The sequence below is a fragment of the Paenibacillus gorillae genome, assembly GCF_000513275.1.
Taxonomy (GTDB): Bacteria; Bacillota; Bacilli; order Paenibacillales; family Paenibacillaceae; genus Pristimantibacillus; species Pristimantibacillus gorillae.
Genome location: NZ_CBVJ010000070.1, coordinates 1 through 53,151, shown reverse-complemented (window position 1 = coordinate 53,151; position 53,151 = coordinate 1). Strand labels below are relative to the sequence as shown.

Here is a 53,151-nt window from a genome sequence, read left to right as displayed (position 1 = left end):
CCGGCAGCGAAAGATGTAACGCTGTCCCTCCGCCATACACAAATTAAAGAGACAAGCAAAACGCGTTTGGGCATTCTCGAAGACAGTGTAAAGAAAACGCAAGACGAGAACCCGGGCCTGACCTTCAAGCTTGAAGGCATTGACGAAATCGTCAACCGCGATCAAAAGCTGAAAGCGGAAATGACAGCCGGCAATCCTCCCGATATTTTTGAAGTATTCGGCGGTTCCGACCTGAACCTCTATGTAAAAGCAGGCCGCATGCTCGACCTGACACCAATCCTCGATGAACTGGGCATCAAAGACAAATTCGCAAGCCTTGACGAATTTACTGTTGACGGTAAAGTATATGGCCTTCCATTCGGCGGCTATAGCGAAGCGATCTTCTACAACAAAAAAATCTTCTCCGAGCTGAGCCTTCAAACGCCAACAACTTGGGAAGAGCTGCTTGCAGTAGCTGACAAAGTAAAAGCTGCAGGCTACACGCCATTCGCACTTGCTGCGAAAGACGGCTGGGTTAACGGCATGATGTGGAACACGGTTATGGAGCGTAACGTTGGTATCGATGCAATCAACAAGCTCGTTACTGGCGAAACGAAATGGACGGACGAGAACTTCGTTAAAGGTTTTGCGTCCTATGCAGAGCTGGTAAACAAAGACTACTTCACTAAAGGTGCACTGGGTCTTGCTTATGCGGATCAAGGCGCGCAATTCCTGTCCGGCAAAGCTGCAATGGTATTCACAGGCACTTGGGACGCTAACCGCTTCTCCGGTGAAGAAGCTGGCGACCTGAAAGGCCAAATCGGCTACTTCGGCTTCCCGTCCATCGCTGGCGGCGCAGGCGACCAAACTTCGATCAATGCTTCTTACTCGAACGGCTTTGGTTTCTCCGCTAACCTTGATGCTGACAAAGTAGAAGCAGTTAAGAAATTTATCGGTAACTTCTACACTGAAGAAGTACAAAAACGTACGCTGGTTGAAGACAAATTGCTGCCTTCGATGAAACTGTCCGACCTGTCCGGTGTTGACCCGCTGACTACTGAGATCTTGACTGTTATGGCAGCAGCTTCCACTTCGTGGAAAGCATACGATGCAATCGTACAACCGGCTGTATCGGCTGAAGTTAACGTAGGTATTCAAGAGCTGATTGGTAAAGTAACAACGCCTGAGAAAGTGGCTGCAAAAATTCAAGCGGTTCAAGAGAAAGCTAACGCTGCGCAATAATAAGCAATCATTGATAGCTTGGCATTGCAATCGATCCTGATGGACGAGAGGGTGTCCCACGGGGACACCCTCTTTTTCCTTTCAAACCCATTGCAGCAGCAAGCAATATGAGGAGGAAATCATGAACAAGGCGCTCAGAAACCCCATTACCTATATAGCGTTCATATTGCCGACGCTCGCGCTTTATGCCCTGTTTTTCGTATATCCGGTTATCGTATCATTCATTTACGGCCTGTACCAATGGGATGGCATTACGGACAAAGTGTTCATTGGTCTGGATAACTTTATCCGCCTATGGACAGATAAGGTATTTCTGAAATCATTATTAAACAACTTCTATTTCCTGGTCTTCTCCTTAGTCGTGAATATTCCGCTCGTCTTCCTTATTTCGATAGTAATCAGTAAGGTAAGCCGTTTGCGTGATTTCTACAAGTCGGCCGTGTTCGTTCCCGTTGTTATTTCGACAGCTACGGTCGCTATACTGTTTGGCGTATTGTACAACTACGACTCCGGTCTGATCAATCAGTTTATTCGCCTGATTTTCCCGGAGAGCTGGGCTAGAGAATGGCTTTCCGATCCAAAGCTTGCCATTCTGTCTATTCTGATTGCTAACGCATGGCAGAATGTCGGCTTCTTCATCGTACTTTGCTTGGCCGCTATTCTGAATATTCCGAAAGAAATTGTGGAAGCTGCCAAAATCGATGGTGTTAACGCGTGGAACGAGACGTGGACGATTACACTGCCGCTGGTACGCCCAATCCTATTCGTAATGCTGCTCTTGTCGGTGTCGGGAACGATGAAAGTACTCGATATCGTTCAAATCATGACCAACGGCGGTCCTTTCCAATCCACCGAGGTTATGTCCACCTATATGCTGAAAGTCGGCTTCCGCTCTATGGAGCTTGGCTACGGCAGCGCAATTGGTGTGGCAATGTTCTTAATCATTCTCGTGCTTACCTTCATCCTGAATCGCGTGACCAAGCATGAGGAGGTGCAATACTAATGTTGAAATTCCGCAAAGGGCAAGTTGTCAGCCATACCTTTCTATGGGGATATGTATTGTTCACCCTGTTCCCGCTCGTATGGCTCTTGATGACATCCTTCAAGACAAATCGTGAAATTACGGTAAATACATGGGCATTTCCGACGAACTTTAATTTTGACAACTACAAAGCAGCCTGGGAGACGGCAAAGATTGGATTTTATGCCTGGAACAGTCTGAAAGTAACTGTTATTGCATGTATTGTTACGGTGCTGTTCGCGGCGATGACCTCCTTCGCAATCTCGCGTATGAAGTTCGGCCGGGCCAATAAGCTGGTCTACAATTTCATTATGTTCGGCTTGCTTGTGCCATCTGGTGCCCTGTTCATTCCGTTGTACCGCTTGATTCAAACACTGACGACAGATTACGGCATCAAACTTTATGATTCGCATCTTGGTCTGATTTTGGTATACTCCACTTATGCATTGCCGATTACCGTATTTATTATTTATGCATTTATGCTGTCCATTCCGAACGAGCTGGAGGAAGCCGGCATTATGGACGGGCTGAGCGCAACGGGCATCTTTGTCAGAATCGTGCTCCCTATTTCGATGCCAGCGCTTGTTACGGTTACGATCCTTAGCTTTATCGGCAACTGGAACGAATATATATTATCTCAATTATTCATAACGTCCGAGACGCTTCGCACGCTGCCAACGGGCATGGCCAGCTTTAATGACGGCTACCGTACGAACTTTGCTTCGTTGTCCGCGGCCGTCATTATAAGCATCATTCCGGTTCTGATCGTGTACTTCTTCTTGCAGCGCCAGATTATTGAAGGCATGACAGCAGGAAGCGTCAAGGGCTAACCGCAATTCGGAAGGGGCCCCATCCAGATGAACTTGAGACCGAAGCTGATGCTTGCTTTTATCCTTCTCATTCTAGTTCCCATGATTGGTCTCGGCATCGTCTCCTTTCTCAACTCCGAGACGCTGCTGGAGAAGAAATACAGCGAGCAGACGGAAATTTCGCTCAAGGCAGTAGGAGGGAATATCAAGTACTTCTTCAAGGAGCTCGAGCAGCTGTCAGACGGCAATCTGACGAGCTCCGAAGTACAGGATACGCTGCAGTACAGTACGCTTCCCCATGACGACGCCAGTACGCAGATCGCCATTAACCAAGCGCAAAAGGAAATGAACCGCATCCTGTTTCAGCATCCGGCGGTCAGTTATGTGGTTCTCTATTCGAATGACGGTACGATGTTCCGTTCGTACCGCAACGATCCGACGACTTTTCGTCCCATTACGTTCGAGCAGCTGAAGCAGCAGCCGCTCTATGTGGAGACGAAAAAGCTCGGCGGCCGTTCCAAGTGGATTGGTCCTTATGAGGAGCGGCAATTGACAGGCGTTGAGCCCCCATTATTTACGCAAATGAGGCTGGTGAAGGATTACCAGACGTTCTCCGACATCGGATTAATGATTACGCAGTACAAGACAGAAGAAGTATATTCAATGCTGAACACCTTTCTTAATCCGCATGCGGAAGGCCGTGATTCGCGGTATGTGATCGTGAATCAGGAGGGCCTTATTTTGCTAGATAGCAATAAACAGCTGGAAGGCAAACAGCTTGCCGATTATACGGAGGGCGATTTGCAGAATACGGACAGCTATTCCAGTTCCAGAATCAAGTTCAATGAAATCGACAGTCTCGTGTCTGCCTACAATCTGGACCAAAGCGGCTGGGTTCTCGTTTCGGTCAAACCCTGGAACAGGCTGACGAATGAGAATGTAAGGTTTGTGCAATGGATCGGGATGATCACGGTTCTGTGCGTTCTATCTGCAATATTGTTCAACGTGTTCTTCGTTAATCGGGTCGCGAAGTCGATTATTAAGGTCGTCCGGAAAATGCGTCTCGTCGAGCAAGGCCTGCTCGATATCCGGGTGAAGGCGCAGGGCAAGGACGAGACTGTTCTGCTGGCGAACAGCTTCAACAGTATGGTTGAGCGAATCGGCGAGCTGCTGACGGAAGTGCGAACGGAGCAGGAGCGGAAGCAGCATGCGGAAATGATGCTGATGCAAGCGCAGATCAAACCGCACTTTCTGTTCAATACGCTGGAATCGATCAATGCGCTGGCGGCTCAGAACGAGGGACGCAAAATTATGATGATGGTGCGGCAGCTAAGCAATTTGCTGCGTACAACGCTTCATGATTCCGAAGAAATTGTCATTAGCCAGGAAGTGGCCCATGTCAGCAGCTACCTGGAAATTCAGAAATACCGGTTTGAGGATTTATTTACTTATGAATTGAATGTGGATGAAGAAGTATATGACTACACGATTCTAAAGCTGACGCTTCAACCGCTTGTCGAGAACAGTATTCAGCATGGCTTTGAAGGCTTGGAGGACGGCAAGGGAATCATTACCATCGACGTTCGGGCAGAGGCGCATCAAATTGTGTTCTTGGTCAGTGACAACGGGGTTGGAATGAGCGAAGCCAACCTGATTAAGTTTGGCGAGCGCAGCAATAAGTCCGATAAACGCCGAAATGCCGCAGAACTCGGGGAAAGGCGCGGCCTTGGACTTCGCAACGTTGCGGACCGGCTCCGTATTCAATATGGTCCGGCCTACGGGATGATGATCTGCAGCGCAGAAGGTTATGGTACCGTCATTCGCTGTACAATTCCGAAAAGCAGGGGTGAACGGTTATGACAGGCAGAGTGCTATTGGTAGACGATGAGCCGCATATTACGCGAAATCTGGAAAAGGTCATTCCCTGGGAGATGCTTGGTCTAACGGTTGGAGGAACGGCGAAAAACGGGATGGAGGCGCTGGAGCTGCTTGAGGCGCAGCCTTTTGACCTCGTGCTTTGCGATATTCGCATGCCAATCATGGACGGACTGGAGCTCGTCAAGCACATTCGGGAGAAGGGTGCTGAATGCGATATTATTATGCTCTCAGGATATCAGGATTTTGCTTATACCCGTGCTGCCATTCAATATGGCGTACAGGATTATGTGCTCAAGCCGATTCCTTATGATGAGCTTACCGGTGTTATTGCCCGGGTAATGTCCAGCCAGCGGATGAAGCAGAAGCAGCTTACCGAGGAGCGTCAGAAGCTTGGCCGGATGATCGATTTGGCCAGTGAAAAAATATTGTACGACATTCTAATGGACTATACGGAGCTGACCGACAGCAACTGGATGATAACCGGCGATGAGCAGGCTATCCGGGAACAGCAGTACGCGCTCATTGTGCTTGATCTCGATGTCAGCTCCGAGCGGACGAAGGATTGGCGCGAATGGTCGGACAAGGAACGTAAGCTGTGGAACTTTGCGGTGTGCAACGTGCTTCGTGAGAAGCTGCAGCAAAACGGCTTTCACCATGCCGTCATTCAAATTCGTGACGGGGAATGGTGCGTTCTTATCGAAGTCAACAAATCACAGTCTTACGATCTGACGCAAATTACCGACTGGGCAGAAATGCTGCTGACCGCTGTGAAAAACCATGTCAAATTGTCGTTGTATGCAGGCATTTACCGGGATTATGCTCCTGTTGCATCATTGTCTCAGGCGTATAAGCTCGTGCAGCAAGGGATGCAGCTGGCGCCTCATCAGGAGACGATTGAGGTCTATCCGAATTGCGAAGCCGGTTCTTCCCAGGAGGATCAGGCATTCTGGGATACATCCGAGAAGCTGATTGGCGCGGTAAAACGCGGAGACACCTCCGCTGTAGATGCAGAGCTGCGGCGAATGACACAGCAGCTGCAGGGGATGAATGAATCCATGATCGGCCGGTTCAAGCCGATGCTTCACTTCTTCGTATTGAATTTGATGCGGGAGATGAAGGAGATGGGCATCTTCTCCCGCGATCAGGAGGATTTGCTTTGGCGCAAGCTTGACCGCCGCTTTGGGATCAAGGATTTGCTTTCCGTTATTTTACAAGTGACCCGTGCTGTTGCTGATAAGTCTACGGACAAGAAGAAGCAGTCGGAGCGTTCGATGGCGGAAGCAAAGCAGTTTCTGGACCGCAATCTGTACCGTGATTTGAGTGTGGAGGAAGCGGCAACTCATGTCGGGCTGAGCACTTCCTACTTCAGTCTGCTGTTCAAACAGACCTTTAATGAAACGTTCATTGAATACGTGACGCGGCAGCGGATGGAACGGGCGAAGGCTATGCTTGCGGACTCTCATAAAAGCGTAGCGCAAATCGCGAAGGAAGTCGGGTATGCGGAGCGGCGATATTTTACGAAAGTGTTCATGAAATATACCGGGGATAACCCGACCGATTATAGAAGCAAGCATCAGCAGCTAAATGGCGGAATGATGGATTAATAGACTTCGAGAAGCGATATCGGAGAGAAGAGCGGAGGTTATAGTAATGGGGAAGCAGGACGAGTGGGAGCACTGGACGCTAAGAGAAAAGGTCGGTCAGCTGTTCGTCTTCGGATTTCATGGGCATGAGCCTAGCGATGGAATCCGTCATCTTATCGAAACCTACGGCATCGGAGGGACGATTTATTTCTCCCGCAACGTTCAATCGGCTAAGCAGGTACACGGACTGTCGAACTCGCTTATGCAGCTTGCTCAGCAAGCAGGCAAGCCGAATTTGCTCGTCGCAATTGACCAGGAGGGCGGCATGGTTGCCCGTCTAGTGGACGGCGTCACGCTAATGCCTGGCAACATGGCGCTCGGAGCGGCTGGCTCTAAGGAAGGAGCGGGTGAAACCGCACGCGTATGCGGAGAGGAGCTTCGTCTTCTCGGTGTGAATATGAATTATGCGCCCTGCCTGGACGTCAACAACAATCCGGACAATCCCGTTATTAATGTCCGTTCCTACAGCGACCGGTCCGATGTCGTCGCCGAACTTGGCACAGCAGCTATGCTGGGCTATCAAGCCGCTCGCGTGGCGGCGACGGTGAAGCATTTTCCAGGCCATGGCGATACGGCTGTCGATTCTCATCACGCGCTGCCGGTCATTCCGCATGGCCGGGACCGTCTGGACGCTATTGAATTGAAGCCATTTCGCGCAGCCATTGCCGCAGGCGCAGCTGCCATTATGACGGCGCATGTCGTGCTGCCGGCGTTAGAGCCGTCCGGCAAGCCATCTACTCTTTCGCATAATGTATTAACCGGTTTGCTGCGGGAGGAGCTTGGCTATGACGGCATTATTGTGACGGACTGCCTGGAGATGGATGCCATCGACCGGTTTTACGGTCCGGAGAAGGGTGCGGTTGAAGCTATTTCAGCTGGTGCGGACATGGTGCTTGTCAGCCATACGTTCGAGAAGCAGGTAGCAGCGCTGGAGGCAGTTGTTGCCGCTGTAGAGAACGGCACGCTGTCTGAGGAGAGGATCGAGCAATCACTCGCGCGTGTCATGAAGCTTAAGCAGGAGCTCATTGTCGACGAGCCGTTGGCAAGTTGGGAGCATGCGGCGGCAGGCTTGGCGACAGAAGCCAATCGCGCGGTAGCAGTGAAATGGAGTGAGGCTTCGGCAACGCTTGTCAAAAACGAAGGCGAATTGCTGCCATTGAAACGAGGCGCAAGCACACTTGTACTCTGGCCAGATATCAAGCCGGTATCAGTTGCCGATGAAATCTTGTCCAGCGACGGCACCTTAGGCACCCATCTTGAGAGCCGATTGGACAATTTGACAGAACGGAGCATGAGCGGCAATGATCCCCTGGCTGATCTGGAGTCATTCGAGCAAATCGTTGTAGTGACGTATGACGCAACTAAGCATGATCTGGAAGCTCGTATCGCACAGGAAGTCGTTGCTCGTGCAGGAAACCGGACGGTCGCGGTATCGGTGCGCAATCCGCTGGATCTGAACGTTTATCCGCAAGTTCCAGCGTATTTGGCTGTCTATGAATGCCGTCCGCTTGCGCTGGCATCGGCAGCAAAGGTGCTGACTGGCGAATTGAAAGCGGCAGGGAAGCTGCCTTTGGAGCTGTCGGCTGCATATCCCTTCGGCTACGCTGACCAGTAAGTTGCAATGAACCGTTGGCAATAACAAGTATACCCCTAAAGTAAACCTCTTCGAGCAAATTGAAGGGATTCTTTAGGGGTTTTTTACGTGGGATTTCATTCTAATTTAACATCTATATTTTGTAAATTAATATGTTTTAAGTAATATAATATATGTATTATGCCTTATTTTTGCCGGAATTCAAACATCTTTGCCCGTTTGCGGGGGTACAAGCTCGATTGCCAAATAGCCATAATTATATTACATTTACGATTGCTTCCAACCGTTGGCAACTATTATAGTTAGATAAAAATATAGCAAGCTGGGAGAGAGAGAATCTACCTTATGATGCTGCATCACCTCCGGGCGCAGGATAAAGCATCGCTTAGCGTGATCGTGCTGTTAAGTATCTTCCTCTTTTTTGTCGGTATCGTTAGCGATTCATCGAAGATAAAGGATACCCCTTCGCCGGTCAAAGGTGTTTTGGACTTGAAAGAATGGAACTTGGAGGAGAACGGAAGGGTGCCGCTCTACGGAGAGTGGACTTTTTACTTCAGTTCGTCCAAGCCCCGTGAGGGCTTTTTAAGTCCAATGCCTGCTTGCGGTGAACAGCTTTGTGTACCGGAACTTTGGAATCGTTACAGTCTTGAAGATCGTCCATTTCGCTATGTGACTTACAAGCTCAACGTGCAAATGGCTGCTGTTCCTTCAGCCCTGATCGGTATGAGAATTCCTGCAATGCCGGTCCCCTATCAGGTTATGGCGGACGGCCTGACTTTGGTCGATAACGGGGAAGAGTTCGATCATAAAGAGCGGGCTATTGAGGCATATTCATCGCGAACCGTATATTTCAAGCCCGCCTCCCAACAGTTCGATATTATTATGCAAGTATCTAATGGCTTGCTAGCGGGAGGGAAATCGGGATCCCCTATTGAGCTTGGAGGCAGGGTAGAGATGGCTTCACTGCGGGATAGGGAGTTGGCAGGTGCCATGTTTTTCATGGGAATTGCAATTATGCTGGGCTTATATAGTATAGCTGTATATCTTTATCGGCGGGTACAGCGGGCGCATTTATACTTCGGCATCATTTGTCTGCTCGTCGCTATCCGGCTCCTTGTAGCTGATCAGCTATTCGTCCGGCAGCTGATTCCTGAGATGACAAATGAGCATATTATGCTGCTGGAGTATTTGACCTATTATGGCGGCATCACTTTTGCGGTTCAGTACATGAGGCATTTGTTTCCGAACGAGTTCCATGCCGCAGCAGTCAAAACATTGACTGTTATTGGCTTCTGTTTTTCGATATCTGTACTGGTGTTTCCGGCAGCAATCTATACTAAGGTGCTTCCATTATTTCAAGTATTCTCGTTGATCGTTTGCGTGTATTTCGTTTATGGACTTATCCTGGCTGTTTACCGGCGCAAAGACGGGGCATGTCTGCAATTGTACGGAATTATTCTTGTTCTTGTTGGTTTCCTGCATGATTATTTGCTTCAGAAGGTGGATGTGCCTATCGACAGGCAAGTACTAACGATAGTGACACTTATACTTCTGTTGATTCAAGTAACGGAGCTTGCCAGACATCATTCCGGAGCAGGGCAGATGATGGACCGGAGAGACGAAGCGCAGCATTGTTCGGATCGTCAGAAGGATGAACATCTAATGATTCATGCTTCGCAAGAGCTTCAAATGCCTCTTCAGGGCATTATTAACATTTCGCAGTCCATTTTGGATGGACAATCCGGTCGTTTGACGGAGGAGCAGCTTCATGGCATTCAGCTTATTTTGTCCTTTTCCGGTAAACTGTCCAGACAGGTTAACGATATGATTGACTTCGTAAACTTGAAGAAGCAAAGTTTAGATTTGCAAATCAGCTCACTTGACGTTAAAGCAATTATAGCGTCGCATTTGCCTAGTTTCATAGGGCTTGCTCGGCACAAGCCAATTATTCTAAAGGCGGATTTACCGGAAGTGCTGCCGCGGGTTTCCGCAGATGAAGCCCGTTTGCTGCAAATTGTGTACAATCTTGTAACCAATGCCATCAAACTTACTGAGCGAGGCCATGTCATGATTCTGGCCCGCGAGGAAGAAGGGTTTGTCCGGATTATAGTCCGGGATACGGGGATTGGATTAGAGGAAAGTGACGCATCGGGTGTACATCTGGAGCCTAGCTGCCAAGCGGAAAAGTTGGCCGGGGGCGCCGGATTAAGCTATTCGGTTATGAAATTGCTCGTTGAGCTGCATGGCGGCGAGCTTTCTATTCGTTCAATCGTCGGGGAAGGCTCTGAATGTTCCTTTACAGTTCCGATTAGCGCTGAGCAGGATGAAGATACCCACTTGGGCTTTGGCCAGCATGAAGATAACGGCCAATGGCTTGAAGTTGAGCGTATGAGCGCTGTTCAGCCTGTCATTGAAGACGGATTGAATGGCAATGCGCCTGTTATTCTGACAGTCGACGACGATCTGCTCAGTCAGCAGACAATTAAACAAATATTACAACATGAGCGTTACCGGATCGTATTTGCTTCTAATGCTCATGAAGCGCTTCGGTATTTGAATGAATCGAATTTTATCGATCTCGTGTTGCTGGATATTACGATACCAGGCATGTCGGCCTATGAGCTTATACGGCATTTACGTGATAAATACTCGACCAGCGAGCTTCCTATCGTACTCGTTACTGCCAAAAAAGAACAAGAGGATCTGCTCGCGGGTTTTGCTTCAGGAGCTAATGATTTTTTAATTAAGCCTTACTTTGCCAATGAATTGAGGGCGAGAGTCAAGACGCTCTTGGATTTAAAGCGGTCAAACGATGCGGCTGCTGCATCCGAGACAGCTTTTTTGCAAGCGCAGATCAAGCCCCATTTTTTATACAATACGTTAAATACGATTTTGGCACTTTCGCTCGATGAACCACAGCAGGCTCATGATGTATTGACCCGATTAAGCCAATATTTGCAAAGAAGCTTTGCATTCAACGATAAAAGCAGGTATGTAAGCTTAAGTGACGAAATGGAGTTGGTCAAATCCTATTTGTACATAGAGCGAGTCCGGTACGGTGAGCGGCTCAGCATCACTTATCAGATTGACGAGGCATTGAACCTGCCCATCCCTCCGTTCATCATTCAGCCGCTGGTTGAAAATGCGGTTCGCCACGGCGTCATGAAGCGGAAAGAGGGAGGTAATGTGACGATATCGATTCGGGCCATCGGGGAGGAGATCATGATCATGGTTCGAGATGATGGCGTCGGCATCGATCCTTCCCGCATGGCTACGCTGCTTAATGAAAATCCCGACGGGCGGCGGGGCTTAGCGCTAGTTAATATTCATCGCCGTTTGCTTCAAGAGTATGGCAGAGGCATTGAATTAAAAAGCGAGCCAGGCGCCGGGACGCAAATTATTATGTGGCTGCCGGAATCGAAGGGAACTGCTGAAGGAGTGGAAATCAAGGGTGATTTAAGAAGGTGGATGTGACGATGTATAACAACCATATGATCAGAATAGGAGTTGTAGATGACGAACCTCCAGCGTTAAAGCGCATTAGCCGGCTGCTGAGCGAATTTCCGAACGTGGTAATTGCGGGCATGTATACCGATCCTGAGGAGCTTTTGGAACAAACGGTTGCGGGGCGGTTTGATCTTGTACTTCTGGATATGGAAATGCCGGAATTGCACGGACTAGAGCTCGCAAAGGAAATCTATCGGCTTTATCCTACGGTCTATATCGCATTCATAACCGCTTACGAGCAATTTGCGCAGCCAGCTTATGACGTTGAGGCAATCGATTACATTATGAAACCGGTTCTGGAGGAGAATTTGACACGGACGATTCGGCGATATGTGCAGCGGAAAAGGCAGAGCCAGACTGAGGATCACAGTCAAAGTCAAGTTAGGACTGCGGTCTTGCCGGCTTCTTTCCGCTGCTTTGGCTGGTTCACCGTAACGACGGAGCAGCAGGAGATGATCCGGTTTCGCAATTCTAAATCGCGGGAGCTGCTCGCTTTTCTCCATTCGCATGGAGGCAATCCTGTCAGTAAGAGCAAAATTATCGAGGCGTTGTGGCCGGGGCGCGACAATGAAAAGGCGTTAGTGACGCTGCATTCGACGGTCTATCAGCTTCGCAAGGACATGGAGGCCTTCGATTTGAAAGAGGTTATCGCTCAGGAAAAGGGAGAGGGAGGCAGCTACCGGCTCCGCATGCCGCCCATGTACGATGAACTGAGCCATTTCAGACAGTTAGGCGAGAGCTTTTGGAGAGATGGCCATGTCGAAGACGCCCGTCTAGGCATTAAGCTTTACCAAGAAGGTCTGTGGAAAGAGCATGATTGGGAATGGGCGGCCAAGCTGAAATGGGAGATGGAAACGAGCTACCACGGGCTGTTGGAAGGCGTAATCGAGTTTGAACTGGCGCAAGAGCGGTACCGCGAGGCCATTCCCTATCTGATGCTGAAAGCGGGGAGCAATCCTTACCATGAGGAACTGCAGGGAAGAATCATTGCTTCGTTTCTGCTGGCAGAGGATCATGAGGGAGCTCTGAACCATTTCATTCGAACCTTGCAGCTGTTCAAAAGTGATTTAGGAATAGGCCTTATGTTTTCGTATGATCAGATAGCAAGAGATCCTAAGGCCTATTTATAACGGTTTTTTTAGCAGTCTGACACTTAGGTCAGACTGCTTTTTTACGTTTTTTCAGTTATCTTTCAGTCCCCATTTGTATAATGAAATTTAAGTGTTGTCGATTGTTGGCGAAATTGAATGAATCCATAGGAGACGATATGCAGGTGAGGAAATTTCAGCCGAATCAGAGCAATTGGAGCGGCATGTCGGATGAGAATTTAGTTTCTTGTTACAACGAGGCGTTGGCGGCAAACTGTGATGCGGATTTTATTGAGATCCTGCTCTGCGTCATGCGGGAGAGGGGATTAAAAGTCGATAATCCGCCGGAAGAATTAAAGTAAAATATTGTCTTGAATACAGACGATAATTCGCTCATACGCCTTTCTATCAGGCGTTTGTCTAGCACTCATAAATAGCAAGTCATCATGAACGAAACCGAAAATAGAGAAGGCAAACCGAACGCAAGTTAGTCGAGCTGCGACACGCAGGCATCCAGAATGAGGAGGAGATTTAGTGTCAGCCCCTATGCGGTATGTGCAATTCGGAATCGGCGGCGAGAGCTACGCCATTCCGATCCAAGAAGTGAGCGAAATTATTCGAGTTCAGGCAATAACGGCGATTCCAGCCGACCGCGATGACATGATCGGAGTTATCGAGCTCAGGGAAAGAGTCGTTCCAATCATCAGCTTGCGAAAGTCATTTGGACTTCCAGATGTGTCGCCGTTGAAGCAAGCTAGAATTGTTGTCGTTCGTAGAGGGATGGAACATATAGGCATAGTCGTAGATTGCGTGTACAAAATTGCAAACGTAAGCGGCATAACGGCATCACCGGAACGTTTTGGAAAAAGGAATGGACATTACTTAAGCGGAATGTGCCTGACCGATATGGGAATGGTTGCTTTACTGGACGTGGACAGACTGCTGCTGCATGGTTAGGAGGCAATCGGGTGATTAGTCGAAACGAGATGAAAGAGGAGCATAAGAGCCATGAGAGCCAGACGGCCATTGTAAGCGGCGAAAGTCTGAAGCAGCATGTGAAGCTGCTGGGCGAAATGATGATGGATCAAGCTAGATTGCATCAAGCGGCCAGAATGGTGAAGAACAGGAAAAGTCATCTCGAAACGGTCGGGCACGCCGAAGGCATCGATTATTTGTCCGAGGTGGCGGCTGACTTTCAGCAGCAAGCAAGAAAGCTCAGAATGATGACACCGGACCAGCTGATGCACAGCTATCCAGGTATCGTCGATGATTTATCCCGCGCTTTTGGCGGAGGAGGAACGGAGTCTCGTATGGAAGAGGAGGAGCAGCCTGCCTTGGATCGCTCTCTCATCGAGGATATCGGAGCATCGATTAATCAATTGATCCGGACGGGAGCCAATTACAACAAGGAAACGCAATCGTTTCAGTACATTGGAGCAGGTCCTGAAGCTGGCACAGCTTCGAAAAGATATGACGGCATTGTGGCGGTACCGTCCCCTTTATCGATAGATAAACGCACATATTTGACATACGAGCCGAGACTGCATAGCAAACAACATGCGGAGTAAGGGGCAACGGGAGGAATAAGAAGGTGAGCTGGTTTATCAACCGTCGGATTGGTACAAAACTGCTAGTCGTCTTTACACTGTTTGGGATTATATTAACAGCGATCGGGGGATTTGGACTTTTTAACTTGTACCGGCTGAATGACAGCCAGATGAATATGTACACCAACAATCTCATCGCTGTAGATGAAGCCCACAAAGCCCAGAGCGACTACGCGCATCTAAGAATTTATATCCGGAATATGTATATGTCGACGGATGAAGCAGAGCGGGAGCAGGTGCTGCAGGAAATTCATATGACCAAATCGGAGCTGTTAAAAGATATCGAGAGCTACAGGTCGGTCAATCTGAGCAAAGAAGCATTAGAGGCGATTGCTCCCTTCGAGGATGCCTGGTCTACCTATTCGACCTTGTTCGATACAGCTGTCAATTACAATCTCGCAGGCGATAATGAACGGATGAAGAAGCTGATTGATGGTGATCTGAAGGCTAAGGGCGAAGTGCTGCGGGAAATTTTGCAGGAAAATGTGGAAATCAACGTCGCGGCTGCAGAGGATTCGTATAAAAAAGGACAAGCGCTCTTCTCCTCCGCATTCGTTATTACCGTTACCGTTATCGTACTTGGCATTGCAATCTGTATTGCGCTTGGCATTATGATTACAAGACTAATTGCGAAGCCGCTATCCCGTATCGTTAATCTCGCTAATAAAGTGGCTGAGGGAGATTTGAGGGAGAAAGCTGAGCTTCAGTCTGCTGATGAAGTCGGTATTTTGGCAAAGGCGTTCAATGAGATGATCGAGCGGCTGAACGAGACGGTGGGAAGCATTATTAACTCCTCTCATAATGTTGCTTCGGCTGCAGAGCAGATCTCAGCTAGCACAGAAGAGATGGCAGGAAGCAATTCGAATCAGGCTCACGCGGCACAAACCATTCATGCCTTATTCGGTGAATTGACCAATGCAATTCAAGCGGTCGCCCGCAGCACGGAAAGCGCCTCTGAACTTTCGGATTCCGCAATTGGTGTTGCCCGGGAAGGCAGATTAATTATTAATTCATCGGTCAAAAGCATGAGCGGCGTTCGCGAGCAAATGTCGCAGCTGGAGCAGGATTCGCATCAGATCGGCGATATAATTGAGGTTATTGAGGAAATTGCCGACCAGACCAACCTGCTTGCGCTTAATGCTGCGATTGAAGCGGCCCGGGCTGGAGAGCAAGGGCGAGGCTTCACTGTTGTAGCTGACGAGGTCCGCAAGCTGGCGGAGCGCAGCGGAACGGCAACGAAGCAAATTACAGCCATTATTAAAGGCATGCAGGAAAATACGAAGCGAAGCGTAGCTGCTGTTGAAGAGAGTGCCAGCTTGTCCAATCAAACCGGCGATGCGTTTGAGCAAATCGTACAAATGGTTAATGAAACAGGACAGCGTATTACGGAGATTGCTGCGGCCAGTGAAGAGCAGGCGGCGCAAGCTGAGAATGTGCTGCTGACCGTGGAGGAAATATCGGCGGCAACGGAAGAGGCGGCTGCTGGCAGTCAAGAGACAGCGGCTACCGCACAATCACTGGCACAATTGGCTGATGATTTGCAGCATTCCGTATCGGCGTTTAAGACAGCGAGTTAGCGAATTGCATATTTAATAGAAGAACAACGGATCTGCGGTGAGCAGGTTCGCTTTTTTTTTGTTTGAAAGAATGAATAGAAGGACTAGGGCGTGTCTGAAAATCCGTTCAGTGGCACCTTTCACCGCACCGCGCGCGCCTCCCGGCGCGCGGTGCCATCGCGGCACGCGGTGCTCTATCGCTCGCCGGCGGTCAAATTTCCTTTCCGCCCCTGCTTCGTTCCGTTTGCTTGAAGTACCCCCGGTACGCCTTCACAAACGCGCCTTGCATGGAACGAAAATTCTGCAAAATTTGCTGCCCTCAGAGTTCTCAGACACACCCTAAATTGACGAAAGAGCGGAAGAAAGGGATTTTATATAGTCATATTGACAATAACAAAAGATTGGCATATACTGTTGATATCAGGAGGTGAGCATAACCCATGGAGAACGCGAATAAGAAATATCGGACGCCGGACGGACTGCCGGTAGATATTGCGATCTTTACGATATTATCATCTGCGAAAGCAGGCAGCTACCGTATGGTGGCGCAGCGTGAGCTGCATGTACTGCTGGTGAAGCGGAGCCGCGAATCAGAAGCTTATCCAGGGCGTTGGGCGCTGCCGGGCGGATTTTCCGGAGAGGAAGAGACGCTGCAGGAAGCGGCATACCGGGAATTGAAGGAAGAGACGAATGTTGATCAGAACGTATTGATCGAGCAGGTGAAGACGGTCTATTACCCTGGCCGCGACCCGCGAGGCTGGATGCCATCCGTCGTTTACTGCGCGCTGGTGCAAGAGAGCCATTTGAAGAATCTGGCCGCCGATACGGACGCTGATGAGGTGAAGCTTTTTCCAATCGGAGAGGCGCTGGAACTGAAGCTTGCCTTCGATCATAATGAGCTGCTGAACGATGCTCTGGAGCATATTAGAAGAAAGATGATGACAACGACGATCGCTTCTGAGTTTTTGCCGGAAGCCTTTACGATTCGTGAGCTGTATCAGGTCATTCAAGCGGTGGTGCCAGCTTTTGAAGAGGACATCGCCAATTTCAAACGCAACCTGTTAGCTACGAAAACAAGAAAAGGACTGATCAGCGAGTCTCTGGATGCCAATGGTGCACCGCGAACAAGCGACCGTAATTCGAATCGTCCTGCACAACTGTACCGATTTAGCGGTTATGAACCGAATATATGCATATATAATTCCAGTTTCTTCTAAAATATAATATACGAACAGTCTTTTCGCACCGCGCTTGTCTTTCGGAGCGCGCGCGGTTGGGAGGGACATTTTTTACCGGAATCTATATAGTCAACATGACAATAAAAATAATCTTGGAGGAATGTATGATGTTGAACGCAATTCGCAATAATCCTTTACTGTTAACCGATAGCTATAATTTGTCGCATTACCGCTTGAAATGCAACATGGATTGGGAAATCAGCCATATGTATAACCGAAAGGATGGCATGGTGCTCTACGGTCTTCGCGAAACAGTGACAGAGCTGCTGTCGATTCAGATTACTGAAGAGCATATTACTGAAGCCGAGCATTGTGCGGCAAGACAGGGGCTTATTTTCCCTTCGGAGCTGTTTCACCGCGTTGTGCGGGAATGCGGCGGTTTTGCGCCAATTACGGTTGAATCGCTGCCGGAAGGTACTTGGTGCCCAGCGGGTACGCCTTTTGCCCAAATTCGAAATACGGTGGAAGGGTTTGGCGAGCTCGTAACCTGGTGGGAAGGCGTATTCATGCATGCCTATTTTCCAAGTGCTTGTGCGACCGAAGCGTTCCTTATGCGGCAATATTTGGAGCAGAAGCGGGAAGAGCAAGGAGAAGGCGAAGGATTTATATGGAGACTGCACAGCTTCGGCTTCCGAGGCCACCGGAGCTTGGAGGATGCATACTGGGCAGGTACGGCATGGAATCTGTCGCTGCAGGGGACGGATGATTTCCATACTACGGCTCATACGCCGGGTGCGGTTATTGGCAGCATTGCGGCATTGGCCCACAAAGTGACACAGCAGTTTGATGATGAACTGGCATGCTTCCGTCATGCGATTGATGCAACAGCGGATGCAGGGGAGAAGATCGTCGCGCTTGTTATCGATACGTATGATGCTAACCGTGTTATTCGTGAATATTTGCCGCTGCTTGCGCGGCAGGCAAGGGAAAGAGGCGTCCGCATCGTATTGCGTCCGGATAGCGGCGATGTGCTGCAGCAGGCCGTTGAGATTTATAAAATCGCGGAAGCAGAAGGATTGTTGGAGGAGACAGCCGTTATTATCGGCGAGGGAATGGGCTTTCGTCAGGTGAAGGCATATGATGCGGAATTGGAGCGACAAGGTGTACCGCTCGCATTCGTATCGTATGGAGTTGGAGGCGGATTTTATCATAATCTGAATCGGGATACGTTAGGCTGGGCGATGAAAACCGCGTTCAGCAACGGCAAAGCAAGAATGAAGTTTTCGATGGAACGCATGAAGCGCAGCATACCGGGTGAAGTGAAGGTTGTCCGGCAAGAAGGTCGGCTGGTTGCGATGACCGTTGCCGAGGCGGGAGAGAAATGTCTGTACGAAATGATATATCGTCATGATGGCGGAGACGTCCTTCCTCAATTGCTGGCTGCAGGACCGGCACATTGGAATGAGGTTCGTGACCGGGTGCGTACTGAATTAACAGCAGAGCATCAAGCTCAGGCTGCAATAGATTTGTCGGATGGCATACAAGCACTGGTGCAGCAATTGGCCGAACAATATTTATAAAGTAATGAATGGTGATGCGGGGGCGGATGGAGATGGAGATGGAAAAGGAAAAGGAAAAGGAAAAGGAAAAGGGACAAGAACAGGAGCAAGAGCAAGAGCAAGAGCAAGAGCAAGAGCAGGAGCAGGAGCAGGAGCAAGAGCAGAAGCAACGGCAAGCTCAAGGGCAGTGGATAGAACAAGTGCAGTTGCAAGACAAGGCTTTTCGTTTCGGTTTTGTGTTAGGAAGATTCCAGCATGTTCATGCTGGGCATGAGCTTATGATCGATACAGCGCTTCAGGTATGTGACAAAGTGCTGGTACTGGTGGGGTCGGCTCAGTTGGAGGGTACGCTGCGCAATCCTTATTCTGCGGAAGTAAGAATGGAATTGCTGCGCCGATTGTACGGTGAACGGGTTGAACTCGCAATGCTGCCCGATTATAGCCATGAAAATGACCATAGCCATGCATGGGGCAGCTATTTATTGAAGGCAGCCCGCAATTATGGAAGGGAGCGGGCCTATCAAGAGCTTGACCTGATGGTGTATGGCAGCGACGAGGAACGAGCAGCTTGGTTTGCCAAGGAAGAGTTAAATGGAGTCGCTCAGCTGGCGCTGCCCCGAGACAGGCAGCCGATCAGCGCGACCCGGCTCAGAGAGGCGCTAGTTCGAGACGATCGAGGCTTATGGGAGCAGCATGTGAATGAAGCGCTGCATTGTGAATATGATAGGCTGCGAGGGTTGTTGCTGCAAATTCCGGAATATAAGGCGCAGGCTAAGTAAGAAGTAACAGACGAAAATGTCAGTGCGAGGGAGAGAGTTCCTTTGCGAAGAATGGAAAGGAAATGATGGATAGGATGAATATTGCTATAGTGCTCTAGTGTAACTAATATTGCTTGTAAATGTTAAGTAACTGTGAAGTAAAAGTAACAAGAAGTGTCGACTGTTGATAATAGCGCGAGAGTGTGCCCAGTGTCCGTAGTTAGAGTAACTATGAAGTGCAAAGTAACAAAAAAAGCCGTCTGTTGATAGCAGCTCATAATGTGTCCTAGTCGTCCGTAGTTAGAGTAACTATGAAGTTTAATATTAGTTGGGATTAGTCGTTGACTGCTGCTGTAGTGAATTTGAGAGAGTAACTTTGCTGCTGCCTGTTAATGCGAACGAACAAAACGAGGTTTGACCGCCGACGTGCGACAGAGCACCATATGCAACAAAGTTTAGCGAAGCTGATTAGCTATATAATGAAGCAAGCTTCGCTGTGGAGAGTCACAGCCGGGGGTCAGTTAGTAGATAGCGAACCTTTTTTCGCTCTTCATGAACCTACGTTCTCGAAAAGCGAAAAAAGGTTCGCTGCAGGTTTTGAAAGGGCTAGGATTGGCTGATACAGCGAAATTAGCTTCGCTATATTGCGAAGCAGCTTCGCTAGAAGCCCAGGGTAGCCGTTTCACTATGGGCATAGAGCCGTTTTTGCAACGGCTTCATGGAACCCCAGAGCAGCCCGATGCATCTGCCCCGCGCGGCCCAAAGCATGGGCCCACGCCCTGCCCGATGCATTCGCCCCGGGTTAAAATGGCTCGGAAAGCTCGTCGAGCGTTTTGCCGAGGCTGGGCGCCAGATGGAGCAGAAACCACTGCACCTCGGGCATGCCGAGGCGCTCCAGCGCAAGCTCCGTCTGCCCTTTCGCGACGAGAAACTCGCGGTTGCCAGCAGACAGCTCGCTCAAGCATTTCAAGTAGGCGTCGAGCAGATCCGCCGCCTTCACTAGCGCATAGAGCTTCTGCTCATCAGCCGAAAGCTTCTCGTCTTCCGGCTTTATAAGCAAAGGCGAGTAAGCGGCTTGAAGCGGCCGCGGCACCATGCCGAGCAGTCGTTCGGCGGCCATTGCTTCAATCTCGCGGAAGCTGGAAAGCATCTTCGGGTTATGGTGCTTCACCGGCGTTGGAATATCGCCCGTAAAAACTTCCGTCGCATCATGAAATAGCGCGATCGTCACCGCTCGATCAGCGTTATAGGATGCAGCAAACACGTTGTTCCCAATCTCACAAAGCATATGGGCGAGCAGCGCCACATGAAACGTATGCTCCGCAACGTTTTCTTTGGTCGTATTGCGCATGAGACTCCAGCGCTCGATATATTTTAACCGGTACATATAGGCGAAAAAAGGGCTGTTCAGCTCTCCGGGTTCTTGATTATGATTCATTTCATCCATTCGCTTAGCTCCTTCTGTACGGTTGTTTCGGTTCCAAGCACATTCGCACTATGCTATTATAAGGCTAAAGAAGCGCTGCAACCAGATCATAGAAAAAGAGGGATGGCTTACGCGTCAGTTTGGCTTGGAGTTTAACCGTTATTTCGAGAAGTGGATGTTTCTCATTATCCCGGGATCACTTATCCTGGGTTTTATTTTTGCCAATGTTCTTCAACCGATGGTTCATGCTGTACCGTATTTATTCGCTTATGTCACGCTAGTGATGGCAATCGGCTGCGGCCTCGGACAGCTAAGAGATGTGTTGAAAAAGCCAGGCATCATCGTATGGACATTTCTGCTGGCACATCTTATTTCCCCTATGTTGGCCTATGGAATCGGAACCGCATTGTTTGGGGCCGATTCGCCCTATGTTGTAGGGCTCGTCCTGTTTACGATTATTCCGCTAGGCGTCTCCACCGTACTATGGGTGGGCATGTCAGGCGGCAGCGTGCCGCTCGTACTCGCGATGGTCGTGCTGGATTCGGCGTTCAGTCCGCTTGTCGTGCCCGCCGGCCTGCACTTGTTCTTCAACGCATCCGTCGATATTAAGCTGACGCCGCTTATCGTTGACTTGCTTATTATTATCGTTCTGCCGACAGTTGTTGGCGTGTTTCTTCATCAAGTAACAAACGGCCGTATTCAAGAGCAGGTCAAGCCGTTCGCCGCTCCGATATCGAAGCTATGTTTTGTCGCTGTCGTCGGGCTGAATGCCTCTGCCATTGCCCCTTATGTAGGACAGCTCAAACAGGACATGCTAAAGCTGGTGCCGCTCGTCATCATTCTTGTTGCTTTATGTTACGCTGTAGGCTTCCTCGGTACGTTTAAATCACGGGACAGCAGTCTTCAAGTGACTGTATCGTATGCGACCGGAATGCGCAACATCTCGCTAGGCATCGTACTGGCGCTGGGCTATTTCAGCCCGCTGACGGCAGTACCCGTTGTACTCTCGATACTCGTACAGCAGCCGCTGGCAACGGTCCATCATTACATTTTACAAAAACTTAACAATAGAAAAGCAGACAGATCACCTGCCTCCCATGTACGATAGTACGAGGTATGCCCTTATCTTTGTTACTACTCAACTAACAACAATGGAGTGAATGGAATGAACAGCTTCCGCAATCGGCTCACCTTTATCATGATTGCCATGATTGCCTTGTCGGTTACGGCAGCAGGGTTTATTATGGCGAAGACCTTCAAGGAAACGCATATCAATACGCTGGAAGACAGCATGGTTCGCGAGATGCAAATTATTTTGGCGAAAATGGAATGGAAGGAAGGCGATCCGGCTTCGCTGATCCCCTATTTCTCTAGCGAAGCTGCCATGCTGAAGAAATATACTGGAGAACGGGTTACATTTATTGCCGGTGACGGTACGGTGCTGGGTGACTCCGATCATGCGGCGGCGACAATGGACAACCATATGAACCGTTCGGAGGTGCTTGAAGCCCATGCCAGCGGTATTGGCCGGGAAATCCGGCATAGCGATACGCTGAATCAAAATTTGCTTTATGTAGCGATTGCTACCGATCCGTCCAATCCGCAGTCCAGTGTGATCCGGCTGGCTGTAAGTCTGGCGGACGTGGAAGGGAGCATCTATCAGCTGTGGACCGTCCTCATCATCGGTTTGCTTATTTTATTTCTGGTGGCGGCCTTTATCAGCTATCGGATTGCGCTTAGCCTGACTCGTCCGTTGGAGCAAATTACACGGGTCGCAAAGCAGATTAAAAATATGGATTATGATGCGCGTGTCACCGTCAAAAAGCAAGGTGAAATTGGCGAGCTCGGCAACGCAATTAACGCGATGGCCGAAAGTCTCGATGTGCAGATGACGCGTATTCGCGAGAACGAAAGCCAACTGGAGAGCGTTCTCGACAACATGATCAACGGCGTCGTCATGATCGACGAGACCGGCCAAATTGTGCTCATCAGCCGCCGTGCTGAAGAAATTCTCGGCTTCTCGTCCAAGGAGCTTGTCGGCCGTAATTTTGCGGAAGCCAAGCAGCAGTACGAGCTGTCGCAAATGATTCATGAAGGACTTGCCGTGCGTGAGCATATCCGCGAGGAAATCAATTTCTATTTCCCCGAGGAGCGGCTGCTGGAGCTTAACCTCGTTCCTATCTATCATGAAGGCAATGAGTTTGGCGGTGTGCTGCTTGTACTGCAGGATGTAACGGCTATTCGCAGGCTGGAGCGAATTCGCAGCGAATTTGTGGCGAACGTCTCTCATGAGCTGAAGACGCCGATCGCTGCGGTTAAGGGCTTTGCTGAGACGCTGCTTGGCGGCGCTGTGAAGGACGAGGAGACGACAAGATCCTTCCTGCAAATTATTTTTGATGAAAGCGACCGGTTGAATCGGCTGATCGGTGATATTTTGGAGCTGTCGAAGATCGAATCCAGGCGGGTACCGCTTTATTTTTCCCCAGTGGAAGTGGATTCGTTCGTTCAGAAGACGGTCACGCTTATGGAGACAGAGGCGGCCAAAAAATCGATCCGGCTCGACGTTCAAGCCGAAGGCGGTCTTTATGTAGAGGCCGACGAGGACCGGCTGCGGCAAATTATGATGAATTTGCTGGCGAACGGCATAAACTATACGCCTGAGGGCGGTAAGGTGACGCTGGCCGTGGAAGGCATCGACGAGGATCATATCCGCATTAAAATAACGGATACCGGCATCGGTATTCCGAAGAAGGATCTGCCGCGCATTTTCGAACGTTTTTACCGGGTGGACAAGGCTCGTTCACGCAGTTCAGGCGGTACAGGCCTTGGACTTTCTATCGTCAAGCATTTAGTCGAGCTGCATAAGGGAACAATATCCGTAACGAGCACAGTAGGAGCCGGTTCGACATTTATAATCGAGCTTCCGGTTCTCCAACAGTAGCCTGCGCGCCTGAGGCTTGTGCGGCTTCAGGCGGGTGGTCCCGATTTCCGTTACCCTTTTATTAAGATTTCATGTTAATATTAAAGTTGTCTTTACATTCTCCAAGTTGGAGGTTTCCGTAATATGTCGTATAAAGTACTCGTAATCGAAGACGAACCGACATTGGCGAGGCTGCTTTCTTACAATTTAACGCAAGAGGGTTATGCCACGACCGTCATCGATCATGGAGCTGAAGGGCTGCAGACTGCCCTGCAACGCAGTTTTGATCTCATTATTCTGGATATCATGCTTCCCGGCTTGAACGGCTTTGAGATTCTGAACCGGCTCCGCCAGAACGGCGTCAAAACACCGGTCATTATTCTAACAGCACGCAACGCAGAGGAAGAGGTCGTACAGGGACTCAAGCATGGCGCGGACGATTACATTACGAAGCCGTTTGGCGTAGCTGAGCTGCTGGCCCGCGTATCCGCCGTCCTTCGCCGTACCCAGCAAGAGGACAGCCTGCCGATTGAATCGACAGACAAAGTCATCAGTGCAGGGGATCTGTCGATCTATCCAGAGAAATACGAAGTCATTCTTAACGGGGATACTGTGCCCCTTCGTCCGAAGGAATTCGAGGTGCTTCTCTATCTGGTGCAGCGCCCGGGCATGGTTATTACACGGGATGATCTGATGAACGTCGTCTGGGGCTTTGACTATATCGGCGGACAGCGCACGGTAGACGTCCACGTCAGCTCGCTGCGCAAGAAGCTGGAGCTCGGCCAGCAATCGGTACAAATCGAATCCATCCGAGGCGTTGGTTACAAGCTCGTTATGCCAAAAAAACTCGTCACACCCAAAATCTAAGGGGAGACGAGTTTTTTGTTTGTTAGAGGCGATTTACTGCCGGTTCCACTCCAGCATTTTACGCTGAAACTGTTTGGGTGAGCAATCATTATGCTTTTTGAACATTTTATAAAAGTGAGCCATATTCGGCATCCCGATCCGTTCACCGACATCGGAGATGCTCAGATCCTTCGTCAGCAGCAGACGCTCTGCCCATTTGATTTTACGATAATTGACATATTCAGTGAATGACATGCCGATCGTTTTTTTTGAAAAACTTAACGAAGTAGTAGTAGCTCATATTGGCGATCTTACACACTTCCTCGACCTGAATCCGGTCATGCAGCCGGTTTTCCACATAATCGAGGACAGGCTTGAGCCGGGCCCGGTCGAAGGCATCCTGCTCGGCGAGCACCTTCCGGTTATCGTTGCGGAGCAGAAGCAGCAGGATCTGGCGGATGAGCATGCTGACTGCAAGCTCGTAGCCGATGTCTTTGCGGGAGGCTTCATCCAGCAGCTGCCGGATGCAATCTCCGACCTCTTGCTTGACCGCTGCATTTTCTTGGAAAATATAATTGGCCTCACTGAGCGGATTTTCCGTCTCAGAGAAGAATCGCATATAGGGAATCGTGCTATGGTCGAAGAAAGGCTCCAAATCGAATTGCAGCACGATATAGTCGAGCTGGGTTAAGGTCCGGTCGCGATGCAGCTGCGAAGCGCCAACGATGACGACGTCGCCGGACTGCAGGTGAAAGATTTTCTCCTCGACGTAGAAGTCGAGCTTCCCTTTTGCAATATAGAGCAGCTCCAGCTGTTTGTGGTAATGCCAGTTCGTCGAGAGATGCTGATTGCGGTTCGTCTGGAAAATCCTTAAAGAGAGCAAGGGATTCTCGTAGACGACTTTTTCGTTAAAGGCTTGCATGAAAAGAATCCTCCCGTTCTTTATGTACGTGATTTTCGCCAGCAAAGCGCTTCTCTCATTGTAGAGGGCTTTTACGCAACGTGCAACAGAGGGTTCGCGATAGGTGACATATGCTTGTATAATATAGGAAACCATAAGGAGGCGTTGAACATGAAACCGAAAGTGTACATAGCCAGTAAAGTGCCTAACGAGGTAAAAGCGTATTTGGACGAGCATTGCGATTGCGAAATGTGGCAGGGTGAAGAAGCCATTACCGGCGCTCAGTTAGCCGAACGGCTGACGGAAGCGGAAGGCTTGCTCGTATCCGGAAACGCGATCAGCAGCAGGCTGCTTGGTTCCGCGCCGAAGCTGCGCGTCGTCAGCAATGTATCTGTCGGCTATAACAATAACGATCTGGATGCGATGAGAAGCCGCGGCATTATCGGCACGCATACCCCTTATATATTGGATGACACGGTTGCCGATCTGACGCTGGCTCTTATGCTTGCCACGGCAAGAAGGGTAACGGAGCTGCATAATCTGGTACGCTCTGGCGGCTGGCAGCGGGGAATGGGCGAAGGTTTATTCGGCGTCGATGTCCATCATGCGAAGCTGGGCATTATCGGCATGGGCCGAATCGGCGAGGCGATCGTTAAGCGGGCGAAATTCGGTTTTGATATGGACGTTGCTTATTATAACCGCAATCGCAAGCCGGATGCGGAGGAACGATTTGGGTTACGCTATTTGCAAATGAATGAACTGCTCGCCGAATCGGATTTTGTTGTGCTGATGACACCGCTGACGCCGGAGACGAAGCGGATGATTGGCGAGGAGCAATTCCGATTGATGAAGCCGGGTTCTATCTTCATTAATGTATCCCGCGGAGACACGGTGGATGAGGCGGCGCTTATCGAGGCGCTTCAGAACGGAACGATCCGCGCAGCAGGCCTGGATGTGTACGAGATGGAGCCGGTCAGTCCGGAGAATCCATTATTGAAGCTGGACAATGTAGTTACGCTGCCGCATATCGGCTCTGCAACGGCTCAGACCCGGTCAAACATGGCGATGGTGGCTGCCCGTAACTTGGTGGACGCACTGTATGGCCGTGAACCGCAATATGTGATTCCTGAATTGAAAGTATAGCTGATTATTGAATGAGTACCGTATTTGGTATTATCGGATCCCGTACAATTTGCGGAATTGCTCGGGGCTTAACCCTTCGATTTTGCGGAAAACAGAGCTGAAATAGCTGGCGCTGTCGAAGCCGACCTTGGCCGCGATATCGCCGGTCTTCATGCCGCTTTCGCGGAACATAATTTCCTTGCTGCGGTTGATCCGCTGGCGGTTGACGTATTCCATCGGCCGCATATGCATCGTCTTCTTGAACAGCAGGCATAAATATTGCGGGGTCACTTCGATGCATTTCGCCAGATCGGCGATCGTAATGATGCCCGAGATATGGCTTTCAATATAGTGCATAACCGGACTTAGCTTTACTAAGCTTCTCTCCGAGGAATGGGAGCTGGTGAGCACAACTTTCATTAAATCCAGCAGTAAAGCGTACACAAGCTTGGAGCATTCCAGTCCAAGCGAGGCTTGTCCCGATTGCGTCAAGTCATAGATGCGGCTGATCTGTGATACGACGGCTTCCTGCTCATCAGTCGTGAAGACACCGGATTGCATAATGCCGGCTTGACGGAGCAGAGGCTCAGCGAGACTGCCATTGAAGCTTAAGTAGTGAACGTCCCACGGTTCACGGATGGCATAATATTTATTCGGAATATCAGGGAATAGGCAGAAAGCCTGTCCTGCTTTGACGGTATAGCGCTCTTGGCCGATAAACAGCTCGCCTTCGCCTGACGTTACTTGCAGCCATTGATAATCGGGAAAGCCATCTGGACGGTCAATACCCTCCTGATTGTCCCAATGTCCGACAGTCGTCGTATAGACCGGAAGAAACCGGTCGGCTTCCGTCAGGGTAGGGAAGGAAATGGTATCCATGCTCATTCACCTCATATTCATATTTTGATAATGATGCGAAAATAATAGGATTTAGTTAGGGCCTTATCCATAATATAATCTTAATATCGTTATAATAAAAGCATTTTCACAATAACAATATATTATTGGAGGCAACTACAAGATGAGCAAAAAATTTCCCCCAATTAGTCCGAAAATCCCGCAAATGCTTCATGGCGCGGACTATAACCCGGATCAATGGCTGAACCATCCGGAAGTGCTGGAAGAAGATATCCGCCTGATGAAGCTGTCGAAGAGCAACGTCATGTCTGTAGGTATCTTTGCTTGGTCCGCTCTGGAGCCGGAGGAAGGCGTATTTACGTTTGAGTGGATGGATCAATTGCTGGAGCGCTTCAAAGCGAACGGCATTTATGCCATGATGGCTACGCCAAGCGGCGCACGTCCAGCTTGGTTGTCCCAGAAGTACCCTGAAGTGCTGCGAGTAGGACAAGACGGTATCCGCAATCTTCACGGGGGACGCCATAACCATTGCTTCACTTCGCCGGCTTACCGGGAAAGAATTACGATTATGAATCAGAAGCTGGCAGAGCGTTATGCGGATCACCCGAATGTTATCGGCTGGCATATCTCTAATGAAGTAAACGGCGAGTGCTTCTGCGATTTGTGTACAGAGGCTTTCCGCGGCTGGCTGAAAGAGAAATACGGCAGCCTTGAAGCGCTCAACGCGGCTTGGTGGACAACGTTCTGGAGCCACACGTATACGGACTGGAATCAAATCGATGCGCCAACAGCCCGCGGTGAAAATGCAGTTCATGCGATGAACCTGGACTGGAAACGTTTCAGCACGCATCAAGCGACTGATTACTGCCGTGCAGAGATCGCACCGCTTCGCGCCGTTAATCCAGAGCTGCCGGTAACGACAAACTTAATGTATGATTACGAGCCGGTGGATTACTGGAAATTTGCCGAAGCTTTCGATTTCATCTCGTGGGATGCTTATCCGACTTGGCATGATGCGAAAGACGAGAGCGGCCTTGCAGCAGCTTACGCCTTCAATCATGACTTCTTCCGTTCCGTGAAAGGCGGCAAGCCATTCATGCTAATGGAAAGCACGCCAAGCACGACGAACTGGCAGCCGATCAGCAAGCTGAAGCGCCCGGGCATGCACTTGCTGTCGTCGCTGCAAGCGATTGCTCATGGCTCCGATACGGTTCAATATTTCCAATGGCGTAAAAGCCGCGGCTCCAGCGAGAAATTCCACGGCGCAGTTGTCGATCATGTGGGTAACGAGCATACACGCGTGTTCAGTGATGTAACGGACGTCGGCAATGCTTTGGAGAAGCTGACTGAAGTTGTCGGCACATCGGTACGTCCGCAGGTAGCGCTTATCAGCGACTGGGAAAATCGTTGGGCGATCAAGGATGCGCAGGGTCCCCGCAACAGCGGCATTCATTATGAAGAAACGATTCAAAGCCACTACCGTCCGTTCTGGGATCTCGGCATTCCGGTAGACATCATTAACTCCGAGAGCGAACTGGATTCCTATAAAGTGCTCGTAGCTCCTATGCTGTATATGGTTCGCGCTGGCGTAGGCGAGAGAATTGAGAAGTTCGTCGAAAACGGCGGTATCTTGATTACAACCTACTGGTCGGGCATCGTTGATGAGAATGATCTTACGTTCCTCGGCGGCTTCCCGGGTCCATTGCGTAAAACGCTGGGCATCTGGTCGGAAGAAATCGATTCGCTGTATGATGGCGAGACAAACCGTGTCGTTACGACTCCAGGCAATGTGCTTGGCTTGAGCGGCGAGTACGAAGCGCATGAGCTTTGCGATCTGATCCATCTGGAAGGCGCAGAAGCTCTGGCTCATTATGGCGATGATTTCTATGCAGGCCGTCCGGCGCTGACGGTTAACCGTTTTGGCAAAGGCAAAGCCTACTATGTTGCGTCACGCAACAAAGAAGCTTTCAATACCGATTTCATCTCAGCAATTGCAGCCCAAGAAGGCATCGAGAAGGTCATTAACACAACGCTGCCTAAAGGCGTAACGGTACAGCTTCGTACGGACGGCGAGCATGACTATGTATTCGTGCAGAACTACAACGGTGCAGAGGTTACAATTACGTTGGACAGCGATTCCTATGAGGACATGCTGGAAGGCGGCAAGGCTCCTGTACAGCTTCCATTGTCGGCTTACGGCGTTCGCGTACTGAAGCGAGCGGCGCGTTAATTGATGCTATAAGTTTAAAAAAAGAAATGGCGGTGCCAGGGAGATGATCCCTGCACCGCCATTTTTGGTTTTTATCCCGATTGCCGGTTTACTATAGCTTTACAAATCAATATGTAAAAAGATGTCGCTGTATGCCGATAGTTAGGAGATTCATAGAGAGGTGTCCATCGTTTAAACAGATGGATCGCCTCTTTTTTGCGTAAATTAACATTCCGTTAACATTTCCAAGCATTGGAGTTGATGCTATAGGCCTATATTGATGTCGAGAGTATTCGAATGAAGAAGGGTGGAACCATTCAGATGACGATATCTGTGCTGGACCTTCAAATGGAAGGCGTCTCGACAAGCGCCGAAAACAAAGCCGCGGTAACCGGAGACAGACATGTGCAAGACTTGAAAGCGAACCCTGACCGTAAGCAATCGGCAGCTTCCTCTGTGAGGATTGCTGATTTTATCCGTGAAGTGCCGATTTTGCATGCGGATCAAAGCTGCAAAGAAATGATTGCTTCATTCAGGCAGCATCAGGAAAGCGAGTGTGCTATCATTTGCGGCGACGACGGGATTCCGCTTGGGCTGATGATGAGGAATCAGTTTTTTATGCGGCTCAGCCACCGGTTTGGAGCCGATTTATTTTATGAGAAGCCGATAGCAGGGCTGATGGATTCGTCGCCGCTGATCGTAGATAGCGAACAGGAGCCTCAGCTAATCATCGATCAGGCGCTCAATAGGCATGAAAGCCTGCTGTACAACTGCGTTATCGTCACTCACGAGGGCAAGACGTTAGGCACGCTGACAGTAGCCGATATGCTGCGCATTTCGAGACAGCTGCAGCAGGAAGCAATAGATGGACAAGTACAAATGATCCATGGCGTAGGCCAGCGGATTAAAGATATTGATTCGGCATTTACGGTCGTCCGCGAATCTTCCAAGCAAGGGGAAGCGACGTCGGCGGAAATGGTAGACATGACGTTAAGCGGGAAGAACGAACTGGACAAAGTGACGGATGCCTTCCGTCGTCTAGCAGACAATTCGAAGCAGCAGGAAGAGCAAATGAGCGGTCTTCAGGCGGAAGCCGGTTCCATTAGCCGGGTGTCCCGGCTTATTCGAGAGCTGGCGGAGCAAAGTAACCTATTAGCGATCAACGCCTCTATTGAAGCGGCAAGAGCGGGCGAGCATGGCCGCGGATTCGCTGTAGTAGCCAGTGAAGTGATGAAGCTTGCACAGGAAACGAAGCGTTCAGCAGAAGAGATAACAGAATTGACTCGTACGATTCTGGACGCTATCGGCCGTACGGCAGCGGTAGCCCATGAGGGCAAGACAGAAGCTGCTGCAAGCGAAGTCTGCGTACAGGAAGCGGGACGCGTCTTTGCAGATCTGTTCCGGGCGGCCGCGGGCAGCAAGAACAGTTCAGAACAAATCGGCCAGCAGTCTGAGCAGGCGTATGGCCAGATGAAGAAAGTGTCGGAGGAAATCGACAAGTTGCTGCAATCTTATTTTTTTACATGAAGTTAACAAAACAACAATACTCGATTAACAAACGGCTAGTAGGATAGAGTTCGTAGGGCAAACACAACAGAAGATAGTTAAGAGGAGTGGTTGAGTTGTTGAAAGGTAATGGCTTCAAAGGGATCTTAATGTCGGGTATGGTAGCAGCTCTCGTATTTGCAGCAGCATGCGGCAATGGCGGAGCGGGTACAAATAACGGTAACAATAAAGGTGGTTCGGAGCCTGCAGCTACAGAAGGCGCGAAATTGTCAGGCGATGTGAAAATCGACGGTTCCAGCACGGTGTTCCCGCTGACGGAAGCAGCTGCGGAAGAATTCAATAAAGAACACCCGGACGTTCGCGTACCGGTAGGCGTATCGGGTACAGGCGGCGGCTTCAAGCAGTTCTGTGCAGGCGAGATTGCAATTGCAGACGCATCGCGTCCGATTAAAGACGAAGAAGCTGCTACTTGTAAAGCAGCAGGCATCGAGTATACAGACCTTTCGGTTGCATATGACGGACTGTCCGTCGTTGTCAGCAAAGACAATGATTTCGTTGACCACCTGACGGTGGAAGAGCTTAACAAGATCTTTACAACAGGCAGCACGGTTTCCACTTGGAAAGACGTTCGTCCAGAATGGCCGGCTGAGAAAATCGTAATGTTCTCTCCTGGCGCTGACTCCGGCACTTATGACTACTTTAATGAAGCCATTCTTGAAAAAGCAGGCATTCGCAACGACAAGCAAATCAGCTTCAGCGAAGATGACAACACGCTTGTACAAGGCGTATCCGGCAGCAAAGGCGGCATCGGCTACTTCGGTTTCGCTTACTTCGAAGAGAACCAAGACAAGCTGAAGCTTGTTCCAATCGATAGCGGCAAAGGCGCAATTGCTCCTTCCCATGAAACGATCAAAGACGGCACTTATGCGCCGCTGTCCCGTCCGCTCTTTATTTACATCAACAAAAAAGAGCTTGAGCGTCCTGAAGTTGACGCCTTCGCTAAGTACTACATCAACAATATCGGACCTTTGGCAGATGAAGTTGGCTACATCGCCCTTCCAGACGAGCAGTATGCAACAGAAGCAGCTAAGCTTCAATAATAAGAAAACAAAGTAATCGCGACTCTTGGTGTGAAATGTGGTGTCTCGTGGGACATCACATTTTTCACGCCGCATATGTTAACGATTTGTAAAGGCAAGGAGAGGACGCCGACATGCAGAGCGACACGCCGCAGGCAAACCGTAAGGTGCTGAACACTAGTACGTCCATAACAAGCCCGAATGCGTTCAAGAACAATCGAGTAAGTGTAATGAACAAAATGATGCCGATCATCCTGTTTCTATGCGCTTCCGTATCGATCTTAACGACTATCGGTATCGTTGTTACTCTATTCTCAGAAACGATTCAGTTTTTTCAAAAAATACCGGTTCTTGAGTTTCTATTCGGCACCAAATGGTCGCCGCTCATTACGCCAAAAAGCTTCGGTGTCCTTCCGCTGCTGAACGGCACGCTTATGATTACGCTTATCGCCTGTCTCGTAGCTATTCCGCTCGGACTTGCGAGTGCCATCTACTTATCGGAATATGCGCCGAAAAAAGTGCGCAGTGCCGTTAAGCCGGTGCTTGAAGTACTGGCTGGCGTACCGACAATCGTCTACGGTTATTTCGCTCTAAGCTTCATCACACCGTTGATCCGCGATATCTTTCCCGGAGCGGGTGTGTTCAACGCATTAAGTGCAGGCATCGTCGTCGGCATCATGATTATACCGATGGTCTGCTCGCTTAGTGAAGACGCTATGTCATCTGTACCCCGCGCTTTGCGGGACGGTGCATACGCCCTTGGTGCAACGCGGCTTGAAGTTGCGCTCAAGATCGTTGTACCGGCTGCTTTCTCCGGTATTGTCGCATCCGCCGTTCTGGCTTTCTCCCGTGCAATCGGGGAGACGATGATCGTTACGGTAGCAGCAGGCGCTACACCTACGCTGACCGGCAATCCGCTGGACAGCATTCAGACCATGACCGCTTATATCGTACAGGTCAGCTTGGGCGATACGCCGCATGGCACGGTGGAATACGGAACGATCTTTGCCGTCGGTATGACGCTGTTCGTGATCACATTCCTGCTCAATATTCTTGCCCAATATGTTGCAAGAAAATTCCGGGAGGAGTATTAAGATGAGCCCGATATTTCAAGACGCAAACCGCCAGCAAATCGCAAACCGCCGCCGCAAGGATGTCATCATCCACTTGCTGTTCATTGTGGCGACTTCAATCGGTGTCCTCGCACTATGCGCGTTGATCATTGATATTCTCATGGATGGCTTATCCAGGCTGCAGCCGGATCTGTTCACCAACTTCCCGTCGCGGAAGGCAGCAGGCTCAGGCATGAAGTCGGCAATTGTCGGCTCTATCTATATGCTGATCATTATGCTTCCGGTATCTTTCATTCTCGGGGTAGGTGCAGCAATCTACCTGGAGGAATATGCCGGGAAAAACCGCTTCACTCGTCTTATCCAATTGAACATCAGCACGCTGGCAGGCGTACCTTCTATCGTATACGGTATTCTGGGTCTTACGCTATTCGTCCGGCTGCTGGCGCTTGAACGCAGCTTGCTGGCCGGGGCATTCACGATGACGCTGCTTGTGCTGCCGATTATTATCGTATCAGCTCAGGAAGCAATCCGGGCCGTGCCGAAATCGCGGCGTGACGCATCGTTCGCTCTTGGCGCCACAAAGTGGCAGACCGTATCGCGGTCGGTCATTCCATCGTCCATCTCTGGTATTCTGACAGGCGTTATTCTCGCCATGTCGCGTGCCATCGGAGAGACGGCGCCACTGGTCATGATCGGCGCAATGACGTATATCAACTTCCTGCCGACAAGCTTGAAGGATTCGTTTACGGTTATGCCGATTCAGATCTACAACTGGATATCGAAGCCTCAGCTGGAGTTCAAAGAGCTGGCGGCCAGCGGTATTATCGTCCTATTGGCGCTGCTGCTCATTATGAACTTCTCAGCTATACTGCTTCGTAATAAATACCAGAAGAAATATTAATTCAACTCTTGGAGGAGATTGAGCCATGGCAACGGCAACGCAAGTGCAAGCACAGCCTTTAATCAGCATCGAGAAATTGAATCTGTTCTACGGAAGCTTTCATGCCCTGAAGGATGTATCGCTGACGATACCCGAGAAGGCGATTACCGCATTTATCGGACCTTCCGGCTGCGGCAAATCAACGCTGCTCCGTACGCTCAACCGGATGAATGACATGATTCCGGGAACGAGAATCGAGGGAAGCATCGCCATTGGCGGAACAGAGCTGTATTCCAATGAGGTTGATGTCGAGACTTTGCGCAAAAAGGTCGGAATGGTGTTCCAGCAGCCGAATCCTTTTCCCAAATCGATCTACGACAACATTGCCTACGGACCTCGCCTTCACGGCACCCGCAGCAAGCAGCAGCTCGATGAAATCGTCGAGACAAGCTTGAAGTCGGCTGTACTTTGGGATGAAGTGAAAGATCACCTGAAGCGTTCGGCGTTCAGTCTCTCCGGCGGCCAACAGCAGCGTCTGTGCATTGCGCGCGCGCTCGCCGTTAACCCGGACATCCTGCTGATGGACGAAGCGACATCCGCACTGGATCCAATCTCCACACTCAAAATTGAGGAGCTTGCGCAAGAGTTGAAAGACCGCTATACAATCGTCATGGTAACGCACAATATGCATCAAGCGGCGCGCGTCTCCAATCAAACTGTATTTTTCCTGAATGGTGAAGTAGTAGAATTCTCGGATACAGAGAAGCTGTTCTCGAACCCGACGGATCAACGTACGGAAGATTATATTAGCGGACGCTTCGGCTAAGCTTAGGGGGATATTGGCGATGATGACGACAAGAAAAGAGTTCGATCACGGCTTGGAGCTGCTTCACAATCTGCTGGTTGAAATGGGACATTTCGTAGATAAGGCACTTGAGCAATCGATGAAAGCTTTAAGCGAAACGGATACGCAGCTTGCTCAGAGGATCATTTCGGAAGATACGAAGCTGAACCAGCTCGAGCATGATGTAACGGAGCTCGGTTCGAAGCTGATTGCAACTCAACAGCCGGTGGCAAAAGATTTGCGCCGCATTTTATCCGCCTTCAAGATCGCTTCCGATCTGGAGCGGATGGGTGATCTCTGCGTCAACATTTCGAAGCTCGTTGTTCGGCTGGACGGCCAGCCGCTGATCAAGCCTCTTATCGACTTGCCGAGAATGTCGGCAATCGTACAGACGATGACCTACGAGTCGATTCAATCATTCGTACAGGAAAACGTCGATCTCGCTTACAAAATGGCAGCAGACGACGATCAAGTTGATGCGCTTTGCGCACAAATTTCCCACGAGCTGCTTGCGCTGATGATGGAAAATCCGCGTAACATTTCGCAAGCATCGATACTTAACTTCGTAGCCCGCCATATCGAACGGATTGGCGACCATGCGACGAACATCGGCGAAAGCGTCGTATATCTCGTTACGAACAGCCGTCCGGATCTAAACCGATAGTTTTGGGGAAAAAGCAGCCTTCCGCCTTGCGCGAAAGGCTTTTTGTTTACTCATAAGACTTCGCTTCTAAGCGATAGTCTTTAGTTGATTGCAAAGCCCTTTCGCTTTTAAGGTCGGATTTGAGGACGCAGCGCCTGTGCCAATGCGAAAATCAGCCCAATATGCGCCTCCGTCCTCCCTACGTGCGAAACAAAATGTAAAAGTGCAGGTTGAGGAGGCTCAAAAGCTACAAAATCGCGTTCAAAATGTAAAAGTACATTTTGAATCCCCTAATTTCGCTCGAAAGAGGCCTTTTAGGCCAATCAAACTGCACTTTTGCATTTTGATGTGATAAATCGACTAATAAGTGGAAATCAAAATGCAGATTTGCATTTTGATTCTCCGCAGCCAATCGCAGCCAATCGCAGCCAATCGCAGCCAATCGCAGCCAATCGCAGCCAATCGCAGCCAATCGCAGCCAATCGCAACCAGTCACAGCCTTCGCAAGAGAGTGAAAGATGGCATAAATGCTCGTTGTGGACGCGTGGGGCTGCTAACGATTAATTTTCGCACATAAGCGAAAATTTTTTTATTTTTGTAAAAGGTTTTTACGCAAATTTTACGAAGCGTTATTCTTGTCCGTACAAAGTTTAGGTAATATGTACCATACAAGCATACAAGCGATAAGCACGATAATCGGACATCGAGGGGAGCCGTATGGGGGATATCGGGAGCGGTCTATTCAACCGGCAAATGATTCGGGCCATAGCGAGAATGAGAGAGCAAGGCGGTTTGCTGGGCGTATTAACCTTGCAGTATGCCAAGAAGGACAAGCAGGCGGAAGCAGAGGTACAGCGCTGGGCGAAGGAGCAGAAGCGCCTGTTCTGGCAGCAGCAGCTGGGCGAGAGCCAATTGTTCTTGTTCTGTAGCAAGCCCAAGGGCGAATCTATAGACAAACTCATAAGCAAAGCCATGGAGGAGCTTCGCTCCCGGCTGGGAGACAGGCTGCGCCGCAGCGAAAGCGCCGTTCTGCCTTTTGGCTCCACGGGAGGGGAGGTCGAGGCTGCATTGTTCGCAGCGTTGCGAGAGACGGCAGCCGGCCAGCGGGCCGGTCAATCGGGGAGGTCGATGGGGACGGGAAGCGAACTGGCGCATACAATTGGCCAATTGGCGGCACCCTTCCCCGTATTTCCTTCCCGGATGAAAGTGTCGGAGGTCGCCCATTACTTCGAGCTTAATCCGAAAGCTCAGGGTGCTGTCATTGCAGATGAAGGCATACCGAAAGGGCTGCTGATGAAGGAAAAGCTGCACCAGCTGTTAGCCGGCCAGTTCGGACAGCCGCTTTATTGGACCCGGCCGGTGGAGAAGATTATGAATGGCAGCCCCCTCATGGTAGATGAGCATACACCAATCGAGCAAGTCTCCTATCTTGCGATGGGGCGTGACTATGCGCAGCTGTACGATGTGGTCATTGTGACGAGCCGGGGAGAGCTGCTCGGCGCTGTCTCTATTCGCGCGATTCTGGAGGGGATTACCGCGCTTAGGACGAAAGCGGCAAGGGAGGCGAATCCGCTGACAGGCTTGCCAGGCAATGCAGGCATTCAGGAGGAGCTTCGCCGCCGGATTGAGGGTCATGAATCATTCGCAGTTATCTACGCGGATCTGGACTATTTCAAATGGTTTAATGACTGTTACGGCTTCGGTCAAGGCGATGAGCTTATTCGATTCCTAGCGGAGCTGCTCCGGCAGGAGAAGGAACGGAGCAGCCAGCCTGATGATTTTATCGGCCATATTGGCGGTGATGACTTCATCATCGTAACGGACGCAGTCAGCGGTGAGCGGCTTTGTGAACGACTGATCGAGCGGTTTGATCTGGGCGTCAAAAGCTTCTATGGGGATGCCGGTCTGCATGCGGTAGAGGATCGCCATGGCAACGTTGTCGATCAGGAGGGAGTTACCCTCTCGTTATCCTTGATGATTAGCCATCATCCGGCTTCACTAACACCGGATCTCATATCACGTCATTCCGCAAGGCTGAAGAAACGGGCAAAAGCGCACAGGGGAAGCATTTACGTGAAAGAGACGTTAACCATACCGCAGCATAGAGAGGAACGGAATTGAGCGTGAGAGTAAATCGGATGCAAGTGCGTAATCGGGTGCGTCAAGTACCTATGGAATGGCGTGGAGGTCGGGGCGTCATTTATCTATCCTGGCATTCGGTTGCACCCGCAGGCTGGAGTGTGTTTGCAGAGGAAGCGATCGCCGCAGAAATTGAAACAGCCGCGATTGTAGTAGAGGAAAAGTACTGGATACATAATGATCTGTTCCTGCTGCTTCGGCTTCCGCCCGGAGGGCGAAGCAAGCTGGAAGGGTGGCTGCTAGAGCAGGCGATCAAGCGTCAGGCTGAGTGGGAATCGAGGTTTCGGGACGCCGAGGCAACAGAGGCAAGGTTGTTGGCAGGCGTCTCCGTCATAGAAGCTGACCTCCATGGATCAACTGAACCTGAGGGGGACCCTGACCGGATATACGAAGCGATGAAGCGAGCGATGGTACACGGCCAGCGCGATGGCTCGCTGGTCAGAAGCATGAAGCTGCGCGCCTTGAAGCAATTGATCGCCGAGCACGCAATTATGTCCGTCTATCAGCCCATTATATCACTGCAGCCGGACGGGCCCTCGCTATTTGGTTATGAAGCATTGGCGCGATTCGCCAAGCAGGAATGGTTTGCCGGCCCGCAGCAGCTGTTCGCCTTCGCCGAGCAGGAAGGCTTGGCGTATCGGCTGGACAGACTGGCCCGGCGCAAAGCGCTGGACGGCATCGGCTCGCTGCAGCCCGATCAGCGGTTGTTCATTAATGTTCAGGCGCAGATCATGAACGATCCGCATTTTACACCGGGACGAACGCTGAGCATGCTGGAGAGAAGGGGCTTATCGCCGCATAATGTTGTGTTTGAGATTACAGAGCGGACATCGATCGATGATTTTGGAGCGATGAAGAAAGCGCTCGAGCATTATCGCAGCCAAGGCTTCCAGATTGCGATAGATGATGTTGGTGCAGGGTACTCATCCCTTCAATCCATTGTTGAGCTTCGTCCCGACTACATTAAAGTGGATCGTTCCATAATTGACCGGATTGATGAGGACGATGTGAAGCTGCATATTTTGCATACGCTGGTGCAGTTGGCCTACAAGCTGGACGTCTCCATCATCGCCGAGGGCATTGAGCGGGAAGAGGAACTGGTAGCGGTAAAGAAGCTTGGCGTTCATTATGCACAAGGTTATTTGCTCGGGCGTCCCGGCGGCATCCAGTAATGATGGTTAAGCTGAAAATCAGATTTCGATCCCCCGGACGGATGTTAGCCGTTTCGGGGGCTTTTTTTGATGCAGCAGAAGGCTTTGCCGCAGAGCAAGCAGGCTCCGCTTATGGTATGATAAGGAGTAGTAGAATCAATAGGTGAGGTGTCGGAATGGACAAGTGGATGTTGATAGACGGCAATAGCATCATATATCGGGCGTTTTTTGCAATGCCGCCATTAACCAATTCAGCAGGCTTGCATACGAATGCTGTATTCGGCTTTACAACGATGCTTCTAAAACTGCTTGCAGACGAGAAGCCGACGCATGTTCTGGTCGCTTTTGATGCGGGCAAGGCGACTTTTCGCCATGAGGGTTACACGGAATATAAAGGCGGCCGTGAAAAAACGCCATCGGAGCTTTCTGAACAGTTTCCTGTACTGAAAGATCTGCTGAGCGCCTTCGGTATTGCCCAATATGAGCTGTCCGGCTTCGAAGCGGATGATATTATCGGTACGTTGACGAAAATGGCGGATGAATCCCAGGTGGAGACGTTAGTCATTACTGGAGATAAAGATATGCTGCAGCTGGCTTCCGAGCATGTTACAGTTGCGATTACGCGTAAAGGCATCAGTGAGGTAGAGCCTTATTCCCCTGCTGCTATTCAGGAGCGCTACGGCCTCAAGCCGCTGCAAATTATTGACCTCAAAGGTCTGATGGGCGACGCGTCCGACAATATTCCGGGCATTCCCGGCGTTGGGGAGAAAACCGCACTGAAGCTGCTGCATGAATTCGGCTCCGTCGAAGAGGTGCTGGCCCATACAGAGAGCTTGAAGGGGAAAATGAAAGAGAAGGTCGAGGAGCATAAAGAGAGCGCCATTATGAGCAAGAAGCTGGCGACGATCTATCGCGAAGTACCGCTCGACAAGGGTGCGGATGAAATCCGCTACGCCGGTTACGAGGACGCGGCTTTGGCGGAAGCGTTCCGCAAGCTGGAGTTCAAATCGCTCATCGAACGGCTTGATCTCGGAAGCGCGGGCAACGGAGGCAGCGAGCAGGAAGCGGCCGAAGCGGCAGCAGAGCTGAAGGTTGCGGTAATTGCCGGAGAGGGCGACGCGGATACGCTGAACGCCTTGCTAGATGATTTGAATAGAGCAGAGTCGGCGAAAAAGACAGCAGGCGGCGAAGCTGGAGTTGAAGCAGATGCAATCAACCACGGCTTATATGTGGAGGCGATTGGCGACAACCCGCATCATGCCTCAGTAATTGGATTGGCGATTGCGGTTGGCGAGCAGGTCTATGTAATTTCTGCCGATGCGGTGAAACAACCGTTCGCAGAGCCGCTGCGGAAGTGGCTTGCAGACGGGGACAAGCCGAAATACGGCTTTGATACGCATAAAGTGGAGCTGGCTTTGGGCTGGACTGGCGTCGTCTTTAACGGCGCTGTCTTTGACGTTCAGCTTGCCGCTTATTTGCTCGATCCGACGGATGCGAGCCTTACGCTCAGCGGCATGAGCCAGCGTTACGGGCTTACGGCTATTGCGGCTGATGAAGCGGTGTACGGCAAAGGCGCCAAGTTCAGAGTGCCGGATGCCGAGACGCTAAACCGTCATCTGGCGGTTAAAGCTGCTGCGGTACAGCGTATTGCGAAGCATCAGCAGGGCGATCTGGAGAAAAGCGGCATGAGCAAGCTCTATTACGAGCTGGAGCAGCCGTTGTCCCGCGTGCTTGCAGCGATGGAGCAGCAAGGTATTCAGGTGGAATCCGCTGAGCTTGAACGTCTGGGCAGCGAATTGGAGCGTAATCTGTCCCAAATTATGAGCGATATTTATCGTCATGCCGGGATGGAATTTAATATTAATTCGACGAAGCAGCTTGGCGATGTTTTATTCGAAAAGCTGGGCTTGCCGGTGATGAAAAAGACGAAGACGGGTTATTCCACCGACGCCGAAGTGCTGGAGCGGCTGGAGCCCTATCATGAGATCATCCCGCTTATTTTGCACTACCGCTCGCTTGCAAAGCTGCAATCGACCTACGTGGAAGGACTGCTCAAGGAGATTCGCCAGGAGACAGGCAAGATCCATACGTATTACCGTCAGACCATTGCCGCTACAGGCCGTCTGAGCAGCCAGTTCCCGAATTTGCAGAACATCCCGATCCGTTTGGAGGAAGGCCGCAAAATCCGGAAGGCGTTCGTGCCTTCTGAGCCAGGCTGGTACATTCTTGCAGCCGACTATTCGCAAATTGAGCTGCGCGTCCTTGCGCATATCTCAGGCGATGAGCGGCTGAAGGAAGCTTTTATCCAAGACATGGATATTCATACGAAGACTGCAATGGACGTGTTTGGCGTAACGGCTGAGCAAGTCGATTCCAATATGCGCCGTTCCGCCAAGGCGGTAAATTTCGGTATTGTATACGGTATTAGTGATTTCGGCCTTTCGCAGAACTTGAATATTACCCGGAAGGAAGCAGGAGCGTTCATCGCGCAATATTTCGAGGTGTTCCAAGGCGTGCGCAAGTATATGGATGATATTGTCGCCCAAGCCCGTCAAGACGGCTATGTGACAACGCTTCTTGAGCGCAGGCGTTATTTGCCGGATATTAAAGCATCTAATTTCAACATTCGCTCCTTCGCTGAACGAACAGCGATGAATACGCCAATCCAAGGAACAGCAGCGGATATTATTAAGCTGGCTATGGTTCGTATGGACGAGACGCTGCGCGAACGCAACCTGAAGAGCCGCATGTTGCTTCAAGTACACGATGAATTGGTATTCGAAGTGCCGGAGGACGAGCTGGAGTTAATGAAAGAGCTTGTGCCGACAGTCATGGCAGGAGCGCTTAAGCTGGACGTGCCGCTTAAGGCCGATGTCAATTACGGTGTGAACTGGTATGAGTCCAAGTAAATCAGACATGTAAATGAATGTTTTGTGATAGAGATGATGCAATTTGTGTGTATATACAGGAAGGATGTACGGTTGGTATAGCCTTCCTGTCCCGCTGCGGGTGAAATCAGGTATAATGGGACTGAGGTGAATAGCTATGCCTGAATTGCCAGAGGTAGAGACAGTTAAACGAACATTAATCGAGCTGGTCGCCGGTAAGCGGATTCAATCAGTAACGGTCAGACTGCCGAGAATTATACAGCGCCCGGAAGAGCCGGAACAGTTCGCGGCCGCCCTTGAAGGACGGACGATTCAGACGGTGGAGCGCCGGGGCAAGTTTTTACGCATTATGTTGGACGGATTAGTATTGGTATCGCATTTACGGATGGAAGGCCGTTACGGCGTTTTCCCAAGTGAAGAACCCATTGAGCTGCATACACATGTTCTATTCCATTTCGACGACGGAACGGATCTGAGGTACAAGGATGTCCGGCAGTTCGGTACGATGCATCTGTTCGAGGCCGGTACGGATCTGGAAATGAAGCCGCTCAAGAAATTAGGACTGGAGCCGCTGAACAATCCAGACTTCACGCTGGAGGCGTTCCGGTCGAAGCTCGCCACACGCTCTACGAAAATCAAGCCGCTGCTCCTTAATCAAGAATATATCGTTGGCCTTGGCAATATCTATGTAGATGAAGCGTTGTTCAGCGCCGGCATCCATCCGGAACGTTCAGCGAATGAACTGAAGCCTGCGGAGTGGAAAAAGCTGCATGAATCCGTCATCGGCACTTTGTCGAGAGCTGTGGATGCGGGGGGCTCCTCCATTAAATCCTATGTGAATGGGCAAGGCGAGATGGGAATGTTTCAGCACCAGCTTCTGGTGTATGGCCGGAAGGACGAAGCATGCTCCTCTTGCGGCCGCCCAATTGAGAAGTTTGTTGTAGGCGGCAGAGGGACACATATTTGCAAGCATTGCCAGCCGCTACCGAAAGTCCGTCAAAGCAAATAACAAGTTGTACGATGCACCGTCACTCTTCGCCTGCATATGCTGTTGTTAACATGACAATAGGCGAATGTCTATTTTGCAGCTGCAGGATGTTGAATTCATAGCTGCTTATGACGTTCGATATGCGGGGAGTGATGCGAGTTGTTCGCGCATATTGTATCTTTGCTGGTGCTTGCTTTCGCTGTAAGTGTAGACGGTTTTGGCGTGGGCATTACGTACGGATTGCGGAGAATCCGGATTCCGTTGTTTTCCGTCCTTATTATCGCTTTATGCTCGGGATTGATTATCTGGGTGTCGATGCAGGTGGGCTCGTGGATTACCGGCTATTTGCCGCCGATCGCGGCAAAGCTTATGGGTGCAATTATTCTGGTGGTTATCGGAATCTGGGCGCTGCTGCAATTGCGTCGCAACCGGAAAGAAGAGTCAGATGAAGCTGTTAAGGATCAAGAAGTTGTCGAGGGAGCGGATGCTGCTGTACCCGCAGAGCCTGCTAACCCTGTACTTGTAGTGATTGTGGAATTAAAACGTATCGGTCTTGTCATTCAAATATTACGCACGCCGCAAGCTGCCGATGTTGACAAATCGGGGACGATATCCGCATCGGAAGCTGTTATGCTCGGCTTTGCCTTGTCGCTGGACGCATTTGGCGCGGGCATCGGAGCTGCCATGATCGGCCTTCCGGCCCTGTGGACGGCGGTCGTCATTGCAGCGGCCAGTGCATTGTTTCTGTTAATGGGTATACGTTTCGGCTTCCGGTTCTCCAATTGGAAGGGAATGCGGGCATTGTCGGTGCTTCCTGGCATTTTGCTTATCTTGATTGGCATTACAAAGCTGTTATAAGAACGGGGTGAAGGCTTATGAAGATCGGTTTAACCGGCGGTATCGCTACTGGCAAAAGCACCGTTGCCTCCATGCTAGTGGAGCGCGGTGCGCTGCTGGTCGATGCGGATCAGGTGGCGAGAGAGGTTGTTATGCCCGGTGAACCGGCTTTAGAGGCGGTCGCCTCTGCGTTCGGACAAGCCGTTATACATAAGGAAGATGGTACGCTGGACCGCAAGGCGCTGGGTGCGATCGTATTCAATAACAAGGATAAGCTGGCGCAGCTGGAGGGGATTCTTCATCCCGCCATTCGTACCAGAATGCAGCAGCGGATTAAGCAATACGAAATCGAATTTCCGCAAAAGCTAGTCGTAGCGGATATCCCGCTTTTGTACGAAACCGGACAAGCTTCGTTATACGATGGCATTATGGTCGCTTACGTACCGGAGAAGCTGCAGCTTGAGCGTCTGATGCTTCGCAACGCTATTGATGCGGATGAGGCGCAGCGCAGGGTCAAGCTTCAAATGGATATTGAAGAGAAGAAGCCGCGTGCGGATTGGGTCATCGACAACAGCGGAACGCTGGAGGAGACAAGCCGCCAGATCGATCTTTTCTGGAAAAGCCAGGGTCTGCTATGAGGTGGCTGCTGAAGAAACGAGTGTTTCTCGTGCTGCTCATCGGCTTCATCGGTATGCTGTTTCTGAATTCGGATTGGATGGCCAGATGGATGTACCCGGTACAATTCCGGGAGGACATCCGGGCCAGCGCTTCTAATTATAAGGTTGATCCCCATCTGGTAGCTGCCATTATCAGGGCCGAGACTAATTTCTCTAATGGCAAAGTATCATCTAAAGGTGCATTAGGTTTAATGCAGATCATGCCGGATACGGCGGATTGGATCGTAGAAAGAGCTGGCTTCGAGAAGGTGACGCCGGAAATTTTGCAGCATCGGCCGGATGTCAGCATCGAAATCGGCACCTGGTATTTGCAATCTTTGCATAAGCAATTCGGGCAAAATAAAATTGCGGCAATCGCCGCGTATAACGCCGGACCCGGCAATGTGCGCAAATGGCTCGATTCCGGGCGCTGGGACGGACGTGAGGAGACGGTAAATCTCATTCCTTTTGGCGAAACCCGGCACTATGTACAAAAAGTCATTTATTACTATAATAAATACAAAGACCTTTATCCCGATATGTAGCCTAGATGATTATTCCCTTTGCAAATAGAAGAAGCTTTGGCCGATCCGCGCCGCTTCAGGACGGGACAAGCCAAAGCCTCTAGTTATACATGACTGATGAAATCATTATTTACCGGCAAGGGATTGCTCGGCGATTTGCACCAGACGACGAGTGATGTTGCCGCCGATGTAGCCAGCATCTTTAGTCAGCAGGTTACCGCCGTATCCGTCTTGCGGAAACGCGATTCCCAGCTCTTGAGCCACCTCATATTTCAGTTGGTCAAGCGCTGCGGATGCTTGTGGTACAACTAGTTGGTTGCTGTTGCTCATGTTTGTCACCTCCTTGCGGTTGGTAAAAGTATTATGTGCGAAATTTCAAACTTCATTACAGGAAACGTATGGAAAAAATAATAATTCTAGCCCAGAAGGAAGTGATGGATATGAAATGCCCTTATTGCGACAACTCCGGCACGAAGGTTCTTGACTCGCGTCCAGCCAACGAGAACAAGTCGATCCGCCGCCGCAGAGAATGCGAGCGGTGCAGCCGCCGCTTCACAACGTTCGAGATGATCGAGGAAACGCCGCTGATCGTTATCAAGAAGGACGGCAGCCGCGAAGAATTCAGCCGCGACAAAATTTTGCGCGGATTGATCCGCGCCTGCGAGAAGCGCCCGGTGTCGGTTGAGAACCTGGAGGTTATCGTCTCCGAAGTAGAGAAGGAGCTCCGCACCACAGCGCTGGCCGAAGTGGAAAGCCGTGATATCGGCGAGATCGTCATGGGCCAGCTCTATCCGGTCGATGAAGTAGCTTACGTCCGCTTCGCGTCCGTATACCGCCAGTTTAAGGACATCGATATGTTCATGAAGGAATTGAACAGCCTGCTGTCCAAGCACCCGTTGAATGGGAATGGGCAGGGGTAGGAGCGGGAAGAGTTAGGGGAAGGCAGAGAGTAAGCGGATTTGAAAGGGATTGAGAATAAGCAGCATGCGATGCGCATGCTGCTTATTTTTGTTGTGTCCGGGTATGGGATGGGGGATTGATTGAGGACTCTGGAGCGAAGTTGTGCTGGCGTAAAAGAGGGCAGTTCATTGTAGGAGATAATGAAGGGCTTCGTGCACAGCTTTGGAGAGGTGATTTTAGTCGGTGGGAGATTGTTCGGGTGATCGGACTTTGACGTGATGCGCTAATGTAACTTTTTTGCTTTGTTGAGTAACTAATTTCTTTATTTCTTGGGGGAAAGACGTTTGAATCGAGGTTAAGGATTAAAAGTTCATAAGGGCGGAAATGAATTTCGCGATAAGGAAAATAGCTCGCTTATTCGAGTAGGTTGGATAATCAAGAGGGGGAAGAGATTCTGACAGTATTGTTTTGACTTGCTGTCATTGATGCACTACTTCAAATGAGCATTAAAACCTATTATCGAGCAAATTCCCCTCAAGGAGAAGTTTTCCAGCACTATTGACTTCGATAATGGCAGCGTGCTAATATAAAAATTGTCGCTGCTTTCGTTTGAAAATAAGCGGTTACACTGTTAAATTCGTTTGAACATGGGGCCATAGCTCAGCTGGGAGAGCGCTTGCATGGCATGCAAGAGGTCAGGGGTTCGATCCCCCTTGGCTCCACCAAATCACCTACAAACCCTCGATACATAAGGGTTTTTTTTGTCTTCTTCTGTAGTTATCACGTTTCGAACATCATTGATTCAGAACAGCATGAGCGAACAGATAGTGCCAAAATCCCCAGTGATCACGTCCGTGCTCACCAAAGTTTTTCTTCATTAGTGATCACAAATGTTTACGGTTTCCATGCATAGAAAAAGGGCTTTTTCCGCTTGATCAGCATCGTTATACGAGCAAACCCCTTCATAGTGCGATATTAGCTTGATCGAATAGCATGTTTCCGAACTTCTGTGATGTTTTCTTATGGATGCTCGGCAATACATGTCTGTAGATATCCAGTGTGGTTCGGACATCGGAGTGACCGAGTATTTCCTTTACAACCTTCGGATTGATCTCCCCCTTTAGCATAGAGTGGCGACAGTATGCCGTAAATCGTGGAACCTGATCTTCGATACATCTGCCTTCTTGATAAGGTTGTAGAATTGCGCAGGACATTGCGTACCAAATGCTGTACACACGACTAATCCTTATTTTGATAGATCGGTCTTATCGCTAGCATCTCTTTCGCAATGATTCGCTTATGCTTTGCAATGCCTCTAATACACGGCTATCCAGCGAAATCGTTCGCGTACTTGTTTTAGTCTTTGTAAGAGGTACCAATTTCTTTCCATTATGCATAAAGTCTGTCTGATACTAATCGTATCGTTCTCAAAGTCAATATCCCTCCATCTGACTCCAAGGATTTCACTCTGTCGCATTCCTGTCGTGAGCGCCAGAAGGAAAGATATAAGCGATGTTCCTTAGCTACTTCAAGAACTTTTGTACTTCTTGAACGGCCTATACAGTCATTTCCTTCTTATCGACCTTCGGCGTCTCAGCATTTTTCACTGGATTGGAGAAAACATATTTACGCTTGCGGCTTCAAACGCGCTTTTCAAGATCTTATGAATATCCAGGTGTGCCGCGACAATCCAGATTCTTCGATGAAGGTAGGCAAGTACGAGATCGGTTCTGTATGACGGAAGCTTACCGAGTTCAGAGGGTTTGAGAATGAATATGGTCTTATTAGCCAACCTAAGATTAAAGATTAATACTGCTTTTATCAATGAGACTCTTGTTTTCGTTTGAGTAAGATGTGCTAAGTGTCATCTATACGAATGATTCGCATCGAATTAACATGGAAAATACTCTTGAGAAGGGTAACTGCTATTTTTTTGTCGAATGGTAGAAAAAGGCGGCGATGATTCCTTGATAATTAAAAGTCAGAGTGGTTCAATAATACATACTCTTGACTGGTTAGCTCACGCTCTCCCAACTAGTGGTAAAAAGCACTTAAAGGATGGACACAGAGCTAATCTTGAGCTTGCTAAAGCTTGGATGACCGACACTGGTCTGCAAATACCATCCGATCTTGCTGAGCAATTGTCAACTCATCAAGATACCGTTGATTTTCAAGTTGAATGGGCTATTCCAGGGTTTGAAACAAAGTCAGATGCCTGTCACAAACTAAGAGGGAACCTGACCTTTTGCCGTTAGGAATCGCTTGCAAACTGTGGGAGTGGTTATTAGTAAAGATTTTTATTTATAATAAACAGGAGATTACGTTAATTTTCACAATGGTACTTTCAACCAGCAATAATTGATAAAAAGGGAAAATCGAATATTTTGTCGAACTAACAACAGTACTGACTTAAATGTGGAGAGGTGCACCGATTTGAATACAAAATATGATCATTTATCTAAGGAAGAGCTTGTTTCATTGTTATTAAGTCGTGATTCTTCAAGAAAGATTGGACTTGTATGGGAGCGAGATGAACTAGAGCATGAAAAGAGTCTGAATAATGATTTTGTAACGTTCGACTTTGAGCAGAACTATAGTCTAGGAGAAGCTCCTTATGATAACTTGCTAATCGAAGGGGATAATTTTGATGCGTTACGTTATTTAAATATAGCTTATAAAGGTCGTGTGAAATGTATCTATATAGATCCACCATATAACACAGGGAACAAAGACTTCATCTACAACGATCGGTTCGTCGATAAGGAAGATGCTTGGAGGCATTCCAAATGGCTTGAATATCTCTATCGCCGTCTTGAACTTGCCAAAGACCTTTTATCTGTTGACGGTGTCATTTTTGTTTCAATTGGTGAAGAAGAGTACTCACATCTATCACTACTAATGGAACAAGTATTTCCTGGTAAGAAAGTATGTACCTTTGTTTGGAGAAGAAGAAGTGGTGCGAATGATGAAAAGAATTGGTTTGTAAGTGAAGACCATGAATATATATTATGCTACGCTAACCCAGGATTCACTTTCGCAGGGATTAATAAAGATTGGTCAAAGGCTACTGATGATGGAGATGACCGAGGCCCATGGGTGGACGGACCACTAAATCAAGGGAAAGATATTAAACAAAGACCAGAATCCTACTATCAAATATTTAATCCTGTAACTGATACATGGTATCCATGTGATCCAGACAGTGTATGGCGATTTGCAACCATAGCAAGAGCAAAAGCTGGTAAAAAAATACGGACAAAGTATATGGAGGAACTTGTTGAGGAAGATCGTATATCATGGCCTGCTAATGAACAGACTGTCACTTACAACTCTCTGGAAGAATTATATGAGGCGTTGGAAAATGGTTCGGCGCCACATAATTTAAGAGTGTACGAGCGATACGACGTGCTTAAAGAAGAAATTGTGAATGGTACTGCAGATGCGAGGATATTAGAGAATATTCCTCCTTTGGAGTTTTGGATTGGCAAAAAGATTGGTATGGGAAAACCCAGATTGAAACGATTTGTTTCTGAGATTAAGAAGACGGACAAACCGTTATCTACTTGGGTCCTTCCGTCATCAATGAAGAAGGTTGAATTAGAAGAAGTAGACTTAGAAGAAGTAGTTGCTTTTACAGTGGGCTATACAAGCGAGGGAACTAGTTTACTATCGAAAATGGTAGGGAACAAGGATTTCCAATACCCTAAACCGCTCTCTTTAATAAAGTCGCTAGTTCGTCAGAGTACAGACTCCAGTTCAAATGATATTATACTGGACTTCTTTGCTGGAAGTGGGACGACTGGCCATGCAGTAATGGAGGTTAACGCAGAAGATGATGGTGATAGAAGGTATATTCTTGTGTCCAGTACAGAAGCTACTATAGCTGACCCTGATAAAAATGTTTGCCGTGATATTACCGCGAAAAGATTACGCGCTGCCATTGAGGGGTATAGTTGGCGTACCGCTAAAGGTATTCAGAAGGTCGAAGGTCTTGGGGGATCGTTTGCATATTTTAAAACCCAAAGGATACCGCATAACAATTTATACCTTGATATAAATCATGACCAGATTTGGTACGCGCTTCAACAAATGCACGCAGACTCTATTACTCCGTTTCTTCATAAAAGTCCAATTCAAATATTTGAGACAGAATCGTTATTAATTATTTACATTCCTCAACTGGATAGTGAATCATACCTTGCTGCGATGATGAAATTTGAAAAGAGGAAGGTTCCAACGATTGTCTATACTTGGCAACCAGGTTTACTTAAACAAAAGATACACAGTGAGCATATTTATATACAAAATTTACCTGATGTTTTAATTGAGCGCTTCGGAGGTATTCAGTAGGATGAGTATTGTGCCAAAGGGATTTCAACTAGCTGCCATTGACAATGCTTACTCAGTACTATCAGATTGTTTATCGGAAATCGAAAAAGTAAGATTATCTGTGACTTTTGATGCACAGAAAAAAACAATAGTTGCACACAAAGGCTGTTTATTATTTGAGGCTCCCACAGGAACAGGAAAAACATTGATGGCTGGCTGCACAATGGAGAAGCTCAGTAAGAAACATAAGATTTTGTGGTTTTGGTTTGCACCATTTAGTGGGTTGATTGATCAAGCTACTAATACGGTCAAGGCGGAATTCCCTAAATTAACAGCCAAGTCCGTTGACACTGAGAGGCATGTAGCAAATTTAAGAAGCGGAGATGTATTTATTACAACATGGTCAAGTGTCGCAGTTTCCAATGCGGAAAGTCGTAAAGTCAGGCAGAACACAGAGACCATGCCCTCAATTGATGAAATGATAGTGTACGCTAAAAAAGCAGGATTTCATATTGGTGTAGTAGTTGATGAGTCGCATCACTCGTTCAGAGGGCAAAGCCAAGCGTTTTCCTTCTACAAGGATGTAATAAATCCAGATGTTACGATCATGGCAACTGCCACACCAAAAGACGTAGATGTTGATAACTTTATACAATCTCATGATATCAAATATGTACATCGTATTTCTGTTTCAAGGCAGCAAGCTATCGATGCTGGGCTACTAAAAAGTGGTGTTAAGGTTGCCGTTTTTAAAGCAAACACGAATATTAGCGGCTTGATTGATTTCCGAAAGACTGCACTACAGTGCGGTGTTAGAACGCACAGAGAAATTAAGCAAATACTTGCTGACCAAGGGCAAAATATAACGCCGTTACTGCTAATTCAGGCAGATTCTAGTGAGGATAGTATTAAGCAGATCACTAATTGGCTACATGAGTTTGGATTTAGAACAGAGAACATAAGAGTACATACGGCGGATGAACCTGATCCACACTTGATAGCGATTGCTCACGATGAAAGTGTGGAAGCTTTGATATTCAAAATGTCTGTTGCAACTGGTTTTGATGCTCCTCGTGCCTTTACTCTTGTGTCAATGAGAACAAGTCGGGATTCTGATTTTGGTATACAAATCGTTGGGCGGATAATGCGAGTTGACAAAAGGTTGCAAGGTGATATTACTATCCCCAAACAGTTAAAGTATGGATACGTATTTTTATCAGATAAAGAAGGACAAACAGGTTTAACAAGTGCAGCACAACGAATCAATGCAATTAAGAGCGAACTAGCTCCTTTAACGCGTACGACAGATGTGGTTGCTATCGATAACGATGTGCACTACGTTAATAATGGACAGATTTCTCTGTTTACTGCTGAACAGGAAGAAGCATCGGGACATACAGAGGCAGTAGAAGTAGATAGTCCAACAAGTAACGCAAGTGAAGAGAAAGCCTATCAGTTTGACCTTTTTAATTCTTGGGGTTTCGTTAATGAAGCTATAGGTCCGTATAGTACTACTTTATCTATTGAACCTGATGGACACATAGGAACTGCTGGAGCGACTGAAGCTGCTGGAAGATCCCCTTCATCATACACATATCGATTACGTACAGATATAAGCTACCCAAGGCAATTTAAAAGAGCAGTTGTTTCATTGGATAACTCGAAGATATTAACAGAAATAGTGAACAAGTTTGTATTTGATGAAAGGACCTTATCTGCCACACAACAAAGCGCTACTAGGATACTTATGGAGCAAACTGAGATATTTGAAGGTCGAAGGGATAGGCCTCATGAGATTAATGCATTATTAGCGCAAGTGGAGATTGACAAGCTAGCCCAACAATCATTATTTAGTACTAATAGGGATGGAATTATAGATATTCGTTCCTTACATGCAGCACTGGCTGCTAAACTTCAAAATGAGTTAGAGCGTATGGGATGGTTGCACATGACTACTCCCGATAAGGTTAGAGAAGGTCTCCATAAAATATTAGTTCTACGCCCTGAGGCGTTGAAGAAAGCTGTGGATGAAGCGATTGCTCTCAACACTGAAGTGGAAAACGCAAGTTTCATTCCTGACTTCATCATGGCTGACCATGAACTTGCTTATTCACGGTTGAATATATATGGAGTCTATCCAAGTGATTTAAATACTTGGGAAACTGCATTTGCAGAAGAAATGGATAACGACCTAGATGATATCATAGTGTGGTGGCATAGGAATCTTCCGCGAAAAGACTATTCAGTATGTTTACCACTTCCTGGTCAGCCTAACTTTTATCCTGATTTCATTGTAGGAATAAAGAATCGGGCTAGAGGGAATGGAATTTTATTAGTAGAGGTTAAACGAGTAATTAATGATGAAAATCAAAATGCTCAATTAAAAGCTCAGGCAGTACACCCAGAATACAAAAAGGTAATGATGTTATACTGGGAAAATGAGGATCGTTGGATGACTGTTGAGTACGATGAAACACATGATAAAAATATTTTGGATAGAGTGTTGCGCTTTGATTCAATGCAATCATATTAAACAGCTTAGAGAGGCTGCGTCACAAGTGGCGCGGCCTCTCTATGTGAAAAGTCTCGTAGTAGCACTATGGAGACAGTGAAATAGTGGATACATTAGGTGAGCAGAGAAGAGATTGAGAAAAGCTTGATAGCAATATCGTGGAAACTCAAGTCCTCTCAACCAAAGCCACATGATCTAATCTAACCGTGTTGGAAGCGCGGGGATCAACAGTAAGTATTTTGTCATTGCATTTGGATAATCAACGAAGAACTATGCTCTTCTTCCCTCCTTCGAAATAGTTTGATATATACGCGAATAGTCCAAGATCAATAGAGTAAGATAACTCAACAAGTTCACATGCGAACGGGTTATCTCGGACTTTTAGTTTTGATTAAAACAGTGTAAGGGTAGGAAACATGCTATGGTTAGTCGAAGTAAGTCCCAAATAATTGGTGAAATAGGCGAATATCTTACGTGCTATGAGATATTAAAAAGCAGAAG

The 53,151-nt window shown here is 49.0% G+C and carries 44 protein-coding genes and 1 tRNA gene; 39 read left to right on the top strand and 6 right to left on the bottom strand.

What is annotated here, in order from left to right:
- The 15 genes from TY10_RS11965 to TY10_RS11895 form a co-directional block, all read left to right on the top strand.
- A partial coding sequence (locus TY10_RS11965) for an extracellular solute-binding protein (protein ID WP_042163617.1) occupies positions 1-1,221 on the top strand: 1,221 nt, incomplete at its 5' end.
- Positions 1,222-1,342: 121 nt separating this feature from the next.
- Positions 1,343-2,224, top strand: a complete 882-nt coding sequence (locus TY10_RS11960; RefSeq protein WP_042163614.1) for a carbohydrate ABC transporter permease — start codon at positions 1,343-1,345, stop codon at positions 2,222-2,224.
- Entirely contained in the window at positions 2,224-3,072 is an 849-nt protein-coding gene (locus TY10_RS11955; RefSeq protein WP_042163612.1) for a carbohydrate ABC transporter permease, read from the top strand. The genes TY10_RS11960 and TY10_RS11955 overlap by 1 nt, the downstream gene beginning before the upstream one ends.
- A 27-nt stretch (positions 3,073-3,099) precedes the next feature.
- A complete protein-coding gene (locus tag TY10_RS11950) occupies positions 3,100-4,911 on the top strand; it encodes a cache domain-containing sensor histidine kinase (protein ID WP_042163610.1) in 1,812 nt (603 codons plus the stop codon).
- A complete protein-coding gene (locus TY10_RS11945; protein WP_042163608.1) occupies positions 4,908-6,533 on the top strand; it encodes a response regulator transcription factor in 1,626 nt (541 codons plus the stop codon). The genes TY10_RS11950 and TY10_RS11945 overlap by 4 nt, the downstream gene beginning before the upstream one ends.
- 46 nt (positions 6,534-6,579) lie before the next feature.
- Complete coding sequence (locus TY10_RS11940; protein ID WP_042163604.1) at positions 6,580-8,187, top strand: glycoside hydrolase family 3 protein; 1,608 nt, start codon at positions 6,580-6,582, stop codon at positions 8,185-8,187.
- Between the two features lie 324 nt (positions 8,188-8,511).
- Positions 8,512-11,640 (top strand): ATP-binding protein, encoded by a 3,129-nt coding sequence (locus TY10_RS11935; RefSeq protein WP_042163601.1) that lies wholly within the window; start codon positions 8,512-8,514, stop codon positions 11,638-11,640.
- Positions 11,641-11,642: 2 nt separating this feature from the next.
- On the top strand, positions 11,643-12,803 hold the full coding sequence (locus TY10_RS11930; protein ID WP_042163599.1) for a response regulator: 1,161 nt from the start codon (positions 11,643-11,645) through the stop codon (positions 12,801-12,803).
- A 143-nt stretch (positions 12,804-12,946) separates the two neighbouring features.
- Positions 12,947-13,123, top strand: coding sequence for a sporulation histidine kinase inhibitor Sda (sda, locus tag TY10_RS11925; protein ID WP_162160600.1), 177 nt, complete (start codon positions 12,947-12,949; stop codon positions 13,121-13,123).
- A gap of 172 nt (positions 13,124-13,295) precedes the next feature.
- The gene (locus TY10_RS11920; RefSeq protein ID WP_052350516.1) at positions 13,296-13,718 is read left to right on the top strand and encodes a chemotaxis protein CheW; all 423 of its coding nucleotides are present in this window, start codon (positions 13,296-13,298) and stop codon (positions 13,716-13,718) included.
- An 11-nt stretch (positions 13,719-13,729) separates the two neighbouring features.
- On the top strand, positions 13,730-14,329 hold the full coding sequence (locus tag TY10_RS11915; RefSeq protein ID WP_155985829.1) for a hypothetical protein: 600 nt from the start codon (positions 13,730-13,732) through the stop codon (positions 14,327-14,329).
- Between the two features lie 23 nt (positions 14,330-14,352).
- The gene (locus TY10_RS11910) at positions 14,353-15,945 is read left to right on the top strand and encodes a methyl-accepting chemotaxis protein (protein WP_042163588.1); all 1,593 of its coding nucleotides are present in this window, start codon (positions 14,353-14,355) and stop codon (positions 15,943-15,945) included.
- Positions 15,946-16,364: 419 nt separating this feature from the next.
- Positions 16,365-17,141 carry an NUDIX hydrolase gene (locus TY10_RS11905; RefSeq protein WP_042163585.1) on the top strand — a complete coding sequence of 259 codons (777 nt, stop codon included), beginning with the start codon at positions 16,365-16,367 and terminating at the stop codon, positions 17,139-17,141.
- 125 nt (positions 17,142-17,266) lie between these two features.
- Positions 17,267-18,682, top strand: a complete 1,416-nt coding sequence (locus TY10_RS11900; protein WP_238327560.1) for a nicotinamide phosphoribosyltransferase domain-containing protein — start codon at positions 17,267-17,269, stop codon at positions 18,680-18,682.
- A 32-nt stretch (positions 18,683-18,714) separates the two neighbouring features.
- Positions 18,715-19,440, top strand: a complete 726-nt coding sequence (locus TY10_RS11895; protein ID WP_155985827.1) for an adenylyltransferase/cytidyltransferase family protein — start codon at positions 18,715-18,717, stop codon at positions 19,438-19,440.
- A gap of 781 nt (positions 19,441-20,221) precedes the next feature.
- Here TY10_RS11895 and yfbR read toward each other — a convergent pair.
- Entirely contained in the window at positions 20,222-20,830 is a 609-nt protein-coding gene (gene yfbR / locus TY10_RS11890) for a 5'-deoxynucleotidase (protein WP_042163642.1), read from the bottom strand.
- A gap of 160 nt (positions 20,831-20,990) precedes the next feature.
- On the opposite strand from yfbR, the gene TY10_RS11885 reads away from it, so the two are divergent.
- The 3 genes from TY10_RS11885 (at position 20,991) to TY10_RS11875 (ending at position 24,632) form a co-directional block, all read left to right on the top strand.
- Positions 20,991-21,953 (top strand): bile acid:sodium symporter family protein, encoded by a 963-nt coding sequence (locus tag TY10_RS11885; RefSeq protein ID WP_337588351.1) that lies wholly within the window; start codon positions 20,991-20,993, stop codon positions 21,951-21,953.
- A 57-nt stretch (positions 21,954-22,010) separates the two neighbouring features.
- Positions 22,011-23,786, top strand: a complete 1,776-nt coding sequence (pnpS, locus tag TY10_RS11880) for a two-component system histidine kinase PnpS (protein WP_042163579.1) — start codon at positions 22,011-22,013, stop codon at positions 23,784-23,786.
- A 123-nt stretch (positions 23,787-23,909) separates the two neighbouring features.
- A complete protein-coding gene (locus TY10_RS11875) occupies positions 23,910-24,632 on the top strand; it encodes a response regulator transcription factor (protein WP_042163577.1) in 723 nt (240 codons plus the stop codon).
- Positions 24,633-24,665: 33 nt separating this feature from the next.
- On the opposite strand, the gene TY10_RS31510 is transcribed toward TY10_RS11875, so the two are convergent.
- Both TY10_RS31510 and TY10_RS11870 read right to left on the bottom strand, forming a co-directional pair.
- On the bottom strand, positions 24,666-24,866 hold the full coding sequence (locus TY10_RS31510; RefSeq protein ID WP_238327559.1) for a helix-turn-helix domain-containing protein: 201 nt from the start codon (positions 24,864-24,866) through the stop codon (positions 24,666-24,668).
- A complete protein-coding gene (locus TY10_RS11870) occupies positions 24,853-25,533 on the bottom strand; it encodes an AraC family ligand binding domain-containing protein (protein ID WP_238327558.1) in 681 nt (226 codons plus the stop codon). The genes TY10_RS31510 and TY10_RS11870 overlap by 14 nt, the downstream gene beginning before the upstream one ends.
- A gap of 150 nt (positions 25,534-25,683) precedes the next feature.
- Between TY10_RS11870 and TY10_RS11865 the strand changes: the two genes are divergently transcribed.
- Positions 25,684-26,655 carry a 2-hydroxyacid dehydrogenase gene (locus TY10_RS11865; RefSeq protein ID WP_042163574.1) on the top strand — a complete coding sequence of 324 codons (972 nt, stop codon included), beginning with the start codon at positions 25,684-25,686 and terminating at the stop codon, positions 26,653-26,655.
- 30 nt (positions 26,656-26,685) lie between these two features.
- On the opposite strand, the gene TY10_RS11860 is transcribed toward TY10_RS11865, so the two are convergent.
- Complete coding sequence (locus TY10_RS11860; RefSeq protein WP_042163571.1) at positions 26,686-27,513, bottom strand: AraC family transcriptional regulator; 828 nt, start codon at positions 27,511-27,513, stop codon at positions 26,686-26,688.
- 142 nt (positions 27,514-27,655) lie between these two features.
- Between TY10_RS11860 and TY10_RS11855 the strand changes: the two genes are divergently transcribed.
- The 15 genes from TY10_RS11855 (at position 27,656) to TY10_RS11785 (ending at position 44,930) form a co-directional block, all read left to right on the top strand.
- Positions 27,656-29,722 carry a beta-galactosidase gene (locus TY10_RS11855; RefSeq protein ID WP_042163568.1) on the top strand — a complete coding sequence of 689 codons (2,067 nt, stop codon included), beginning with the start codon at positions 27,656-27,658 and terminating at the stop codon, positions 29,720-29,722.
- Positions 29,723-29,998: 276 nt separating this feature from the next.
- Positions 29,999-31,228 (top strand): methyl-accepting chemotaxis protein, encoded by a 1,230-nt coding sequence (locus tag TY10_RS11850; protein WP_081735236.1) that lies wholly within the window; start codon positions 29,999-30,001, stop codon positions 31,226-31,228.
- Positions 31,229-31,323: 95 nt separating this feature from the next.
- On the top strand, positions 31,324-32,307 hold the full coding sequence (locus TY10_RS11845; protein WP_042163565.1) for a PstS family phosphate ABC transporter substrate-binding protein: 984 nt from the start codon (positions 31,324-31,326) through the stop codon (positions 32,305-32,307).
- 113 nt (positions 32,308-32,420) lie between these two features.
- A complete protein-coding gene (pstC, locus tag TY10_RS11840; RefSeq protein WP_081735235.1) occupies positions 32,421-33,380 on the top strand; it encodes a phosphate ABC transporter permease subunit PstC in 960 nt (319 codons plus the stop codon).
- A 1-nt stretch (position 33,381) separates the two neighbouring features.
- Complete coding sequence (gene pstA / locus TY10_RS11835) at positions 33,382-34,260, top strand: phosphate ABC transporter permease PstA (RefSeq protein WP_042163562.1); 879 nt, start codon at positions 33,382-33,384, stop codon at positions 34,258-34,260.
- A gap of 25 nt (positions 34,261-34,285) precedes the next feature.
- The gene (pstB, locus tag TY10_RS11830) at positions 34,286-35,065 is read left to right on the top strand and encodes a phosphate ABC transporter ATP-binding protein PstB (RefSeq protein ID WP_042163559.1); all 780 of its coding nucleotides are present in this window, start codon (positions 34,286-34,288) and stop codon (positions 35,063-35,065) included.
- 22 nt (positions 35,066-35,087) lie between these two features.
- On the top strand, positions 35,088-35,747 hold the full coding sequence (gene phoU / locus TY10_RS11825) for a phosphate signaling complex protein PhoU (RefSeq protein WP_042163631.1): 660 nt from the start codon (positions 35,088-35,090) through the stop codon (positions 35,745-35,747).
- A 358-nt stretch (positions 35,748-36,105) separates the two neighbouring features.
- Positions 36,106-36,303, top strand: coding sequence for a hypothetical protein (locus TY10_RS30405; protein ID WP_155985825.1), 198 nt, complete (start codon positions 36,106-36,108; stop codon positions 36,301-36,303).
- 140 nt (positions 36,304-36,443) lie between these two features.
- Positions 36,444-37,847, top strand: a complete 1,404-nt coding sequence (locus TY10_RS11815; RefSeq protein ID WP_052350513.1) for a GGDEF domain-containing protein — start codon at positions 36,444-36,446, stop codon at positions 37,845-37,847.
- Between the two features lie 2 nt (positions 37,848-37,849).
- On the top strand, positions 37,850-39,037 hold the full coding sequence (locus TY10_RS11810) for an EAL domain-containing protein (RefSeq protein WP_238327561.1): 1,188 nt from the start codon (positions 37,850-37,852) through the stop codon (positions 39,035-39,037).
- Between the two features lie 155 nt (positions 39,038-39,192).
- Positions 39,193-41,925 carry a DNA polymerase I gene (polA, locus tag TY10_RS11805; protein WP_042163554.1) on the top strand — a complete coding sequence of 911 codons (2,733 nt, stop codon included), beginning with the start codon at positions 39,193-39,195 and terminating at the stop codon, positions 41,923-41,925.
- A gap of 136 nt (positions 41,926-42,061) precedes the next feature.
- Entirely contained in the window at positions 42,062-42,913 is an 852-nt protein-coding gene (mutM, locus tag TY10_RS11800; RefSeq protein ID WP_042163552.1) for a DNA-formamidopyrimidine glycosylase, read from the top strand.
- A gap of 138 nt (positions 42,914-43,051) precedes the next feature.
- On the top strand, positions 43,052-43,750 hold the full coding sequence (gene ytaF / locus TY10_RS11795) for a sporulation membrane protein YtaF (RefSeq protein WP_042163550.1): 699 nt from the start codon (positions 43,052-43,054) through the stop codon (positions 43,748-43,750).
- Positions 43,751-43,767: 17 nt separating this feature from the next.
- On the top strand, positions 43,768-44,367 hold the full coding sequence (gene coaE, locus TY10_RS11790; RefSeq protein WP_042163547.1) for a dephospho-CoA kinase: 600 nt from the start codon (positions 43,768-43,770) through the stop codon (positions 44,365-44,367).
- The gene (locus TY10_RS11785; protein ID WP_042163545.1) at positions 44,364-44,930 is read left to right on the top strand and encodes a lytic transglycosylase domain-containing protein; all 567 of its coding nucleotides are present in this window, start codon (positions 44,364-44,366) and stop codon (positions 44,928-44,930) included. Before coaE ends, TY10_RS11785 begins: the two co-directional genes overlap by 4 nt.
- 105 nt (positions 44,931-45,035) lie before the next feature.
- Here TY10_RS11785 and TY10_RS11780 read toward each other — a convergent pair whose 3' ends face one another.
- Positions 45,036-45,239 (bottom strand): alpha/beta-type small acid-soluble spore protein, encoded by a 204-nt coding sequence (locus TY10_RS11780; protein ID WP_042163543.1) that lies wholly within the window; start codon positions 45,237-45,239, stop codon positions 45,036-45,038.
- Between the two features lie 110 nt (positions 45,240-45,349).
- Here TY10_RS11780 and nrdR point away from each other — a divergent pair, with 110 nt between their 5' ends.
- Positions 45,350-45,829: a transcriptional regulator NrdR gene (gene nrdR / locus TY10_RS11775; protein ID WP_042163624.1), complete on the top strand. Its 480-nt coding sequence runs from the start codon at positions 45,350-45,352 to the stop codon at positions 45,827-45,829.
- A 629-nt stretch (positions 45,830-46,458) separates the two neighbouring features.
- Positions 46,459-46,534, top strand: a tRNA-Ala gene (locus tag TY10_RS11770).
- A 590-nt stretch (positions 46,535-47,124) separates the two neighbouring features.
- Here TY10_RS11770 and TY10_RS32535 read toward each other — a convergent pair.
- On the bottom strand, positions 47,125-47,304 hold the full coding sequence (locus TY10_RS32535; RefSeq protein ID WP_420329400.1) for a tyrosine-type recombinase/integrase: 180 nt from the start codon (positions 47,302-47,304) through the stop codon (positions 47,125-47,127).
- A 472-nt stretch (positions 47,305-47,776) separates the two neighbouring features.
- Here TY10_RS32535 and TY10_RS11760 point away from each other — a divergent pair, with 472 nt between their 5' ends.
- From TY10_RS11760 to TY10_RS11750, 3 genes are all read left to right on the top strand, one after another.
- Positions 47,777-48,064, top strand: a complete 288-nt coding sequence (locus tag TY10_RS11760; RefSeq protein ID WP_155985822.1) for a hypothetical protein — start codon at positions 47,777-47,779, stop codon at positions 48,062-48,064.
- Positions 48,065-48,242: 178 nt separating this feature from the next.
- Complete coding sequence (locus TY10_RS28845) at positions 48,243-50,159, top strand: site-specific DNA-methyltransferase (RefSeq protein WP_052350511.1); 1,917 nt, start codon at positions 48,243-48,245, stop codon at positions 50,157-50,159.
- Between the two features lies 1 nt (position 50,160).
- Positions 50,161-52,671 (top strand): DEAD/DEAH box helicase, encoded by a 2,511-nt coding sequence (locus tag TY10_RS11750; RefSeq protein WP_042163536.1) that lies wholly within the window; start codon positions 50,161-50,163, stop codon positions 52,669-52,671.
- The last annotated feature ends 480 nt before the right edge of the window (positions 52,672-53,151 follow it).

What these genes read in the sequence shown, in the direction of transcription:
- pstA (WP_042163562.1), top strand. Translation starts at nt 33,382, where the DNA reads ATGAGCCCGATATTTCAAGACGCAAACCGCCAGCAAATCGCAAACCGC.
- TY10_RS11850 (WP_081735236.1), top strand. Translation starts at nt 29,999, where the DNA reads ATGAAGAAGGGTGGAACCATTCAGATGACGATATCTGTGCTGGACCTT.
- TY10_RS11780 (WP_042163543.1), bottom strand. Translation starts at nt 45,239, where the DNA reads ATGAGCAACAGCAACCAACTAGTTGTACCACAAGCATCCGCAGCGCTT.
- mutM (WP_042163552.1), top strand. Translation starts at nt 42,062, where the DNA reads ATGCCTGAATTGCCAGAGGTAGAGACAGTTAAACGAACATTAATCGAG.
- TY10_RS11930 (WP_042163599.1), top strand. Translation starts at nt 11,643, where the DNA reads ATGTATAACAACCATATGATCAGAATAGGAGTTGTAGATGACGAACCT.
- polA (WP_042163554.1), top strand. Translation starts at nt 39,193, where the DNA reads ATGGACAAGTGGATGTTGATAGACGGCAATAGCATCATATATCGGGCG.
- TY10_RS11855 (WP_042163568.1), top strand. Translation starts at nt 27,656, where the DNA reads ATGAGCAAAAAATTTCCCCCAATTAGTCCGAAAATCCCGCAAATGCTT.
- TY10_RS11950 (WP_042163610.1), top strand. Translation starts at nt 3,100, where the DNA reads ATGAACTTGAGACCGAAGCTGATGCTTGCTTTTATCCTTCTCATTCTA.
- TY10_RS11895 (WP_155985827.1), top strand. Translation starts at nt 18,715, where the DNA reads ATGGAGATGGAAAAGGAAAAGGAAAAGGAAAAGGAAAAGGGACAAGAA.
- TY10_RS30405 (WP_155985825.1), top strand. Translation starts at nt 36,106, where the DNA reads ATGCAGATTTGCATTTTGATTCTCCGCAGCCAATCGCAGCCAATCGCA.
- TY10_RS11750 (WP_042163536.1), top strand. Translation starts at nt 50,161, where the DNA reads ATGAGTATTGTGCCAAAGGGATTTCAACTAGCTGCCATTGACAATGCT.
- coaE (WP_042163547.1), top strand. Translation starts at nt 43,768, where the DNA reads ATGAAGATCGGTTTAACCGGCGGTATCGCTACTGGCAAAAGCACCGTT.
- TY10_RS11900 (WP_238327560.1), top strand. Translation starts at nt 17,267, where the DNA reads ATGATGTTGAACGCAATTCGCAATAATCCTTTACTGTTAACCGATAGC.
- phoU (WP_042163631.1), top strand. Translation starts at nt 35,088, where the DNA reads ATGACGACAAGAAAAGAGTTCGATCACGGCTTGGAGCTGCTTCACAAT.
- pstB (WP_042163559.1), top strand. Translation starts at nt 34,286, where the DNA reads ATGGCAACGGCAACGCAAGTGCAAGCACAGCCTTTAATCAGCATCGAG.
- TY10_RS11865 (WP_042163574.1), top strand. Translation starts at nt 25,684, where the DNA reads ATGAAACCGAAAGTGTACATAGCCAGTAAAGTGCCTAACGAGGTAAAA.
- TY10_RS11875 (WP_042163577.1), top strand. Translation starts at nt 23,910, where the DNA reads ATGTCGTATAAAGTACTCGTAATCGAAGACGAACCGACATTGGCGAGG.
- pnpS (WP_042163579.1), top strand. Translation starts at nt 22,011, where the DNA reads ATGAACAGCTTCCGCAATCGGCTCACCTTTATCATGATTGCCATGATT.
- pstC (WP_081735235.1), top strand. Translation starts at nt 32,421, where the DNA reads ATGCAGAGCGACACGCCGCAGGCAAACCGTAAGGTGCTGAACACTAGT.
- TY10_RS11955 (WP_042163612.1), top strand. Translation starts at nt 2,224, where the DNA reads ATGTTGAAATTCCGCAAAGGGCAAGTTGTCAGCCATACCTTTCTATGG.
- TY10_RS11860 (WP_042163571.1), bottom strand. Translation starts at nt 27,513, where the DNA reads ATGGATACCATTTCCTTCCCTACCCTGACGGAAGCCGACCGGTTTCTT.
- TY10_RS11870 (WP_238327558.1), bottom strand. Translation starts at nt 25,533, where the DNA reads ATGCAAGCCTTTAACGAAAAAGTCGTCTACGAGAATCCCTTGCTCTCT.
- TY10_RS11785 (WP_042163545.1), top strand. Translation starts at nt 44,364, where the DNA reads ATGAGGTGGCTGCTGAAGAAACGAGTGTTTCTCGTGCTGCTCATCGGC.
- TY10_RS11940 (WP_042163604.1), top strand. Translation starts at nt 6,580, where the DNA reads ATGGGGAAGCAGGACGAGTGGGAGCACTGGACGCTAAGAGAAAAGGTC.
- nrdR (WP_042163624.1), top strand. Translation starts at nt 45,350, where the DNA reads ATGAAATGCCCTTATTGCGACAACTCCGGCACGAAGGTTCTTGACTCG.
- TY10_RS11945 (WP_042163608.1), top strand. Translation starts at nt 4,908, where the DNA reads ATGACAGGCAGAGTGCTATTGGTAGACGATGAGCCGCATATTACGCGA.
- TY10_RS31510 (WP_238327559.1), bottom strand. Translation starts at nt 24,866, where the DNA reads ATGTCATTCACTGAATATGTCAATTATCGTAAAATCAAATGGGCAGAG.
- TY10_RS11815 (WP_052350513.1), top strand. Translation starts at nt 36,444, where the DNA reads ATGGGGGATATCGGGAGCGGTCTATTCAACCGGCAAATGATTCGGGCC.
- TY10_RS11905 (WP_042163585.1), top strand. Translation starts at nt 16,365, where the DNA reads ATGGAGAACGCGAATAAGAAATATCGGACGCCGGACGGACTGCCGGTA.
- TY10_RS11960 (WP_042163614.1), top strand. Translation starts at nt 1,343, where the DNA reads ATGAACAAGGCGCTCAGAAACCCCATTACCTATATAGCGTTCATATTG.
- TY10_RS11935 (WP_042163601.1), top strand. Translation starts at nt 8,512, where the DNA reads ATGATGCTGCATCACCTCCGGGCGCAGGATAAAGCATCGCTTAGCGTG.